The organism is Streptomyces sp. T028 (assembly GCF_048159505.1).
Lineage (GTDB): Bacteria > Actinomycetota > Actinomycetes > Streptomycetales > Streptomycetaceae > Streptomyces.
Genome location: NZ_JBLRVZ010000031.1, coordinates 1 through 57,320 on the forward strand (window position 1 = coordinate 1; position 57,320 = coordinate 57,320).

General features: G+C 69.3%; 50 protein-coding genes and 3 pseudogenes (1 of these 53 running past the window's edge). 20 read left to right on the top strand and 33 right to left on the bottom strand.

All coding sequences use genetic code 11. The features are described 5' to 3' along the window. The first annotated feature begins 524 nt into the window (after positions 1-524). The gene (locus ACLZN2_RS28790; protein WP_416982185.1) at positions 525-854 is read left to right on the top strand and encodes a hypothetical protein; all 330 of its coding nucleotides are present in this window, start codon (positions 525-527) and stop codon (positions 852-854) included. Between the two features lie 229 nt (positions 855-1,083). Here the strand turns inward: ACLZN2_RS28790 and ACLZN2_RS28795 are convergent, their stop codons facing one another. Next, a complete protein-coding gene (locus ACLZN2_RS28795) occupies positions 1,084-1,599 on the bottom strand; it encodes a tyrosine-type recombinase/integrase (RefSeq protein ID WP_416982187.1) in 516 nt (171 codons plus the stop codon). A 382-nt stretch (positions 1,600-1,981) separates the two neighbouring features. Between ACLZN2_RS28795 and ACLZN2_RS28800 the strand changes: the two genes are divergently transcribed. Then, positions 1,982-3,664 (top strand): FAD-dependent oxidoreductase, encoded by a 1,683-nt coding sequence (locus tag ACLZN2_RS28800; RefSeq protein ID WP_416982188.1) that lies wholly within the window; start codon positions 1,982-1,984, stop codon positions 3,662-3,664. A 437-nt stretch (positions 3,665-4,101) separates the two neighbouring features. On the opposite strand, the gene ACLZN2_RS28805 is transcribed toward ACLZN2_RS28800, so the two are convergent. After that, complete coding sequence (locus tag ACLZN2_RS28805; protein WP_416982190.1) at positions 4,102-4,524, bottom strand: hypothetical protein; 423 nt, start codon at positions 4,522-4,524, stop codon at positions 4,102-4,104. A gap of 1,145 nt (positions 4,525-5,669) precedes the next feature. Here ACLZN2_RS28805 and ACLZN2_RS28810 point away from each other — a divergent pair. Together ACLZN2_RS28810 and ACLZN2_RS28815 are read left to right on the top strand one after the other, a co-directional pair. After that, positions 5,670-5,933, top strand: a complete 264-nt coding sequence (locus ACLZN2_RS28810) for a CopG family transcriptional regulator (RefSeq protein ID WP_257540608.1) — start codon at positions 5,670-5,672, stop codon at positions 5,931-5,933. Continuing rightward, the gene (locus tag ACLZN2_RS28815) at positions 5,930-6,343 is read left to right on the top strand and encodes a DNA-binding protein (RefSeq protein WP_416982191.1); all 414 of its coding nucleotides are present in this window, start codon (positions 5,930-5,932) and stop codon (positions 6,341-6,343) included. The genes ACLZN2_RS28810 and ACLZN2_RS28815 overlap by 4 nt, the downstream gene beginning before the upstream one ends. Before the next feature lie 61 nt (positions 6,344-6,404). Here ACLZN2_RS28815 and ACLZN2_RS28820 read toward each other — a convergent pair. From ACLZN2_RS28820 to ACLZN2_RS28890, 15 genes and pseudogenes are all read right to left on the bottom strand, one after another. Then, positions 6,405-6,557, bottom strand: a pseudogene (locus ACLZN2_RS28820) (sulfite exporter TauE/SafE family protein); the annotation flags it as partial. Positions 6,558-6,786: 229 nt separating this feature from the next. Then, a complete protein-coding gene (locus ACLZN2_RS28825) occupies positions 6,787-7,914 on the bottom strand; it encodes an LLM class flavin-dependent oxidoreductase (RefSeq protein WP_416982192.1) in 1,128 nt (375 codons plus the stop codon). Positions 7,915-7,930: 16 nt separating this feature from the next. Then, positions 7,931-9,058 carry an LLM class flavin-dependent oxidoreductase gene (locus ACLZN2_RS28830; RefSeq protein WP_416982193.1) on the bottom strand — a complete coding sequence of 376 codons (1,128 nt, stop codon included), beginning with the start codon at positions 9,056-9,058 and terminating at the stop codon, positions 7,931-7,933. Then, positions 9,055-10,482 (bottom strand): NtaA/DmoA family FMN-dependent monooxygenase, encoded by a 1,428-nt coding sequence (locus ACLZN2_RS28835; protein ID WP_416982194.1) that lies wholly within the window; start codon positions 10,480-10,482, stop codon positions 9,055-9,057. Before ACLZN2_RS28835 ends, ACLZN2_RS28830 begins: the two co-directional genes overlap by 4 nt. 21 nt (positions 10,483-10,503) lie before the next feature. Further along, complete coding sequence (locus tag ACLZN2_RS28840) at positions 10,504-11,706, bottom strand: LLM class flavin-dependent oxidoreductase (protein ID WP_416982195.1); 1,203 nt, start codon at positions 11,704-11,706, stop codon at positions 10,504-10,506. Between the two features lie 287 nt (positions 11,707-11,993). Beyond that, positions 11,994-12,953, bottom strand: a complete 960-nt coding sequence (locus ACLZN2_RS28845) for a glutathione S-transferase C-terminal domain-containing protein (RefSeq protein WP_416982196.1) — start codon at positions 12,951-12,953, stop codon at positions 11,994-11,996. Positions 12,954-13,745: 792 nt separating this feature from the next. Further along, positions 13,746-14,993, bottom strand: a complete 1,248-nt coding sequence (locus tag ACLZN2_RS28850; protein ID WP_416982197.1) for an LLM class flavin-dependent oxidoreductase — start codon at positions 14,991-14,993, stop codon at positions 13,746-13,748. A 42-nt stretch (positions 14,994-15,035) separates the two neighbouring features. After that, a complete protein-coding gene (gene ssuE, locus ACLZN2_RS28855) occupies positions 15,036-15,602 on the bottom strand; it encodes an NADPH-dependent FMN reductase (protein WP_416982198.1) in 567 nt (188 codons plus the stop codon). Between the two features lie 11 nt (positions 15,603-15,613). Next, positions 15,614-16,804, bottom strand: coding sequence for an LLM class flavin-dependent oxidoreductase (locus ACLZN2_RS28860; protein WP_416982199.1), 1,191 nt, complete (start codon positions 16,802-16,804; stop codon positions 15,614-15,616). 118 nt (positions 16,805-16,922) lie between these two features. Then, positions 16,923-17,906, bottom strand: coding sequence for an ABC transporter substrate-binding protein (locus ACLZN2_RS28865; RefSeq protein ID WP_416982200.1), 984 nt, complete (start codon positions 17,904-17,906; stop codon positions 16,923-16,925). Positions 17,907-17,944: 38 nt separating this feature from the next. Next, positions 17,945-18,751, bottom strand: a complete 807-nt coding sequence (locus tag ACLZN2_RS28870) for an amino acid ABC transporter ATP-binding protein (protein ID WP_416982201.1) — start codon at positions 18,749-18,751, stop codon at positions 17,945-17,947. Then, on the bottom strand, positions 18,748-19,770 hold the full coding sequence (locus tag ACLZN2_RS28875; RefSeq protein WP_416982202.1) for an amino acid ABC transporter permease: 1,023 nt from the start codon (positions 19,768-19,770) through the stop codon (positions 18,748-18,750). The genes ACLZN2_RS28870 and ACLZN2_RS28875 overlap by 4 nt, the downstream gene beginning before the upstream one ends. Before the next feature lie 21 nt (positions 19,771-19,791). Further along, a complete protein-coding gene (locus ACLZN2_RS28880) occupies positions 19,792-20,748 on the bottom strand; it encodes an ABC transporter substrate-binding protein (protein ID WP_416982204.1) in 957 nt (318 codons plus the stop codon). Continuing rightward, complete coding sequence (locus ACLZN2_RS28885; RefSeq protein ID WP_416982205.1) at positions 20,745-21,269, bottom strand: GNAT family N-acetyltransferase; 525 nt, start codon at positions 21,267-21,269, stop codon at positions 20,745-20,747. Before ACLZN2_RS28885 ends, ACLZN2_RS28880 begins: the two co-directional genes overlap by 4 nt. Beyond that, on the bottom strand, positions 21,266-22,402 hold the full coding sequence (locus tag ACLZN2_RS28890) for an LLM class flavin-dependent oxidoreductase (protein ID WP_416982206.1): 1,137 nt from the start codon (positions 22,400-22,402) through the stop codon (positions 21,266-21,268). Before ACLZN2_RS28890 ends, ACLZN2_RS28885 begins: the two co-directional genes overlap by 4 nt. Before the next feature lie 747 nt (positions 22,403-23,149). Here ACLZN2_RS28890 and ACLZN2_RS28895 point away from each other — a divergent pair. The 11 genes and pseudogenes from ACLZN2_RS28895 to ACLZN2_RS28945 all read left to right on the top strand — a co-directional run bounded on the left by ACLZN2_RS28895 (position 23,150) and on the right by ACLZN2_RS28945 (position 31,729). Next, the gene (locus tag ACLZN2_RS28895; RefSeq protein ID WP_416982421.1) at positions 23,150-24,184 is read left to right on the top strand and encodes an amino acid ABC transporter permease; all 1,035 of its coding nucleotides are present in this window, start codon (positions 23,150-23,152) and stop codon (positions 24,182-24,184) included. A gap of 289 nt (positions 24,185-24,473) precedes the next feature. Then, positions 24,474-25,049, top strand: coding sequence for a winged helix-turn-helix domain-containing protein (locus ACLZN2_RS28900; protein WP_416982207.1), 576 nt, complete (start codon positions 24,474-24,476; stop codon positions 25,047-25,049). 13 nt (positions 25,050-25,062) lie between these two features. Beyond that, positions 25,063-26,292 carry an acyl-CoA dehydrogenase family protein gene (locus ACLZN2_RS28905; protein ID WP_416982208.1) on the top strand — a complete coding sequence of 410 codons (1,230 nt, stop codon included), beginning with the start codon at positions 25,063-25,065 and terminating at the stop codon, positions 26,290-26,292. A gap of 50 nt (positions 26,293-26,342) precedes the next feature. Then, positions 26,343-26,513, top strand: a pseudogene (locus ACLZN2_RS28910) (TauD/TfdA family dioxygenase); the annotation flags it as partial. Between the two features lie 93 nt (positions 26,514-26,606). Next, positions 26,607-27,065 (top strand): RrF2 family transcriptional regulator, encoded by a 459-nt coding sequence (locus tag ACLZN2_RS28915; RefSeq protein ID WP_416982209.1) that lies wholly within the window; start codon positions 26,607-26,609, stop codon positions 27,063-27,065. A gap of 166 nt (positions 27,066-27,231) precedes the next feature. Then, a complete protein-coding gene (locus ACLZN2_RS28920; RefSeq protein WP_372337706.1) occupies positions 27,232-27,306 on the top strand; it encodes a putative leader peptide in 75 nt (24 codons plus the stop codon). A gap of 227 nt (positions 27,307-27,533) precedes the next feature. Then, positions 27,534-28,640 carry an ABC transporter substrate-binding protein gene (locus ACLZN2_RS28925; RefSeq protein ID WP_416982210.1) on the top strand — a complete coding sequence of 369 codons (1,107 nt, stop codon included), beginning with the start codon at positions 27,534-27,536 and terminating at the stop codon, positions 28,638-28,640. 56 nt (positions 28,641-28,696) lie between these two features. Continuing rightward, complete coding sequence (locus ACLZN2_RS28930) at positions 28,697-29,494, top strand: ABC transporter ATP-binding protein (RefSeq protein ID WP_416982211.1); 798 nt, start codon at positions 28,697-28,699, stop codon at positions 29,492-29,494. After that, positions 29,481-30,407, top strand: coding sequence for an ABC transporter permease (locus ACLZN2_RS28935; RefSeq protein ID WP_416982212.1), 927 nt, complete (start codon positions 29,481-29,483; stop codon positions 30,405-30,407). Before ACLZN2_RS28930 ends, ACLZN2_RS28935 begins: the two co-directional genes overlap by 14 nt. A 25-nt stretch (positions 30,408-30,432) precedes the next feature. Next, positions 30,433-31,113, top strand: coding sequence for an alpha/beta fold hydrolase (locus ACLZN2_RS28940; protein WP_416982213.1), 681 nt, complete (start codon positions 30,433-30,435; stop codon positions 31,111-31,113). A gap of 130 nt (positions 31,114-31,243) precedes the next feature. Next, entirely contained in the window at positions 31,244-31,729 is a 486-nt protein-coding gene (locus tag ACLZN2_RS28945) for a CBS domain-containing protein (protein WP_416982214.1), read from the top strand. A 102-nt stretch (positions 31,730-31,831) separates the two neighbouring features. On the opposite strand, the gene ACLZN2_RS28950 is transcribed toward ACLZN2_RS28945, so the two are convergent. The 10 genes and pseudogenes from ACLZN2_RS28950 to ACLZN2_RS28995 form a co-directional block, all read right to left on the bottom strand. Then, positions 31,832-33,136, bottom strand: coding sequence for an ArsB/NhaD family transporter (locus ACLZN2_RS28950; RefSeq protein ID WP_416982215.1), 1,305 nt, complete (start codon positions 33,134-33,136; stop codon positions 31,832-31,834). Beyond that, a complete protein-coding gene (locus tag ACLZN2_RS28955) occupies positions 33,133-34,377 on the bottom strand; it encodes a cation:proton antiporter (protein WP_416982423.1) in 1,245 nt (414 codons plus the stop codon). The genes ACLZN2_RS28950 and ACLZN2_RS28955 overlap by 4 nt, the downstream gene beginning before the upstream one ends. A 327-nt stretch (positions 34,378-34,704) precedes the next feature. Next, a pseudogene (locus ACLZN2_RS28960) lies at positions 34,705-35,143 on the bottom strand (response regulator transcription factor); the annotation flags it as partial. Then, on the bottom strand, positions 35,140-37,728 hold the full coding sequence (locus tag ACLZN2_RS28965) for a DUF4118 domain-containing protein (protein WP_416982216.1): 2,589 nt from the start codon (positions 37,726-37,728) through the stop codon (positions 35,140-35,142). The gene ACLZN2_RS28965 and the pseudogene ACLZN2_RS28960, both read right to left, overlap by 4 nt. 67 nt (positions 37,729-37,795) lie before the next feature. Further along, entirely contained in the window at positions 37,796-38,479 is a 684-nt protein-coding gene (locus ACLZN2_RS28970; RefSeq protein ID WP_416982218.1) for a response regulator, read from the bottom strand. Positions 38,480-38,611: 132 nt separating this feature from the next. After that, positions 38,612-39,223 carry a potassium-transporting ATPase subunit KdpC gene (gene kdpC, locus ACLZN2_RS28975; RefSeq protein ID WP_416982219.1) on the bottom strand — a complete coding sequence of 204 codons (612 nt, stop codon included), beginning with the start codon at positions 39,221-39,223 and terminating at the stop codon, positions 38,612-38,614. Positions 39,224-39,247: 24 nt separating this feature from the next. Continuing rightward, positions 39,248-41,338 (bottom strand): potassium-transporting ATPase subunit KdpB, encoded by a 2,091-nt coding sequence (kdpB, locus tag ACLZN2_RS28980; RefSeq protein ID WP_416982424.1) that lies wholly within the window; start codon positions 41,336-41,338, stop codon positions 39,248-39,250. Between the two features lie 74 nt (positions 41,339-41,412). Then, positions 41,413-43,074, bottom strand: a complete 1,662-nt coding sequence (gene kdpA / locus ACLZN2_RS28985) for a potassium-transporting ATPase subunit KdpA (RefSeq protein WP_416982425.1) — start codon at positions 43,072-43,074, stop codon at positions 41,413-41,415. A 31-nt stretch (positions 43,075-43,105) separates the two neighbouring features. Continuing rightward, positions 43,106-43,195: a K(+)-transporting ATPase subunit F gene (kdpF, locus tag ACLZN2_RS28990; RefSeq protein ID WP_416982221.1), complete on the bottom strand. Its 90-nt coding sequence runs from the start codon at positions 43,193-43,195 to the stop codon at positions 43,106-43,108. Further along, positions 43,192-43,380 carry a hypothetical protein gene (locus ACLZN2_RS28995; protein ID WP_416982222.1) on the bottom strand — a complete coding sequence of 63 codons (189 nt, stop codon included), beginning with the start codon at positions 43,378-43,380 and terminating at the stop codon, positions 43,192-43,194. Before ACLZN2_RS28995 ends, kdpF begins: the two co-directional genes overlap by 4 nt. 349 nt (positions 43,381-43,729) lie before the next feature. On the opposite strand from ACLZN2_RS28995, the gene ACLZN2_RS29000 reads away from it, so the two are divergent. After that, complete coding sequence (locus ACLZN2_RS29000; RefSeq protein ID WP_416982427.1) at positions 43,730-45,757, top strand: APC family permease; 2,028 nt, start codon at positions 43,730-43,732, stop codon at positions 45,755-45,757. A 64-nt stretch (positions 45,758-45,821) separates the two neighbouring features. Here ACLZN2_RS29000 and ACLZN2_RS29005 read toward each other — a convergent pair whose 3' ends face one another. Further along, positions 45,822-46,100 carry a hypothetical protein gene (locus ACLZN2_RS29005; RefSeq protein WP_416982223.1) on the bottom strand — a complete coding sequence of 93 codons (279 nt, stop codon included), beginning with the start codon at positions 46,098-46,100 and terminating at the stop codon, positions 45,822-45,824. 103 nt (positions 46,101-46,203) lie between these two features. On the opposite strand from ACLZN2_RS29005, the gene ACLZN2_RS29010 reads away from it, so the two are divergent. Further along, a complete protein-coding gene (locus ACLZN2_RS29010; RefSeq protein ID WP_416982225.1) occupies positions 46,204-47,295 on the top strand; it encodes a PucR family transcriptional regulator in 1,092 nt (363 codons plus the stop codon). Positions 47,296-47,325: 30 nt separating this feature from the next. Here ACLZN2_RS29010 and ACLZN2_RS29015 read toward each other — a convergent pair whose 3' ends face one another. Both ACLZN2_RS29015 and ACLZN2_RS29020 read right to left on the bottom strand, forming a co-directional pair. Next, positions 47,326-48,849 (bottom strand): flotillin family protein, encoded by a 1,524-nt coding sequence (locus ACLZN2_RS29015; protein WP_416982226.1) that lies wholly within the window; start codon positions 48,847-48,849, stop codon positions 47,326-47,328. A 59-nt stretch (positions 48,850-48,908) separates the two neighbouring features. Beyond that, positions 48,909-49,418, bottom strand: coding sequence for a hypothetical protein (locus tag ACLZN2_RS29020; protein ID WP_416982228.1), 510 nt, complete (start codon positions 49,416-49,418; stop codon positions 48,909-48,911). A gap of 243 nt (positions 49,419-49,661) precedes the next feature. On the opposite strand from ACLZN2_RS29020, the gene ACLZN2_RS29025 reads away from it, so the two are divergent. From ACLZN2_RS29025 to ACLZN2_RS29035, 3 genes are all read left to right on the top strand, one after another. After that, positions 49,662-50,195, top strand: coding sequence for a TerD family protein (locus tag ACLZN2_RS29025; RefSeq protein ID WP_416982229.1), 534 nt, complete (start codon positions 49,662-49,664; stop codon positions 50,193-50,195). A gap of 256 nt (positions 50,196-50,451) precedes the next feature. Continuing rightward, positions 50,452-50,790, top strand: a complete 339-nt coding sequence (locus ACLZN2_RS29030) for a YciI family protein (RefSeq protein WP_416982230.1) — start codon at positions 50,452-50,454, stop codon at positions 50,788-50,790. Between the two features lie 140 nt (positions 50,791-50,930). Further along, on the top strand, positions 50,931-53,891 hold the full coding sequence (locus ACLZN2_RS29035; RefSeq protein ID WP_416982232.1) for a SpoIIE family protein phosphatase: 2,961 nt from the start codon (positions 50,931-50,933) through the stop codon (positions 53,889-53,891). Between the two features lie 117 nt (positions 53,892-54,008). Here ACLZN2_RS29035 and ACLZN2_RS29040 read toward each other — a convergent pair whose 3' ends face one another. The 3 genes in view from ACLZN2_RS29040 to ACLZN2_RS29050 are tightly spaced (at most 34 nt apart) and all read right to left on the bottom strand, a layout consistent with a single transcriptional unit that may run on beyond the window. After that, complete coding sequence (locus ACLZN2_RS29040; RefSeq protein WP_416982233.1) at positions 54,009-56,420, bottom strand: xanthine dehydrogenase family protein molybdopterin-binding subunit; 2,412 nt, start codon at positions 56,418-56,420, stop codon at positions 54,009-54,011. Positions 56,421-56,454: 34 nt separating this feature from the next. Further along, positions 56,455-57,036, bottom strand: coding sequence for a (2Fe-2S)-binding protein (locus ACLZN2_RS29045; protein ID WP_416982234.1), 582 nt, complete (start codon positions 57,034-57,036; stop codon positions 56,455-56,457). Beyond that, positions 57,033-57,320, bottom strand: partial view of an FAD binding domain-containing protein gene (locus ACLZN2_RS29050; protein ID WP_416982235.1) — the end only. Its footprint extends 642 nt past the window's final position; 288 of the gene's 930 nt are visible here — the last part of the coding sequence; its start codon lies beyond the right edge, outside the window; its stop codon occupies positions 57,033-57,035. Before ACLZN2_RS29050 ends, ACLZN2_RS29045 begins: the two co-directional genes overlap by 4 nt.

Genomic DNA, 57,320 nt, shown 5'->3' on the forward strand with positions numbered 1-57,320 from the left:
ATCGGCGCCCTCCGCGTGGCCGGCAAAACCAACATCGCTTCCGCTCTGCGGCACAACGCCCGCGACGCCCGCCGACCGCTCGCCCTCCTCGGACTCACATGATCACGAACCGGACATCGAGCAACTTTGCCGATGCCCTGGTCAGCACCCCAATCAGCCCCAACTGCCAGCAGCTTCCCAAGCTGAGGGCTCAGGCCGTCGTCACGGGCCGGCCGTGGCCACTTGCTCTGGTCGACGGCAATCCCGCCAACGTGGCTGATGCCGGTGGGGGTGCAGCGAGGCACACGCGTGCGTCGTCGGTCGGCGCACCCGCCGTCGTGGCTGGCTGTCGTCGGCTGAGGTTCGTGCCACTGCCGTGCCAGATGCAGGGGTCAGCCACGGTCAACGGGGGTGTGTCGCGGTCAAGTTCCCCGTGGCCCGACCAGGTATCGAAGCTCCAGGTCAGCGCCCCCGTTCCCCCGCCTCTCTCCTAAAAGCGGGTGTACGCCAGCCAGCACGTGAAGGCGCCATGTCATCATCGGATCATGCTGACCGAGGAGGACGCGCGCCGGCTGGTGCTTGCCGAGATCGACGACGTGCGGGGCCACGTCACGTACGACCTTAAGATCCTGCGCGTGGAGGCCTTGCCGTTCGGGTGGATCTTCTACTGGGGGGCGGTCCGGGACGGTCGGAGCGGACAGCGCCCTCGGTTGGGAGGCAACGGTCCTTTCCTGGTGGATCGTGAAAACGAGCGGTTGATCCGAACTGCCACCAGCATCCCCATAGCTCGCCAGATCGAGGACTACGAACGCCGACTGCGACGCGAAGCTCACGCCCGGAACACGGCAGCGAAGCAAGCTGCGCAGCAGCCATGAGTGTCTAACTGCGTGACAACGCCGACGGACAGCGGCGGACGCACGCGAGCGTCTGCGGACCATCAGCGCAGGTGAGTGCCACACCACTCCAGGGCAGAGCCCCCACCCAAGTTGCTTCGGGACGAAGAGGTCGTGGGTTCAAATCCCGCCGCCCCGACACGGGTCAGAGGCCCATTCACGTGATCGTGAATGGGCCTCTGACGTGCGTACAGCAGCGGAGTACGCATCGCTATGACTCTTGCTGGCCGTCCTTGCTCGACGGCTCTTCCGCCCCCTTTTGCTGCTTGCGCTTCCCCTTCTTTTCCTTCTTCTGCTTGCCGCCTCCGCCCAGCGCCTTACCGAGCTTGCGGAGCGCCCGACGGGTCTCGGCGGAGGGCACGTGCGTGTAGACCTCCATGGTCACCGCGATCTCCGAGTGGCGGAGGATCTGCATCGCGATCCGGGGGTGGACGTCGAGGACGGCCGGGAGCGACGCGCAGGTGTGGCGGGTGTCATGGACGCGGATGCGGCGGACCTCGGCCCGGTCGCTGCGCCGGTTGAACTCGCGGTTGCAGTTCCTCGGCTCCACCGGGGTGCCGTAGCGGGTGGTGAAGACCAGGTCCGATTCCGTCCAGAGATGTCGGCCACTTGGCCTCGGCCGTCGGACCGATCCGCTCCGAGCCGACGCCACAGAACCCGACAGCGTGGTTGAGGCCGGTGGAGGTTCAGCGAGGCACACGCGCGTCTGATCGATCCGTGCGCCCACCGTCGTGGCTAACTTCCCTCGGCGGAGGCCGAAACCCGTGACAACGCCGCCGCCCGTACTGGAGGTAGAGATCCCCCCGGCTTGCCCTGGCCATTCAAACCCCAGCTCGAATCGGCTCTGCCGAACTCCACACGTTCACAACGGACGAGGTTCAGCCCACGAGACGCAAGGAGGGGGAGCGGCGAAGTTGTTTAATATCGAAGCATTCTGATGGACTTGCAGTGCTTCTTGAGTTGACTGAACCTAGAAGGAGGCGAGTATCTAGTGGTGAGGTGCCCGTAAGGAATGAAACCTCTAGGCACATCAACTAAGGACCCCATACGAGACCCGATAATTTAGCTGCACATCTCACCCTCTTTCAAGCGCTTGCAGCTTTTGAGAGATGATCCTCATGCGAACCGATAAACCGATTCTCCTCTTGGTTCACTCGGATCCGTGGGCACGCAACAGGCTCACTCAGGAAGTCCTAGGCTGGTCGATGATCGGCCTGAATGTGATCGCGGCCGCAAGTCGACGTGAAGTTATGGATGCCATAAAAAGAAGCCCGAAGGCGCGGGAGCTCATCGCCATTGTAATCGCCGATGGAAAATTGATCGACGGCGACGGTGAGCAATTCCTGCTCGAAATAAAGCGAATTTGCCCCGGGGCGTCACTGGCACTGCTCACTAAGTCGCGCACCGAAGTGAGCAGTAATACTATTCAGCGAATCCAAGGTACATCGGATTCTATACGGGAGGAAATTAAGCCGCTTTATGCTGCATGGCGTCCCCTCAAGCCCCGCGTAGTGGTTACCGGCCCGAAGGACACAGGAGACGCGGATGCTCTGACTGACTTTCTGTACCGAAACTCCGTTGTCTACGACTGGTCTGACGAGTCGGGGCGGGACCTCACCGTGGCGGTCGACGGAAGACGAATCAGGAATTGGACACTGGAAAGACTGTTCAACGCGCTGGACATATTTCCAAGACCTTCCAGCTCATTTTTCTACCACCCCTACGATGTAGTCATTATTGGGGCGGGGCCTGCGGGATTGTCTGCCGCGCTCAGCGCAAGTGTGAATTCCGGATTCAGCACACTACTCATCGAAAGCAACTCGCCGGGCGGAACGGCAGTAACATCTATAAATCCGATCGATAATTACCTGGGATTTCCTCATGGGATTTCCGGAACAAGACTCGCCGGGCTAGCAATCGAACAGGTTCGGGATCTCGCCCAGGTTGACTTTGCGCCGATGCTTAGGGCGCAATACATCAAACAGGACTTCCATGGTCGTTACCGAATTGGAGTGTCCAATGTAATCAATAACAAATATACCGAAGTCAGCGCCGGGATGGTTCTCCTCGCCTGCGGGACGAGCCCGAATAGGCTCAATTTGAAGCTTCCAAGGAGGGGCGTCTACTACGCCGCCCTACCCTGCGATCAGCAGCGAGAAAAAGGAAAGGAAATAGTCGTCGTCGGCGGGGGGAACTCGGCCGCCATGGCTGTCCTGCAATTTGCCGAAGACAGCGACTTTGTTTACATGGTCGCAGCCAAGGGATTCGACCGAATGTCCCAAGCATTGCAAGATCGCATATGGAAAGAGCACGACGCCCAAAACATTGAAGTAATCGAGGGATGGAGGGTGCAGAGATTCGTGGGGGACCCCCAATTGACGCAAGTGAAGCTTAAGAGCGTGGATGACACCTCTCAGCCAGTAAGAAGAATCAAGGTGTCATCAGCTTACATACTGATTGGCGGGAAACCGGACACCAAGTGGCTTCATCCGGACAGTGACAGTCAGGCACTGGGGGCCGAGAAAGTAGACCTCAACATATATGGATGCATCAAGACTGACCATCACTTGAGACCCCATAGAGGGAAGCTACCGTTCGAAACTAATCTCCCGGGTGTATTCGCTGCAGGTGACGTCCGGGTTAATGCACTGCGGCGTGTTGGGCAGGCTGTCGGGCAAGGTGCGGCAGCAATTGCCTCGATGGAAACATATGCGGCTGAACACTCTAGGGTTCTAAGAGACTTGTCGAGTCCTGCGTACAAGAGATTTTCGATAATCCGACTGGTTCCCTGACCATCCAGAGGGCCGTTCCTGGCCCTTGTCCCGTACGGAAGTGTTGGGCCACCTCACGATGGTGCCCACCCGGAGCCAGCTCGACGGCGACCGAGCCGTGGACTACCTGTGGACTAGAGATGCCTAACTTGGGCTTCGGAGACTTCTGACCTGCCCAAACGCTTCATGGTGAAGGGGCCTCCGGAGCCGTGTGCGCAGGTTCGAATCCTGCCGGGGGCACCCGTTATGAGGTGCCCAAAGACCCCGTCACCAGCGGAAACGCTGAGAACGGGGTCTTCGCGTATGTGTGCAGCCATATGCCGCCCGAAGCGGCCGTATGTCGAGGTCTGTGGACGAGGCGTGGACGGGATCTTGATGCATCACGCCAGGTGAGACCCGCAAAACGACGTGGCCCGGGACAGGTGCGGGGGCCACATCGCAAAGCGGTACGGGTCGCCCTAGTCGGCGGTGACCCCCCAGTAGCCGATCTGCACGGGCCTACCGTCGCGGTAGAGCACTGTGCAGTTCCCTTGGGCGCGGCCTGGGAAGTCCAACCGCTCGGAGTCGAGAGCGGCGTCCCACTCGTCGTAGGTGGGCCGGCCGTGTGGAGCCCACGCACGCACCTCGGTATCGGTCAGCGGTCGCATGAACGGACCGTCATCGGTGTCCGTGGCCTCGATCATGAGAGGGAAGTCCAGCACGGTGCCGGTCCCACCGGTGAAGACGTACTCCTGCCACTCCGGGTCGCGCCAGAGTTGCTCGACGGACCGTCCCTCGAAGCCGTGGCTGTCTCGCGCCAACTCGTCTTCCTGGGCCTGCCGGAACGCGGCCGCCAGATCATTCTGATACGGGCCCGTGTGGGTCCATGCGTTGCCGCCCATCCGCGTCCTCTCTCCATTCGAACTGTTTGTTCAAGAGCGGAGCGTAAGAGGCGACACTGACAGGGCACCCCGCGCCGACGGTTCTTCAGCCCGCGCTCGTCATGGAGACGTCCGGTGTCGGTCCAATTCTTGCCCGCCTGGGGTCGAGTGACGTGCAGGATCGCCCTGCCCCAACCCTCCGTAGGCAGAACGCAGTCCGGCAGGGACACTGCAACCGCCTCCGCAGGCCGCAATCCGGCGTAGTACATGCCAGCGAACAAGCCGACCAACCGCCGTCCGCGGGCACACCGGTAGCCACCGACGTACGAGAGAGCGCACAGCAAGGAGCGCGCCTGGGTAGGGATAGCGACTACCCGTGGGTCGACCTGCTTTACGGTCTTGGCGATCCGCCAGTTGATGGGGGCCATCGGGTCGGTGCGGAGTCCGCATTGCTCGATCGCGTACCGCACCGCGTTCACGAGGGTCATGCGCTTGTGTCTCTGGGTCTCGGCGGCTGCGATCATGCCGTCCTGTTTCAGCTGCAGGGCTTGCATCACCGCCCGTATGACGACCGGGTCCATCAAGTCGACCAAGGGGCGTGACGCCCTCTCCACCCAGCGCAGAGCAAGCCGCACGTCGGCGGGCGCCGTACGCGGGTCCGGCCGGGGCACGACGAACGCCCAGTCCCGCAGCGCCTGCCGCAGCAACTCGTCATTGGGGCGGCCTCGCTCGTTCCGGAGCATCGCCTGGGTGATCGCGCACAGTGCATCGTTGGTCTCGTTGCGGGTTTTCGCCGCGACCTGCGGCCAGCGCATCTCCAGATGGCCGAGCGCGGAAACATACGAGCTGGTGAAGACCGTGCCGTGGCTTGTCCCCGCAGAGACCGACTCATCAGCGGCGCCCAGTCGGACCGCTCGGACCAGCGCGGCGCCCAGCTCGTCCGCCAGCGTCCTGACTTCCGTCGCGCTTCCCGCGGAAGTGCCTCTGCCGGCCCGCGCCGCAATCACGGTCTTGCCACCACTTCTCCGTCTGGGAACGCCGTGTGTCTGCGATCCCGAACTTTTCATGACGTCCACCACCTCTCTGGCCAGGGGACGCTTTGGGCCCAGTCTCTGCGGGGTGGGACTCCGACACCCACAGAGAGGATGAGAGGTAGGATGAGTAGCATGAGCGAGCCCACCGGCAAGTATTCCATCACTATGCCGCGCGACATCGCCGAAGCCGCCAAGGCCCGCAGCGGCCCCTCCGGACTGTCCGCCTACGTGGCCGCCGCAGTGGCCCGTCAGATCGAACGCGACAATCTGAACGAGCTCATCCAGGTCGCCGAGGCCGAACACGGGCCCGTCACGGACGAGGAGATCCAGACTCTCCGCGACCAGCTCCACCAAGCCCGACAGGAGCAGACACAGGACGGGGCGAACGCCGCGTGACCCGCTCTCCCGCCGTCCCCGGTGGCACCCTCGTCCTGGACAGCGAAGGGCTGGCCAAGGCCGTGCTGCGCGATCGCACAGTCACCGGCTGGCTCACCCTCGCACGCACCGACGACCTGCGAGTGATCACCTCTGCGGCAACCCTCGTCGAGGTGGTCCACCCCCGAATCAACCGGCCGGCCCTGGAGTGGACGTTGTCCCGCCTTGTCGTCGAACCGGTCACCGAGCCGATCGCCCGCCACGCCGCCGCTCTCCTCGCCGACGCCGGCCTGCACGGCCACAAATACGCTATCGACGCAATGCTCAGCGCCACCGCCCTCGCCGCCCCCGACCCGGTCACGATCCTGACCTCCGACCCGGAGGACCTCACCACCCTCTGCAGCGGACACGCCACCGTCATCAAGATTTGAGGCCCTGACCAGCGGAAACGCCGGGCAGGGCCTTTCTTGCGCATGCCAAAACGCACACGGCCACGTTGAACAGCAGGTTGGTGGGGGTGACCGCCGGGTTGGGCACGCCGAACACGCTCAGTTGCACGGGCAGCAGGAAGACCGCACCCGAGACACCCACGGGCGCGGTCACCACCGCGATCATCAGGCCGACGGCCAGACCGTGCAGTTCCATCGGCCCTGCCACTTCGGCCCCCGATCGTTCGAATGTTCGCCCAGTATCGCCAGCACGCACTGACGCCGTCGTCAAAGGGATCTGCTACCGAGCGGGAGTGCTGAGGGACGGGACAGGCTGCGCGGAGGCCCTGGCTTGTGGCCGCCCGGTCGGCGTGCCTGATCACCAACTCGGCCGGCGAGAGTCGGCGGGCCTGCCCCTCGGCGTCAGGAGCCGGGCCGCGACCGGCTCATCGGCGTAGCCACTCTTCTGCCAGGAGTTGGTAGGAGCGCACCCGGTCGGCGTGGTCGTGGGTGATGGTGGTGATGATCAGTTCGTCGGCGCCGGTGGCCTCCTGAAGTTGTTCGAGCTGGTCGGCGACGCGCCCCGGGGAGCCGACGAACTGGGTGTCGACGCGGTCGGCGACCAAGGTCCGGTCCGCTGCGGTCCAGGCGTGGGCGCGGGCCTGCTCCGGGGTCGGGAAGGGGATGGCGCCATCGGCGGTGCGGATGCTGCGGACCCACGGGCCGTAGCCGGTGGCCAGTTCGCGGGCGGTCTCGTCATCCTCGGCGACGACGACGTCGGCGGAGACGCTGACGTAGGGCTTGTCGAGGTGGTCGGACGGCTGGAACGCGGCGCGGTAGCCCTCGGCCGCCTCCAGTACGGTGGCCGGGCTGACGTGGTAATTGGCGGCGAAGCGCAGGCCGCCTCGGCCCGCGACGTCGGCACTCTGCCCGCCGCTGCTGCCGAGGATCCATACCTGCACCTCGGCACCCTCACCGGGGACGGCGTGCGCTTCGATCCCGTCCGTGGAGCGGTAGTCGCCGCGCAGGAGTGCGAGTATGTCGTCGACCTGCTCGCCGTAGTCCTGGGGGGCGGCGCCGGGCTGGTGCAGGAGCTGCTGCTGGAGCAGGAAACGGGGCGAGCCGGCCAGGTGTTCGGGGGAGAACCGTGGCGGGATCTTCAGCCCGTTGGGGGCTCGCCCGTCGACGACGGGGGTCGTGGTCGGCCGGGGCCCTGCCGTCCGGCCGGGGGGACGTCCGCCCGAGCGGCCGAGGCCCAGGTCGAGTCGCCCGGGGTGCAGGGCGTCGATCAGTCCGAACTCCTCGACGGTGGACAGGGCGGTGCGGTGACCGAGCTGTACGGCCCCGGAGCCGATCCTGATGGTGGAGGTCGCGGAGGCGGTCAGGGCCAGTACGACTGCCGGAGAGGTCCCGGCCACGCCGGGGTTGAGGTGGTGCTCGGCGAACCAGTAGCGGGTGTAGCCGAACCGCTCGGTCTGCTGGGCGAGGTCGACGGTGTTGCGCAGCGCCTCTGCGGCGGTGGAGCCGGACGAGATCGGGACGAGGTCGAGGACTCCGAGAGGGATGCCGGACATGGTCGGGTGTTGCTCCTCAGCGGTCGGTGGATGCGGGGGCGGGGGCGGATGCGGACTCGGGTTCAGGTTCGGGCTCGGGCTCGGGCTCGGTGGTGACCGGAGCCCAGGGGAACGGCGGGTCGGGGATGCCGCGTCGCAGAACCGGGGCGATGTCGGACTGGAAGAGTTCGAGCGAGGCACGGTGCTGGGCGTGGGTGAGACCGCCTGCGTCGGCGTGCAGGTGGAGCACGCTGTGTCCGAACTGCTCGTGGTAGCGGTGCACCTTGTCGATGACTTGTTGAGGGCTGCCGATCAGTGCCGAGCTGCGTTCGACGAAGTCCTCCAGGGTGGCGAACACCGGCTCGACGCCCAGGCGTTTCTGGAACGCGAGATGGCCCTCGAACACCGGCCGATATGCGGCGACGGCCTCCTGCGAGGTGCGGGCCGCGTAGTAGCCGGCCGTTCCCGCGCCGACGACGGCCCGGGCCGGGTCGTGGCCGTAGTGCTCCCAGCGCTCCCGGTAGTAGCGGATGAGTTCGGCGTACGGCTCGATCGGGTTGGTGACGTTGGCCGAGAAGAGCGGGTCCCCGTAGCGGGCGGCGAGGTCGACCGACTCCCGGCTGGTCGCGCTGCCGTGCCAGACCCGGATGGGCTGCTGGAGCGGTCTCGGCCACACCTCGGCGTCTGCAAGCTCGGGGCGGAAGCGCGGGGAGGCGCTCACCTTGTCCTGCCGCCAGATACGGCGGAACAGCTCGTAGCTCTCGGCGTTGCGGTCCCACTGGTCCTCGGGAGTGACGTGGAACAGCTCGCGTTGGGCGGTGCCGTTGCCCTTGCCGATGATCAGGTCGAGTCGGCCCGCGGACAGGTGGTCCAGGGTCGCGTAGTCCTCGTACGCGCGTACCGGGTCGAGCAGGCTGAGGGTGGTGACGGCGGTGAACAGGCGGATCCGGGAGGTGAGCGCGGCGATGTGGCTGAGCACGACCGGTGGTGAGGAGGAGATGAACGGCCGCTCGTGGCGTTCGCCGACGCCGAAGCCGTCGAATCCGAGTTCCTCGGCCAGCAGCGCGTTGTCGATCACCTCGCGGAAGCGGTCGTTGGTGGACTTCTGGACGCCGGTCACCGGATCCGGGGCGTGCACGATGAGGGTGATGGCCAGGAACTTCACGACGCCGCCCGCCGGGTCTCCGGCTCCGCGCGAGCGTCGGGGTGTGCCAGGCCGAGGTGGTCGCGGAGCGTGGTGCCCGTGTAGTCGTGGCGGAACACACCGCGTTCCTGGAGCAGAGGGACGACGGTGTCGGCGAACTCGTCCAGGCCGCCGGGGGTGATGTGCGGGACCAGGATGAAGCCGTCGGCGGCGTCCTCCTGGACGAAGGCGTTGATGGTCTCGGCGACGGTGGCCGGGGAGCCGATGAACGACTGGCGGCCGGTGGTCTCGATGACCAGCTCGCGGATCGACAGGTTCTCCGCTTTGGCGCGCTCGCGCCACTGCCTGGCGACGGCGAGTGGGTCGCGGAACATCCGGACGCTGGCCCGGCCGCGGGCGATGGTGTTCTCGCCTGGGTCCGGGTCGATGTCGGGGAGCGGGCCGTCCGGGTCGTAGGCGGACAGGTCCCGGTTCCAGACGTGTTCGAGGTACTTGATCGCGGTCTGGCCGCTGACCTGTTGGCGTCGTACCTCGTGTGCCAGCTCCTGCGCCTCGGCGTCGGTGTCGCCGAGTACGAAGGTCGCCGCGGGCAGGATCAGCAGTTGGTCGTGGGTTCGGCCGTGGCGGGCCAGGCGTCCCTTGACGTCGGTGTAGAAGTCCCGGCCGGCCTCCAGGGTGCTGTGCCGGCTGAATATGGCGTCGGCGCCGGCGGCGGCGAACTCGCGGCCCTCGTCGGAGTCGCCGGCCTGGAAGATCACCGGTTGGCCCTGCGGGCTGCGCGGGACGTTGAACTGACCGGCGATGTCGAAGTGCTGTCCGTGGTGGACGAAGGCTCCGGCTTGCGCGTCCTTCAGGAAGATGCCGGACTGCTGATCGGCGACGATTTCGTCGCCGTGCCAGGAGTCGAACAGCTCGGTGGCGGTGGACAGGAACTCCTTGGCCCTGGAGTAGCGCTCCTCCTGCGGGAGGAAGCCGCCGCGGCGGAAGTTCTCCCCGGTGAAGGCGTCCCAGGAGGTGACGACGTTCCAGGCGGAGCGTCCGCCGGAGAGGTGGTCCAGGCTGGCGAACTGGCGGGCCACTTCGTAGGGCTCGTTGAAGGTGGAGTTGATGGTGCCGGTCAGGCCGAGATGTTCGGTGACGGCGGCGAGCGCGGACAGTACGGTGAAGGTGTCGGGGCGTCCCACCACGTCCAAGTCGTAGATCCGGCCGCCCTGTTCGCGCAGTCGCAGTCCCTCGGCGAGGAACAGGAAGTCGAACTTGGCTCGTTCGGCGGTCCGCGCGAAGTGGGCGAACGAGCTGAACTCGATGTGGCTGCCCGCCCGTGGGTCGCTCCACACGGTGGTGTTGTTGACGCCGGGGAAGTGGGCGGCGAGGTGGATCTGCTTCAGGGGTTTGCCCGTGGCCGGTGTGCCCGTGGCCGGTGTGGCCGTAGTCGGTTTGCTCATGGTCGTACGACTCCTCCGGCTTCAGGCGGCGGCGTAGCGGTTGGCGGGGCGGCCGAGCCCGAGCAGCCCGCGCAGGGTGTCCGCCTCGTAGGCATGCCGGAAGGCGCCTCGGCGTTGGAGTTCGGGCACCAGGCCCCGTGTGACCTGCTCCAGGTCATGGCCGATGACTCCGGGGCGCAGCCGGAAACCGCTCAGGCCGGCCCGGCGCCACTCCAGTAGCAGGTCAGCCAGTTGCAGGGGGCTACCCGTGAACACCTCGGCGTCGCTGGTGCAGGCGTAGCCCGCGAGGTCGTCCAGGCGGGCCTTGCGGGCCTTGGCCGCGGCGGGATCGTCGTCCAGGAACACGACCAGGTCCCCGAAGATGTGCAGCGGCTCCTCCGCGCGCCCTGCCGCGGCCTGGGCTGCACGGATCTCGGCGACGACGGCGCGGGCCTGGTCGGTGTCGTGCGGGGTGACGTAACCGATGTCGGCCGAACGGCCCACCAGTTGGTACGGCACGCTCTGGTGCGCGAGCGCGCTGACGACGGGCTGTCCCTGCGGCGGCCGGGGAGTGATCGAGGGTCCCTTGACGCTGAAGTGCCCGCCCTCGAAGTCGATGTAGTGCAGTTTGCCGCGGTCGATGAAGCGTCCGGTGGCGACGTCGCGGATCTCCGCGTCGTCCTCCCAGCTGTCCCACAGGCGGCGCACCACCTCGATGTGGTCCGCGGCCTCCTCGAAGAGGTCGGCGATCAGTTCCCGGCCGGCCGGGGTGTCCCAGTCCTCGACACGGAGGGGTGGGAAGGTTCGGCGGCCGAAGTGCGCGGCCTCGTTCTGCCGTGCCGTCACCTGGATGCGCAGGCCCGCGCGGCCGGTGCTGACGTAGTCCAGGGTGGCGATCGCCTTGGAGATGTGGAACGGCTCGGTGTGGGTGGTGACCACCGTGGGGACCAGCCCGATGTGCCGGGTCAGCGGTGCGACCCGGGAGGCGACCAGCACCGCGTCCAGTCGGCCCCGGACCTGGTCGGTGCGCCCGTCCGGCTCCGTCAGGTGCGAGGACTGCAGCCCGAGCGAGTCCTCGAACGTCACGAAGTCGAGCAGGCCGCGTTCGGCCTCGGTCACGAGGTCGGCCCAGTAACCGGCGGTGAACAGGTCGTGAGGCCGGGCGCCCGGCTCGCGCCATGCAGCCGGGTGCCAACCGGCGCCGTCCAGCGCCACGGCAAGATGAAGAGGGGGATGTGCGGACACGAAAGGGTGCCTTCCTGGTCGACCGTGTGTGATCACCGGCCCTCGCGCAGAGGGCTCACTAGTCCGATTAACGATCCGTAGCAATCCTGTGACAGACTGTCACCGCACGCCCGGCGCCCAGGCGACGTCGGGCACCCTCCTCGACCCCATAGCTGTGCAGGCTGGGCCGACCAGCGTCCGGAGGGACGTGCCACGCGGGCCGAGCGCTTCGGCATTCGGCACCAGGGCACGAAGGCGATTGGCTCACACCTTGAGCAACATGAGGGTCGCTAAGCCAATCAGAGACGCTAAGCGGAGTTGGACGGACGAAGGTGGAGAGCGTGTTGCGGTCCCATGAAACCGTCCAGAGGCTCCTGGCAGGGCTGCGCGGCGGCACCGTCCGCGATGTGAACCGCCCAGTCCAGGATCTGCACGGCCGCCCCTGCGGCCTCCAGTCCTCGGCAGTGGGCATGGTGCCTGAGGGCGATGCCGTCCAGGTCGAGGTGTCGGCCGAAGGCGGGGTGGGCGGCCAGTCGCCGTGCGTAGGCCCACAGGTGCGGATGGTCGGCGATGCGGTGCACCGCTGCGGCGTCCAGGTGCAAGCGGTGCACCGTGTCGAGCTGGACCAGGGTCACCCACAACTGCACGTCGGCGGCGGTCACTTCGTCGCCCAGGATGAAGTCCTGGTGGGCGAGCCGCCTCTCCAGTGACCCCAGGACGCGGAGCAGGGAAGCGAGGGCGGTGTGGCGTGCCGTGGCGTCGGCGTCGGCCTGCCCGGCGCGCTGGGCGGTTTCGTTGATGCGGTACGCGCAGAGGTGTTCGACGGCCTCGATCTCCGCCTCAGTGCCGTGCGGGTACAGCACGGGCCGGTCGGGGTCGTCACCGGCGAAGCGCAGGGCCAGGTCCCGGAGGATGTCCGGGGTGTGCGTGCTGACGATCCGTCCCGTCCAGGTGTCGCTCAGCACCGGTGCGACGGCTGGTCCGGGATGCCGGTGTGAACTGGCCTCGTACAAGGGGCGCAGAGCGGAGTGTCCGCCGTCGGGCCGGTCGGGCACGGCCGGCAGCAGCACCGCCGGAAGAGTCTCGCCCAGACCGAGCAGGCTGTGGGTGATGGCGATCCGCAGACAGTGAGGGCAGGACAGCGAGAGGTGGAGGCGGTAGCGGCGCGAGGTGGCGTAGTAGCCGCTGCTCGCGTCACGGCCGATCCTGCCTCGGAACGACGGCGGGGAGGGGAGGTACGGCACGGTGGTCAGGGGTGCGGCGGGCATGTGTCTCCCTGGGTCCGGGTCCGGGTCCGGCTTCTGGTTCTCAGAGGTGCGGCGGGCGGCGCACATGGGGTGGTGGGCGCGCGGCGGCGTCGGCGCGTACCCGTTGCGCGGCGGGGATGCGGTGTCGGCGGGGTACCGCCGGTTCAGCGCAGAGGGCTCGCCGCGCTGCAGACACGCAGGAGATCGATGTGGCGGCGGGAGGTCAGGAGGAGCGACGACCGGCCCACGCGCACGGGGCGGTCGGCGGGCGGCTCCAGACGCTCCATCATTTCCTACCAATTCAATAGGGATCTCTGCTCTGGAGTGTCCGGCGGCCTTCGTGCCACGTCAAGAGGGCGTACCCCTGTCTCGCCCGGTGTCTCACATGATGGAAGGAAGGCGCTACGCCGCCCGGTCCGCCTCGCAGGAGGCGAGCAGTGCGCGCACGGCCCCGACGGCGGCATCGGTCGGAGACGGGTCGGAGCCCACTCGCGCGAGACGCTGAGCCGGACCGGCGCAACCGCGGGGAAGTCCCGGCGCAGGGTGAGCCCGTCGGGGTTCTCCGGCTCGTTGCGCTCGACGACCGGCGCGCCGGGGATGGTGCCGTCGCGCTCGCGCGGCGCGGCGTAGCGGATGTCGACCAGCAGCGAACCGGAAGCGGCCGCTTCGGCGACCTCCAGCGGGTCGAGCCGGTCCAGTTCCGTGTGGGCCGAGGCCGCGCCCCTGCCCGGCGCCCAGCCGCCGCTCGCGGTCGATAACGTCGGCGAGTTCGAGCGTCCGCCGCCCTCCGCCAGAAGCACAGACGGGTGTCGATCACGGCGCGCGGGCCCCATCGCGGGGCGAGGGCCATCGCGGAGTTCGGGAGCCCGCGAAGGGGACCTGGGCTGCAGGCTGGGCGGCTGCGTCTGCGGGCGTGGAGTCAGAAGGGGTGCGCGAAGCGCTCGTTGAAAGGGCGGTGGTGGGCGTCGGGTGGGCCCACAGTCCCTGGGCTGCGAGGCGCGGCAGGACGTTCTCACCGAACCAGTACGCCTCCTCCAGGTGCGGGTAGCCCGAGAGCACGAACTCGTCGATGCCGAGCCGGTGGTACTCGGCGATCCGTTCGGCCACCTCGGTGTGGCTGCCGACCAGTGCCGTGCCGGCTCCGCCGCGCACCAGACCGATGCCGGCCCACAGGTTCGGGTGGATCTCAAGGCCGTCGCGGCCTCCGCCGTGCAGGGCGAGCATGCGCTTCTGTCCCTCGGACTCGCTGCGGGCGAGCCCGGCCTGTACGGCGGCGACGGTCTCGGGGTCGAAGCCGTCGAGGAGCCGCTGTGCCTCGGCCCATGCCTGCTCGGAGGTGTCGCGAGTGATGACGTGGAGGCGGATACCGAAGCGGATGGTCCGCCCCTCCTTCGCGGCCAGGGTCCGGATCCAGGCGATCTTCTCGGCGACGGCGGCGGGCGGCTCGCCCCACGTGAGATAGACGTCCGCGTGGCGGGCGGCGACCTCGCCCGCGGCAGGTGAGGAGCCGCCGAAGTAGATCTCCGGCAGCGGGTCGGGTACCCGGGCGAGCCGCGCGTCCTCGATCCGGAGGTGCTCGCCCGCCAGATCCACGGTCCCGCCGTCCCACAGCGCGCGGACGATCTGAAGGAACTCGTCCGTGCGGGCGTAGCGGGCGTCCTTGTCGAGGAAGTCACCGTAGGCGCGCTGCTCGTGGCTCTCCCCGCCCGTGACCACGTTGAGCAGCAGTCGGCCGCCGCTCTGCCGCTGGAAGGTGGACGCCATCTGCGCGGCGAGTGTGGGCGAGACGAAACCGGGCCTGAAGGCGACCAGGAACTTCAGGCGTTCCGTGTGCCGGCTGACCATGGCGGTGGTCAGCCAGGCGTCCTCGCACCAGGCGCCGGTGGGGGTCAGCGCGCCGGTGAAGCCGAGGTCCTCGGCGGCGCGGGCGATCTGGGTGAGGTAGCCGATGCTCGGCGGCCGGTCGCCTCCGGCCGCGGTGACCGGGGTGCCGTGGCCGCCGCCGACGACATGACGGCTGTCGCCGTTGGTGGGAAGGAACCAGTGGAAGGTGAGGCTCACTTCAGGCTCACGCCTTTCGCTCGTCGTGGTCGGCGGTCACGGTCAGGCTGCTCGTCCGGTGGCCGTCGGCAGGGCCGTACGGCTGCCGAGGGCTTCGGAGAACTGGTCGACGACCTGGGCGAGGGCCTCGGCCGGGCCCTGCGCGACGGTCAGGGTGCGGTCGTCGCCCACCGTGATGTCCTTGTCGAGCGTGAACCAGCCCTGGACGATGTGCGCGGCACCCATGGAACTGAGCACCGGGCGCAGCGCGTAGTCGATCGCCAGGACGTGCGCCGTGGTCCCGCCGGTCGCCAGCGGCAGGACCGTCTTGCCGACCAGGGCGTACTGCGGCAGCAGGTCCAGCAGGGACTTCAGCAGCCCGGAGTAGGCGGCCTTGTAGACGGGGGTGCCGATCACCACCCCGTCCGCCCGCTCGAACAGGGCTGTGGCCTCGACGATCGCCGGATGCCGGAAGTCGGCGCCGAGCAGCGCCTCGGCGGGGATCGTGCGGACGTCCAGCGGGATCACCTCGTGCCCCTGTGCGATGAGCCGGTCGTCCAGGTGGCGCAGCAGCCGTGCGGTGCGGGAGGTGGCGGAGGGGCTTCCTGAGACGGAGAGGACGGTGGACATGAGGAGACCTTTCAGGAGTACCAGGTGGGCTGGGACGTTCGGGCCGTCCCCGCGCCGCACGCGGCCGTCGCGGTGTGCGTCATCGGGCCGTGTCCGCCCCGTCGGGCGAAGCGGCCGACGGGGCGGGGCAGGCCAAGGTGGTCGCGGAGGGTGCGGCCGGTGTAGTCGGTGCGGAAGATTCCGTGCTCGCGCAGCGGCGGTACGAGTTCGTGGACCACGGCGGGCAGATCGGCTGGGGCCGAGGCCGGGAGGAGGTGGAAGCCGTCGGCGCCGGCGGCCGCGTGCCAGTCGGCGAGCAGTCCGGCGAGGTCCGCGGCGGTGCCGGTGAAGCGCACGGTGTCGACGGCTGGGAGTGAGTGGGGTCCCGGCCCGGCTCCACCGCCGAGATCGACGGCGACCCGTACCAGCACCCGCAGCGCGTCCGGGTCGCGTCCGGCCTCCGCCGTCCGGTGCAGGAGCGCCGCACGGGCGAGCCGGACGGTGGCCGGCTGATCGACGTCCAGCAGTACGACGTCGGCGTGGCCCGCGGCCAGTTCCCACTGCCCGTCCGAGTCGTGCACATCGAGGGTGACGGCGAGGGGCGGCCGCCCCTGCGGCGGGCGGGGGACCGTGGACGGCCCGCGGACGGAGACGTACGGGCCGTCGAAGTCCATGGGGTGGAGCCGGTCGCCGGCGGTGCGACGGCCGGTGGCGGCGCCCCGTGTCTCCGCGTTGTCCTCCCAGCTGTCCCACAACCGGGCGGCGAACTCGGCGACGTCGGCCGCCTCGGCCCACAGCTCGGCGGCGGATGCCCGGGGCAAGCGGCCCACGGTGTGGGCCTCGGTGTGGGCCTCGGTGGTGGAGACGTCGACCTGCCAGCCGGCTCTGCCCTCACTGACGAAGTCCAGGTTGGCAAGGGCGGTGGAGGTGTGGAAGGGCTCAGTATTGGTGGTGGTCACGGTCGGGACAAGGCCGATCCGGCTGGTCACGGGGGCGACGCGGGCCAGTACGGCCACCGCGTCGAGCCGGCCGCCGCTGTCGCCGCTGCCGTCGGGTGGCGGCGTGGGGGTGTCGCCGACGGTGACGAAGTCCAGGGCGCCCTGCTCCGCGAGACGAACCAGGTCCGCCCAGGGTGCGGCGGTGAGGGGTGCGGTGGGATCGGCGCCCGCGGGGTGGTGGCCGGTCCCGCTGAGTTCGATGGAGAGGTGGAGTTCGCGGGGCATGACCTCGTGTCCTGTACGAAGGAGTCCTGCGCGCCGGAACGAGTCCTGCACGCAGGCGTGAAGGAAGAGAAGCGGAGGGACAGGGGCGCGGAGGCGTGCGGCCTCCGCGCCGGGTCCGTTATTTGTTGGTCTTGGGCAGGCCGGGCGGGTTGATCTCGGACGTGGTCACGGCCTCGTCGGACAGGCCCCAGCGCTGAAGGACCTTCGCGTACGTGCCGTTCTCGATGACCTCGTTGAGCGCGTCGGCGAGCGGCTTGACCAGGCCGCTGTCCTTCTTGGTGGTGGCCGCGATGAGGCCCTGGAGAGTGGAGCCGGCACCGGAGTAGGTACCGACGACCTCCGTCTTTCCCGTGGTGGCCGCGTGGTAGGCGGCGGTGGGGTTGGGGCCGAGGTAGAGGTCGATGCGGCCGGACTGGAGGGCGAGGTAGGTGTCGCTGTCGTTCTGGTAGTACTTGATGTTCACCGGCTTGCGGCCGGCCTCCTCGTTCTCCTTGCTCCACTCGATCAGCAGCTTCTCCTGGTTGGTGCCGCTGCCCACGGCGACCGTCTTGCCCGCCACGTCCTCGGGCCCCGTGACCTTCAGACCGCTGCCCTTCTTCGCCTCGAAGCCGAGGTTGTCCTCGCGGTAGGTGGCGAAGTCGTACTTCTCCTTGCGCTCCTCGGTGACGGTGATGTTGCTGAAGCCGACGTCGTACTTGGCGCTGTCGAGGCCGACGAAGATGTTCTCCCAGGAGACCGTGTTGATGTGCAGCTTGAGGCCGAGCACGTCGGCGACCAGGGAGGCGATGTCGGGCTCGACGCCGATGACGGTCTTGTTGTCGGTGGCGAAGAAGGTCAGCGGCGCTGCGGAGCCGGACGAGTCGACGATCTCCAGGGTGCCTCTCTTTCGGATCTTCTCCGGGACCTCGGCGGCTATCGAGTCGACCTTGTCGGTGGTGATGCGGTCCTGGTCAGGGCTGATGTTGATCTTCGTCTTGCTGCCCGACGCGGCCGCGACCTCGGTCGTGCCGCCGTCATCGGGGTTGCCGCAGGCGGCGAGGACGAGGGCGGCGGTCAGTCCCAGCGCGGCTGCGGTGGTGCGGCGAGTGATCGAGGTGGACACAGTCGTGCTCCTTGCTTACGGAAAGGGGTGAGGGGTGGTCAGAGGACCTTGGAGAGGAAGGCGCGGGTGCGTTCGTGCCGCGGGTCGTCCAGGACTGCCGCGGGCGGCCCCTGCTCCACGACGACACCGCCGTCCATGAACACCGCCGTGTCGGCGACCTCGCGGGCGAAGCCGATCTCGTGGGTCACGACGATCATGGTGGTTCCGGTGCGGGCCAAGTCCTTGATGACGTCAAGGACTTCGCCGACCAGTTCCGGGTCGAGCGCCGAGGTGGGCTCGTCGAAGAGCAACACCTTCGGTTCGAGGGCGAGCGCGCGGGCGATGGCCACGCGCTGCTGCTGGCCTCCGGACAACTGCCGTGGATAGGCGTCGGTCTTGTCGGCGAGTCCGACCCGGTCCAGCAGCCGGCGGGCGGTCTCCTCCGCCTGCTTGCGCGGGCGTCGCAGCGCGGAGACGGGTGCCTCGACGAGGTTCTCCAGGACGGTCAGGTGCGGGAAGAGGTTGAAGTTCTGGAAGACGAACCCGATGTTTGTGCGCTGCTTCAGAACGTCCTTCTCCTTCAGTTCGTGCAGCTTTCCGCCGGAGCGGCGGTAGCCGATGAGTTCGCCGTCGATGCTGATCCAGCCGCGGTTGACCTTCTCCAGGTGGTTGATGGTGCGCAGCAGCGTGGACTTGCCGGAGCCGGACGGGCCGAGGATCACGGTGACCTCGCCGGCACGAACCTGGAGGTCGACGCCGCGCAGCACCTCCAGCGGGCCGAAGCTCTTGTGGACGCCGTGGACGTCCACCATCACGCCGTCGGCCGTCGGCTTCGCGTCCTTGACGGCCACCGTCACGTCGCTCATCGGCTGTCTCCCAAGGGTTTCAGGGGTATGACGGGCTGGTTGGGCCGGGCGGCCGCCGCGCGCAGGTTGCGGACGAAGCGCCGGGCGCGCTGGAGCGGGGTGGGCGGCGGGGTGCGGTTGGCGCCCCGGGCGTAACGGCGCTCCACGTAGTACTGGGCGACCGACAGCAGGGAGGTGAGGACCACGTACCAGGCGGTGGCGACCAGCAGCAGCGGGATCACCCGGCCGTTGCGGCCGTAGATCACCTGCACCTGGTAGAACAGCTCGCCGATGGACATCACGTAGACCACCGAGGTGCCCTTGAGCAGGCCGATGATCTCGTTGCCGGCCGTGGGCAGGATGGCGCGCATGGCCTGCGGCAGCACGATCCGGCGGATCTGCCGCAGCCGCGGAATGCCCAGCGCGGCGGCGGCCTCCAGCTGTCCGTGGTCGACGGCTATGACGCCGCCGCGCACGATCTCGGCGGCGTAGGCGGCCTGGTGCAGCGTCAGCCCGATGACGGCCGCGCCCATGGTGCCGATGATGCTGTTGCTGTCGACGGACCAGAACACCGGGCCGAAGGGGATGCCGAAGCCCAACCTCTCGTACAGCGCGCTCAGGTTGAACCAGAACACCAGCTGGACGATCATCGGGATGGACCGGAAGATCCAGATGTAGGTCCAGGCGACGGTCTGCAGCACCGGGCTGTGCGAGAGCCGCATGAACGCCAGGACCGTGCCGAGGAGAAAGCCCAACACCGTGGCGTAGGCGGTGAGTTGGAGGGTCACCCACACCGCCTGGACGATCGTCTCGGACAGCACGTAGTCGCTGAAGACGCCCCATTCCCAGACCGGGTTGGTGACCAGCCCGTGCACGAACTGGGCGACCAGCACGATCACGGCCACGGCCGCGACCCAGCGGGCGTAGTGGCGGGCGGGGACGACCTTGAGCGAGGTCGGGTCGTCCGGCGTGGGAGGGGCTTCGCGGCCGCCGCCCGGGATGGCCGCGCCGGGCGGCACGGTGTCGGTGGTCGGTCTCATCGTGGTGTTCCTGCTCAGCTCTTATGTGTGCTCGGGCGGGTTGATCCGCGACGTGTCGATCGCGGAGGGGGAGGTGCCCCACTTCTTGAGGATCCGGGCGTAGGTGCCGTCCTTGATCAGCTCGTTGACGGCGGCCTGGAACGCCTTGGTGAGCGGGGAGCCCTTCTTGAAGGCGAAGCCGACGTCGAGGCGGTGGTACTCGCCGAGGAAGGTGGTCTGCGAGGCAGGTTGTGCCGCCTGGTAGCGCAGGCCGTTGATGGTCGACATGATCACGTCGATCCGGCCCTGCTGGAGCGCGGTGACGGTCGCCCCGTTCTCCGAGTAGACCTTCACGTCGTACGGCTTCTTGCCCGCCTTGGCGCACACCCCCTTCTGCGCGGTGAGGGTCGCCTCGAAGGTGGTGCCGGCTCCGGTGCCGATGGTCAGCCCGCACAGCTGGGTGAGGTCCGTGACCTTCGTCGTGAGTGCGGTGTTGCCCTTCTTCACCGCGAAGCCCTGGCCGTCGTTGATGTAGGTGACGAAGTCGACGGTCTTCAGGCGCTCGCTCGTGACCCCGAAGTTGCCGGTGCCGAAGTCGTACTTGCCGCTGCCGAGGGCGGGCAGGATCGTCTCGAACGAGGCGTCCTGCCGCTCCAGCTTCACGCCGAGGACCTTGGCCACCGCGTCCGCGATGTCGATGTCCTGGCCGGCGGGCGGCTTGTCCTGCCCGTTCGGGTAGTACGCCCCGGGCGGGAATCCGATCGAGCTGCCGACCCGCAGCGTGCCGGACTTGCGGACGGCGACGGGCAGCAGGGCGGCGACGGAGTCCACCTTGCGTACGGCGGCGACCGGGTCGTCGGTCGGCGCGGGGGATGCCTGAGCGCCCGCCGGTGTGGTGCCGGAGGTGTCGCCGGAGCCACAGGCGGTCAGCGCCAGTACGGGCAGCAGCGCGACGGTCGCGGCGATGCGCAGGCGGGTTCTGATCGGGCGAAGGTTCACAGGTCGGCTGCCTTTCCCGTGCGTGCTGTGCGTGCGTCGGCCGGCAGGTGCTTCTCGAAGGGCAGCGGGCCGATGGTTTCCGGGTCGGCCTCCGTGTCGAACAGCGGGGTGTAGCCGGTGGCCAGGTACAGGCCGCGGGCCTCGGGCTGGCGTGGACCGGTGGTCAGGTAGATCCGCCGGTAGCCGCGGGCTCGCGCCTCACGTTCCAGCTCGGCGACGACACGGCGGGCCAGGCCCCGCCGACGGTGGGCGGAGTGCGTCCAGATCCGCTTAAGCTCGGCCGTGGTCGCGTCGTACCGGCGGAAGGCGCCGCCCGCGACCGGCTCGCCGTGTTCGAGGAGCAGGAGCAGCACGCCGCCGTACGGCGCGGTGAACTCCTCGTCCGGATAGCGGGCCAGTTCGGCGTGAGCGTCCCTGCCGTAGCGTCGTGAGTACTCGTCGCCGAGTTCGCGCAGCAGGGGCTTCACTCTCGGGTCGGCGACGGTGACCTGAGCGATCGCCAGTTCGGGCGCGGACGTCATCCGTTCACCGCCGCCAGGTTCTGCGTGCCGCGCGCCGCCCGTTCGGCGTCGCGCTTGGCGACCTCCTCGCGGACGATCGGGATCACGTACCGCCCGAAGTCGATCGCGTCGCCCAGCAGGTCGTAGCCGCGGGCGGAGAGGATGTCGACGCCGAGGTCGTAGTAGTCCAGCAGCGCCTGGGCGACCGTCTCCGGGGTGCCGACCAGGGCGTTGGAATTGCCCGCGCCACCGGTGGCGGCGGCCGTCGGGGTCCACAGGGCGCGGTCGTAGCGCTCCCCCGCCTCGGCGATGGCGAGCAGCCGCTGCGAGCCGGAGTTCTGTGGCTGGGCGTGCCCGTTGTGGCGCTTGGTGATCGCCTCGCCCTTCTCCTTGCGGGCCTTGATCGCGCCGACCGTGCGGTGGGCCTTCTCCCAGGCCAGTTCCTCGGTCGGGGCGATGATCGGGCGGAAGGCGACCTGGATGCGGGGCACGTCGGTGCGGCCCGCGGCCTTCGCTGCGGCCTTGACGTTCTCGATCTGCTCGGCGGTCTTCGCCAGGGGCTCGCCCCACAGGCAGTAGATGTCGGCCTCGGCGCCACCGGCCTCGTACGCCGCAGCAGAGGAACCGCCGAACGACACGTTCGGGCGGGGCTGCTGGACCGGGAAGACGTCGCTGACGAAGTCGTGGAACCGGTAGTGCTCGCCCTCGTGGTCGAAGGGCTCGTGCGTGGTCCAGATCTTCTTGACGATCCGGATGTACTCGCGGGTGCGGGCGTAGCGCTCGTCCTTGGTGAGGGTGTCGCCTTCCCGGCCCTGTTCGTGGTCGTTGCCGCCGGTGATGAAGTGCACGGTCAGCCGGCCCTCGCTGATCCGGTCGAGGGTGGCGAAGGTCTTGGCGGCGAAGGTCGGGTACGAGACGTTGGGCCGGTGGGCGAGCAGGATCTGGAGGCGGTCCAGCCTGCTCGCGATGTAGGCGGCGGCCGGCGCGGGGTCGGGCGATCCGGAGCCGTAGGCGAACAGCACCCGGTCCCAGCCGTGGTCCTCGTGCGCCCGGGCGAGCCGGAGCGTGTACTCCTTGTCGAAGGCGGCGCCGGAGCGCGGGGTGGTTTCGGAGCCGTCGTTGGTGGCGGCGATGCCAAGGAACTCCACGGGCATGGGAGATGGCCTTTCCTCAAGTCCTCTGGGGCCGTGCCGTGGGCAGCACGCGGGCACGGCGGAGCAGCCCTCGGCGCGGCCGGGTGTGACGGCGCTTCAGGGTGCTGGGAATCAGGTGGTGAGCAGGTGTGATGACGCCGGGGCAGGGGCCTCGGGCGAGGTCGGGCGGCGGCAGCGTGTGTCAGGTCCCGCAGGCCCGTCGTCCGTACGCGGATTCAGCGGATTCAGCGCGGATTCAGCGCGTGTTCCGCGTGTGTTCAGCGCGTGCGTACGACGGTGCCTGCGAAGGGAGGAACTCGGCCCGCGACGGGGTCACCGAGGGAGGGAAGGGCCGGTCAGACGGCCCGCTGCCGCGTCAGGCGCAACACGCGGCGGACCACACCCGACCGAAGTCGATGTGGTCACGGGTGACCAGGCGCTGCTCGGCATTCATGCGACTAATTGAGCAGTACATCTCGCTTCCCGTCAACCACGGCCCGGATGCCGGACCGGCACCCAGCAGTTCCTGGGCGTGGTTGACACAGGCGCGCGGTGCGCCCATACGATCGAGGACGGACCGGCTCCGCCGCGCGCGGCAGCCGTACCGGCCGCGTTGAGGGACGCGGCGAGCGTGATGACGCCGAAACCCAGCCACCACCACCCCGCACCGGCACCCCGCACCCGTGCTGCGTGTGCGCGGCATCCACGAACGTGCGCTGCCGGGTGGTCACCGACGCCCGCGCCTCCCTCCCCTTGGAGAAGCTCCTGATGGTCTCGCCATCCGACATCACCGTTTCCGCCCGCGTCTCCGCAGCCGTCCCGCCTGCAAGACATCTCAAAGGCTCCAGCAGCCAAGGCCCCGACGACGATGTACCGCGGATCGTGCCGCGCCGACACGTCGGCCGCCGGCTGACCGCTGCCGCCGCGCTGCTGGTCTTCGCGATGGTGGTCAACTCCGTCGTGCGCAACCGCGCCTTCCAGTGGGATGTGGTCGGCCGGTACTTCACCACCGCCGCCGTGCTCGACGGGCTGCTGCTCACCCTGTGGCTGACCGGCGTGGTGATGGTGCTCGGCTTCCTGCTCGGCACCCCGCTGGCCGTGATGCGGCTGTCCGCCAACCCGGTGCTGCGCACGCTGAGTTGGGGCTACGTGTGGATCTTCCGGTCCACCCCGCTGCTGGTGCAGCTGCTGTTCTGGTTCAACATCGGCGCCCTCTACCCGACGCTCGGCCTCGGTATCCCCTTCGGGCCCGAGTTCGTCACCGTCAAGACGGTCAACCTGCTCGGCCCCACCCTCACCGCCGTCATCGGCCTGACCCTGCACGAAGCCGCGTACGCCGCCGAGGTGGTGCGCGGCGGCATCCTCTCCGTCGACGCCGGCCAGACGGAGGCCGCCCAGGCTCTCGGTATCGGCAGGCGGCGCACCCTGCGCCGGATCGTCATCCCGCAGGCGATGCGCTCCATCGTCCCGACCGCGGGCAACATGCTGATCGGCACCCTGAAGGGCACCAGCATCGTCAGCGTGCTGGCCGTGCACGACCTGCTGTACTCGGTGCAGCTGGTCTACAACCAGACCTACCAGGTCATCCCGCTGCTGATGGTGGCCACCCTCTGGTACATCGCCGTCACCACCGTGCTCGGCGCGGGCCAGTTCTACGTCGAGCGCAACTACGCGCGCGGCTCGGCCCGCGCGCTGCCGCCCACCCCCCTGCAGAGGCTCAGGGTCCAGCTGGCCGCACTCCGTGCCCGACTGGAGAGGGCGACCGCGCCCAAGGCCCGCCCGGCGATCGACGGTGACCGGTGAACCCACCCGCGATGTTGCCTTCCCTACATTTCCCATCGATTTACTAGGAAAGCATTGACGGCCCGCCCGGCGAGTGCGCAGGATGATGCACATGTCCCACACGCAGCAGCGACTCGTTCGTCGTCGGCATGTCGACTTTGGTCACGTCGTCAGCGCCGCCTGCTGCGGCGTGTAAGGCACGCGGCTCACACGCTGCGCGTGCCACCCGCTCCTTCTCTCTCATCCCAGGCGATCAGGCGCATCCACCCGTCGCGCCCGACGGCCGCCGTACTTCTGAAGGACGACCGCCATGACCACGGCACTTCCGGCCCAGGCCACTCCATCGGATTCCCCGCTTACCGACCTGCGCCATCTCCGCCTCGTGGGCGACACCGTGCAGAACGGCGACGAGGGAAACGGGTCCGCTCCCCTCGTCGGCTACCTCGTCCTCGTCCCCGAGGGCACCGACCCCGCCCAGCTCTTCGCCAAGGACGTGACACGGCCGGAGATCCGTCCGGTCGCCCATACGGACTTGCCTCCCGTGCACCGGACGGGAGCGGGAGGAGGTGTCATCCACATCGACCCCGCGCGACATGTCGCAGAGTTGGACGGACGCGAACTCGACCTCACCTACCTGGAGTTCGGACTGCTGGCCCACCTCGTACTCCATCCCCACCAGGTGCACTCGCGCGAGCAGTTGATGGCCGGCATCTGGGGCTACGACCACATCGGCGACGGCCGCACCGTGGACGTCCACATCGCGCGCCTGCGCCGCAAGCTCGGCACGGCTCACCGGCAGCAGATCGTCACCGTACGGCGCGTGGGCTACAAGTACGTGCCAGGCCGGCAAGAGAGCCCCGACACCGCACCCTGCCACCGACCTTGAGGAGACCACCACCATGGGCGTTGCCACTGCGCCGTCCGGCCCCACCTCGCCATTGGACCGGACCGGACCCGGCCGAGCGCACTGGCTGCGCGTGGCCCGCGAGACGGCGGACGACCTGGCCACGGACACGGTGGCCAGGGAGCAGGCGGGCAAGGCCCCGTTCGACGAGGTGTCCCGGCTGCGCGAGGCGGGACTGCTGACGCTCCTGATGCCGGCCGAGTCCCAGGGAGGCGGCACGGACTGGCTCACGGCCTACGCCGTCGTCCGGGAGATCGCCGCAGCCGACGGCGCGATCGGTCAACTGCTCAGCTCTCACTACTTCCTGTCGTGGAGCGCCCGGTTCTTCGCCGGGCCCGCTCTCGCCGCGCAGATCGAGGAGCGGTCCGCGGCTGAGGAGTGGTGCTGGGGTGGCGGGCTCGCCCGTCAGGAGCCGCCTCTGATGCTGGCCAGGACCTCCGGCGGCCTGGTGCTCGACGGTCGGCAGAGCTATACCACCGGGGTCCTGGTCGCCGACCGTCTCGCCGTGCGCGCCGTGCGGGAGGACACGGGTGAACCACTCGCCGTCGTGGTGGATCCCGCCCGTCGCGGTGTGGTGATCGACGGCGACGCCGACACCTTCGGCCAGCGGCTCGCGGCCGGCGGCAGCGTGGAGTTCGACGACGTGCCGGTGGGTGCCGACGACGTACTCGGCTCCCTGTCCGCGGACGAGGACTTGCTGTCGCCCCGGGCCGCCCTGGCATCTCCGGTCGGGCGTCTCTTCTCCGCCCAGCTCCTTCTCGGCATGGCCGAGGGAGTTCTCGCCGAAGCCCGTGAGTACAGCAGGACGGGCCACGCACCCTGGCACCCCGTCTGGCCGGCCGGTACCCCGCACGACCCGCAAGTGCAGACCGCCTACGGAGAACTCACCGTCCTCACCCGCGCCGCGACCGCGCTCGCCGATCAAGCAGTGGAAGCCGTGCACGGCGGGCTGACACGAGGCGAAGACCTCACCTACGACGAGTACGCGGAGATCTCCGTCCTCGTGGCCATGGCCGAAGCCGCCGCCTCCAGGGCTGCGCAGGAGTCCACCGCCCGCGCCCTCGACATCATCGGCGCCCGCTCCGCGTCCTCACGGCTGGGCTTCGACCGCTTCTGGCGCAATGCCCGCACCCACACCTTGTACGAGCCCGTCGCTCACCGGCTCCGTGATGTCGGGGACTATTTCCTCAATGGTGCGCACCCTCCGTTCGTCCTGCCTGTCTGACCTTGCGATGCCGCTCGGCCTTTCCCTGGCGAACTCGGCGTGACCGTTTTTTGTTCGACAACCGCATCACCCAGCACTAAGCCCCCGACGACTACGGCGACCTGCCGCGCCTGCTGCACCGGGTGACCGTCGCGGGCGATGTCCCCGCCGGGATCGACGGCCCCCTCAGCCACGTCATCGAGGGCGACGACGCCGCCCACTACACGCCCGCCGCAGCCTGAGCCCCACGGTCGCGGGGGCGGGGGGCCCCCCCCCCCCCCCCCGGCGACCGCGCGCAACGGACACCGGCCGAAGCCGTACGGGATAATGCACACATGCGGATCTCAGCCAGAGCGGACTACGCGGTACGTGCCGCGCTGCAGCTCGCCGCGTCACGGGATGACGCCCCACTGAAAGCCGAGGCCATCGCCGACGCCCAGGACATCCCGCACAAGTTCCTCGAGAGCATCCTCAACGACATGCGCCGGGGCAGCCTCGTACTCAGCCGGCGCGGGGGCAACGGCGGCTACCGGCTGGCCAAGCCCGCCGAGTCCATCAGCATCGCCGACGTCATCCGCACCGTGGACGGACCACTGGTCTCGGTACGCGGAGTCCGCCCCCCTGAGCTGTCCTACACCGGCCCCGCCGAGTCGCTGCTCCCCCTGTGGATCGCATTGCGGTCCAACGTGCGCGAGATCCTCGAAGGCGTGTCGCTCGCCGACGTCGCATCGGCCCAACTTCCCACCGACGTTTCCGCGTTGACCAACGCCCCGAGCGCCTGGGTAAACCCCTGACACGCTGGACAACTCACCGCCTATCTCAAAAAGCGAGATAGACGCGTCCACCATGCGAACTACCCCTTGGGGTAGACGCCACCTTCTGCCACGATCCCTAGCAACCAGGTAGGAAAACTAGGGATCTATGGGGGTGGCCATGAGAACGCTCGACCGCACAGGCCGGATGCTGCCCCTTCTGACCTCGCGCCGTCACATCGACCTCGGCCGTACGTCCAGTGCCATCTGTCGGCCCCTCTGACGCCACAGAACCTGACTCTCTCCGAACCGCGCCGCCTCCCCGCCGCCCCGCCTCTGTCGGCGGATCGGACATCCCTCGGCTGACTACGCCCCACGTTCCACTTCTCAGCTCGCGACAGCGAGCCTGCCGCCCAAGGCCGAGGAGTGGGGTGTTGGTGCGTGCCAAGACGCAGTACGCCTCGCATTTCCGCACCTCCCTGATCGCCCATCCCCTGAGAGGACACCTCCGTGTCTGCCGCAAGACCGCTCACCACCCTGCGCACCCTCGCCGTCATAGCCGCGCTTCCCCTCCTGCTCACCGCGTGCGGCTACGGTTCCGAGTCCACCGACGACGGCAAGCAGACCGAGGTCGCGGCGGGCGCCAAGAAGCTCTCCGTCGACGAAGTGAAGATCGGTTACTTCCCCAACCTCACGCACGCCACCGCTCTGGTGGGCGTCCAGGAGGGCCTGCTCCAGAAGGAGCTCGGCGGCACCACGATCAAGGCGTCCACCTTCAACGCCGGCCCCTCCGAGATCGAGGCGCTGAACGCCGGCTCCATCGACATCGGCTGGATCGGCCCCTCCCCCGCCATCAACGGCTACACCAAGTCGAACGGCAAGAACCTGCGCATCATCAGCGGGTCCGCCTCCGGCGGCGTGAAGCTCGTCGTCAACCCGGACAAGATCAAGACCCTGGACGACCTCAAGGGCAAGAAGATCGCCACGCCGCAGCTCGGCAACACCCAGGACGTCGCGTTCCTCAACTGGATCGCCGAGAAGGGCTGGAAGGTCGACGCGGAGAGCGGCAAGGGCGACGTCTCGGTGGTCCGCACCGACAACAAGATCACCCCGGACGCCTACAAGTCCGGTTCCATCGACGGCGCCTGGGTGCCGGAGCCGACCGCGTCCAAGCTGGTCGCCGAGGGCGCGGAGGTCCTCCTCGACGAGGCCGACCTGTGGCCCGACAAGAAGTTCGTGATCACGAACATCATCGTGTCGCAGAAGTTCCTCAAGGAGCACCCGGACGTCGTCGAGGCCGTGCTCCGTGGCTCGGTGAAGACCAATGAATGGATCAACGCCAACCCGGAGAAGGCGAAGACCTCCGCCAACGCGGCGCTGAAGGAGCTGTCGGGCAAGGCGCTGCCCGCCGAGGTCATCGACCCGGCCTGGAAGTCCATCACCTTCCTCGACGACCCGCTGGCCTCCACCCTCAACACCGAAGCGGAGCACGCCGTCAAGGCCGGCCTCCTGGAGAAGCCCGATCTGAAGGGCATCTACGACCTCGCACCGCTCAACAAGGTCCTCAAGGCCGAGGGCGAGGACGAGGTCGACGACGCCGGTCTCGGCGCCGAGTAGCCGAGTAGCCGAGTAGCCGACAACCGGATCCGATGAGTTCCCAGGAGGTGACGACCATGGCCACCACGGTCGCCAACGCTGCCGAGGCCGCCACGGCAGTGACGCACGCCGCCCGTATCGAGCACGTCTCGAAGTCCTTCCCCGCGCCGGGCGCGCCCGGCGGACAGCAGCTCGTGCTGGACGACATCACCCTCGATGTCGCACCGGGTGAGTTCGTCACCCTCCTGGGAGCCTCCGGCTGCGGCAAGTCCACCCTGCTCAACCTGGTCGCGGGACTGGACCTGCCGACCGCAGGCTCGATCGCCACGGACGGCCGGCCCGCCCTGATGTTCCAGGAACACGCCCTGTTCCCATGGCTGACCGCGGGCAAGAACATCGAACTCGCGCTGAAGCTGCGCGGGGTCGCCAAGCCCGAGCGCCGGCAGGAGGCGGAACGGCTGCTGGAACTCGTACGGCTGCGGGGCGCGCACGGCAAGCGGGTGCACGAACTGTCGGGCGGTATGCGCCAGCGCGTCGCGCTGGCCCGGGCGCTGGCCCAGGACAGCCGGCTGCTGCTGATGGACGAGCCGTTCGCCGCACTGGACGCGATCACCCGTGACGTACTGCACGACGAGCTGACCCGTATCTGGGGTGAGACGGGAGTGTCGGTGCTGTTCGTGACACACAACGTGCGGGAGGCGGTGAAGCTGGCGCAGCGCGTGGTGCTGTTGTCCTCGCGGCCGGGGCGGATCGCCCGGGAGTGGACCGTCGGCATCCCGCAGCCGCGCCGCATCGAGGACAGCGCGGTCGCCGAACTGTCCGTCGAGATCACCGAAGAACTGCGTAGGGAGATCCGCCGCCATGGCCAGCACTGACACCGGCGCCGACGCCAAGAAGGCCGGCTCGTCCGCAGCCGGGGAGCCCCAGGACACGCAAGATCTGGCGGGGCTGGAGGCCGGGCTCGACGCACTGGACTCGGTGCGGGCCGGCCGTACACCGCTGCGCGAGACCCTGATCCGCAAGGTCCTGCCGCCCATCACCGCCGTCGCGCTGGTGCTGGTGGTCTGGCAGCTGCTGGTGTGGGGCGACGTCGCCCCCGACTACAAGCTGCCCTCACCCTCCGCGGTGTGGGCCGAGGTGACCGACGCCTGGCGGCAGGGCACGCTGCTCGACTACATCTGGACATCCGTCTCGCGCGGCCTGCTCGGCTTCGTGATGGCACTCGCCATCGGTACGCCGCTCGGCCTGCTGGTCGCCCGGGTGAAATTCGTCAGGGCGGCCGTCGGCCCCATCCTGTCCGGTCTGCAGTCGCTGCCATCCGTGGCCTGGGTGCCGCCCGCCGTGCTCTGGCTGGGCCTGAACAACTCGATGATGTACGCCGTGATCCTGCTCGGCGCGGTCCCCTCCATCGCCAACGGCCTCGTTGCGGGCATCGACCAGATTCCCCCGCTGTTCCTGCGCGCCGGACGGACACTGGGCGCGACCGGCCTGCGCGGCGCCTGGCACATCGTGATGCCGGGCGCGCTCCCCGGCTATCTCGCCGGACTGAAGCAGGGCTGGGCATTCTCCTGGCGATCACTGATGGCCGCCGAGATCATCGCCTCCTCGCCCGATCTGGGCGTCGGCCTCGGCCAGTTGCTGGAGAACGGGCGCAACAACGCCAGCATCTCGCAGGTGTTCCTGGCCATCTTCCTGATCCTGCTCGTCGGTATCGCGATCGATCTGCTGATCTTCAGCCCGCTGGAGCGGCGGGTGCTGCGCGGCCGGGGCCTGCTGGTCACCCGCTGAACGAACGGATCTCCATCGGCACGGGATGCGCGCCCGATCCCGCCGCACGACGACACATCCGGCGCATGGCACCGGCTCCGCAAAAGGCGGCGTGATCGCTGCCGGCCCGGAGCCGGTGGCTTCGGCGCGGGCCGTGGTGCTGGTACCGGGGACGAACACCAACGGCGCCGTCCATCGGCACATCGCAGCGGCGCCGACTGCACGCCGGCCCACGGGGGTGCTCGATGTGCCCGGGCAGCCCGGCCTGAGCGCGGAGGCCCGGCCGCGCCGAGGACGGTCGGTCTGGTACGGGCGGTGGCTGACCGAGGTGCTGGAGCAGGCCGCGCCGGGCCCGGCTCTGGTCGTGGGGCACTCGCTGGGCGGGGCCATCGTGCCGGCCTCCGGCTCTCCGCGGATCGCCGTCCTGCTGGCCAGCGCCGGTCCGGTGCGGCTCCTGGTCCCTCCGGCCGTGGTGGCTGCCACCGTGCCGTGGCTTGCTCGTCCGACGGTGCCGCGGGCCCCCCGGGTGCTGGGTCACATGGTGGCGCCCGGCGGGCGGGTGCCGGAGGAGCTCGCGGAGTGGATGGCCCTGGTCGCGCGTCTTCCTGCCGCCCCGGCGCGTAGGGCCGGCTGCGCAGCGGCAGCTGGGCACCGGGCTGCACGTCCTGGACGGCTCGGGGCATTTGCTGCTGGACGAGGCGCCCGACGACGTCGTCACGCTGGTTGAGCGGACCGTCGGCGCGCTCCCGGGGGATGCCGCATAGGTTGCGTATGTTTCCGTCCGATGACCTGGCGCGCGGGGCGGGAGTCGTACGACGCTGGGCCCAGGGACGTACAGGGAAGACGAGGAGCCGATCGTGCGCGCACGTGACCTGGCGGTGGAATACGAGTCGGTGAGCGTCGACAGCGACGCCCTGGGCGCGGCCCGGCTGATGGCCGAGCACAAGCTGCCCGGGCTGCTCGTGCTGGACGAGCGGGGCGAGCCCAAGGCGATCCTGCCGGCCTCCCAGATGATCAAGGTGCTGGTCCCGGCCTACGTGATCGAGGACCCCACGCTCGCCGCGGTGGTCGACGAGCAGCACGCCGACCGGCTTTGCCAGGCGCTGGCCGGCCGCCGCGTCGGCGACTGCCTCTCCAAGACCGCGGTCGCGCCGCCGATCGCGGACCCGGACGACACGGCACTGGAGGTCGCCGCGCTGATGGCGCGGGTGCGCAGCCCGTTGGTGGCGGTCGCCAAGAAGGACAAGGCCGGCACGCATCTGCTCGGGGTCATCACCGCCTCGCACCTGCTGCATGAACTCCTGGGGAAGACCGGCATGTCGAGCAGCACGCCGGGCTCCTGACCCGCCGGGTCAGCGGTCCGGCACCGGACCCGCCGTGCCCAGTGCCGCACCGACGTGGTCGGCCAGGCTGACGGCGCCCCCTCCTGGCCGGCCGACGACGGCTCAGGCGAGCACGAAGTACCGCAGCCACAAGTACAGCGCGCTGATGGCCACGGTGGCGAGAGTGACGACGAGCCCGTACTTGGTGAACTGCCAGAAGGAGATGGGCTGTCGGTTGCGTTCGGCGATGCCGAGGACGACGACGTTGGCGCTGGCGCCGATCGCGGTGGCGTTGCCGCCGAGGTCGGCGCCGAGGGCCAGGGCCCACCACAGGACATGGTGGCCGTCGGCCGGGCCGCCCAGGTCCTTGACCAGGTCGGCGGTGATGGGCGCCATGGTGGCCACGTACGGGATGTTGTCCACGATGCCGGACAGCACCGCCGAGCCGCCCAACAGGGTGAGCGTGGCACCGAGTTCATTGCCGCCGGTGGCATCCGCCAAGGCGCGGGAGAGGTCGCCGATGACGCCGGTCTCGATGAGCGCGCCGACCATGACGAACAGGCCGGCGAAGAAGGCGAGGGTGGGCCACTCCACCTCGCCCAGCACCTGACGGGTCTCGGCCTTGGAGACGCCGATGAGCAGGCCGGCGCCGAGGAGGGCGACCACGCTGGGTTCGTAGTGCAGCACCGGGTGGAGGACGAAGCCGGCGACGACCAGGGCCAGCACCGCCAGGCCCTGCCACAGCAGCCGCGGGTCGCGGATGGCCTCGCGCTCGGTGAGCGTCATGACCTGCGTGGCGCGTTCCTCGTCGTAGACGAACGCCTTGCGGAACATCACCCGGCACAGCACCAGCAGCACCGCCGTCATTACGGCCGCGATCGGGGCGAGGTGGACCAGGAAGTCGTTGAAGGTCAGCCCGGCCCGGCTGGCGATGATGATGTTCGGCGGATCGCCGACCAGGGTCGCCGTGCCACCGATGTTCGACGCGAACACCTCGGCGATCAGGAACGGCGCCGAGGCCAGGCCGAGCCGTTCGCACACCAGCAGGGTCACCGGGGCGATCAGCAGCACCGTGGTGACGTTGTCGAGCAGCGCGGACGCCACCGCAGTGATCAGTATCAGCATCGCCATCACCCGGAACGGTCTGCCCCGGGCCCGCTTGACCGACCAGATCGCCAGGTACTCGAACAGGCCGGTCTGCCGCAGCACGCCGACGATCGCCATCATCCCGAGCAGCAGGAAGACGACGTTCCAGTCGACGCCGGTGTGCTCGGAGTAGAACGCCGCCTTGTCGTCGGTGGCGCTGATGGCGAGCATGGCCCCGGCCCCGCCGAGAGCCGCGGCCGTGCGGTGGACGCGCTCACTGATGATCAGTACGTACGCGCCGACGAACACGGCCACGGCCGCCCAGCTGTGCCAATCACTCATACGGCGGTCTTTCTCTCCGATCCGGCCTGAAGATCCTGTCGGTCCTGCTCGTCGTCGGGGATGCCGACCAGGTCCTCGACGTCGAACATGCGGGCGATGGGTACGTCGGTGCTGGAGTGCGCCACGATCGAGAACGCGATACACACCGCGATCAGCGTGTACGCCTGCTCCGCTTGCGGGATGCCGGACTGCAGCACCAGCAGCCCATAGACCACGGAGGCGAACCCCTTCGGGCCGAACCACGCCGCGGTCAGCTTCTCGCGCCGCTCGAACCGCGTACCGAGCAACGAGATCAGCAGCGACGCCGGGCGGATCAGCACGATCGCCAGCACCACCGCCACATACCCCTGCCACGGCAGGTCGGCGAACAACCGCGGGGTGAGCAGGGCCCCGAACACCAGCAGCGCGGCGAACTTCGCCAACTCGGCCAGCGCCTCGCCCAGCGGCTCGAACGCCTCCTTCGCCTCCGGCGAGATGGCGGCAAGAACCGCGCCGGCGGAGAACGCGGCCAGGTAGGGGTTGGCGTGGGTGAGGTGGCACAGGCCGTACAGGATGATCCCGGTCGCCAGCGGCAGCAGCGGCTGCAGCTTCGGCTCGGCGCCCAGCAGCCGGAACCGTACGAGCCCGTTGACGAACAGCGGCAGCAACACACCGAAGGCCAGTCCCAGGCCCAGCTCCAGTGCGATCGTCCCGAACGACGTCTCGCCCGCGTGGCCGGCGGCCGGACCGGCGGCCGCGATCAACAGCACCACCACCGGCAGGGCGAGCCCGTCGTTGATGCCGCTCTCGACGTTGAGCAGCTCACGCAGCTTGGCCGGGACCTCCTTGCGGCCCACGATCGCCGAGGCGAACACCGGGTCGGTCGGCGCCAGCACCGCCCCCACCAGGAACGACGTCGTCCAGTCCAGACCGACCAGGTAGTGCGTGAGAAGCGCCATGAACGCGAACGCCAGCGGCATGCCCAACCCCAGCGCGCGGGCCGGGTTGCGCCAGTTGGCGCGCAGCTTGGCGAAGGAGACGTGCTGGCCGTCGGTGAACAGCACCGCGAACAGCGCCAGGTCCGCCGTGACCGACACGATCTCGCTGTCCGGCGTGATGTGGATCAGCCCGAGGAAGCCGTCGCTGACCAGCGCGCCGCCCGCGAGGAAGAGCAGGGAGGTGGACAGCACGGTGCGGGCGGCGAGCCCCGACAGGAGCACCGCGACCAGCAATGCCACCCCGAAGACAGCAACGAGTACCACCGGCAACGCCCCCGATCGGAAAAGAGATCACACCTCTGTTCGCCGACCAGGCTTCCCGGCACACCGCTGGGAACCCTACCTGCTCTTGATGCGTCTTTGACAGAACCCTTACGCGCACCGCCGAGGCCGCCAGACTGCCGGGTTCCGGCAATAACCGCGGTTCGAGCAAGGAAGCCGAGCGACCATGGTGGAGAGAGGTGCCCCGCAAGAGCGTGCCCTAGCGGGGCGCGTCCTTCACGGAGATGGGTCTCGACGCCGTCCTCGCGGTGAGCCGTGTGTGCAGGGACCAGCGTCGCCGGGTGCCGCACCGGACTTCGCACGAGGGCGCAGTTGCTTCTGGCCGACCAGGCGGCCGGTGTTGCGGACGAGCACCTCCAGCGGGTGCCACTCGGTCGGTGTCAGCCGTACGTCCTCGCCGCCCCGGTCGACCTTCTTGGCGGCCAGGTCGACGGTGAATCCGTCGGTCTCCACCAGGACGTCGTCGCCGCCCCCGGTGGGCTCCGCCCGGCGGACGGCTGCCCACAGTCGGGCCAGCAGTTCGTCCATGCCGAAAGGCTCGGTGACGTAGTCGTCGGCGCCCGCGTCGAGCGCCTCGACCTTCTAGTCGGAGGTCGAGGATCACCACGTCGGGGTGGCGGGCGGCGGCGAGCCGGAGCGCGGTGGCCCCGTCGAACGCCGCGTCGACCTCGTACGTGCGCTCCTTGAGGTTGATCACAAGGGCGCGCACGATCTGTGGCTCGTCGTCGACAACGAGCACCCGGGTCATGAAACCTGCCTCTCGGTTCGCGCGGGGTCTTCCGGCCGCGTGGTCCCTGCTGACACGGGCTGCGGAAGCTCGGTGCCCGATCCTCCGGCGCGCAGGGTGAGGACCATCGTCAGGCCCCCGCCGGGGGTGTCCTCGGCGGTGAGGGTGCCGCCCATGGCCTCGGCGAAGCCGCGGGCGACCGCGAGGCCGAGGCCGACGCCGTTGCCGCGCGGGGCGTCGCCGTAACGCTGGAAGGGCGCGAAGATGCGGTCCTTTGCCTCGTCGGGGACGCCGGGGCCGCGGTCCACCACGCGGAGTTCCACCCGGTCGGCGATGGCGCTGGCCGCCACCACGACCGGCTCGCCGTCGGGGCTGTACTTGACGGCGTTCTCCACGACGTTGGCGACCAGCCGCTCCAGCAGCCCCTTGTCGGTGGCCACCATGGGCAGGGTCTCGGGGATGTCCAGGACGACGGTCGACTCCGGGTCCGGGACGCCGCCCAGGGCCAGTGGCACGACCTCGTCGAGGTCGATCTCGCGGATGAGCGGCGCGACGGTGCCGGTCTGCAGGCGGGACATGTCGAGGAGGTTGCCGACGAGGTGGTCGAGGCGGTCGGCACCCTCCTCGATCGCGGCCAGGAGTTCCGCCTGGTCCTCCTCGGACCACTCCACGTCGTCCGAACGCAAGCTGGACACTGACGCCTTGATGCCGGCGAGCGGGGTGCGCAGGTCGTGGCTGACAGCGGCCAGCAGGGCGGTGCGGATGCGGTTGCCCTCGGCCAGCTCCCTGGCCCGCTCGGCCTCGGACTTGAGCCGCTGGCGGTCCAGGACGACGGCGGCCTGCGCCGCGAACGCGGCCAGTATGCGCCGGTCCGAGGCCGGCAGCACCCGGCCGGACAGCGCCAGCGCCATGTGATCGCCCACCGGCACGTCCACATCGGCGTCCTCGGGACGCTCCATGACGGGGCTCGCGCCGACGCGGCCCGCGCAGTTCCAGGGCGCCGTGTCGTCCTCCCGCTCCAGCAGGGCCACCGAGTCCATGCCGAAGGTCTCGCGGACCCGTTCCAGCAGCGCCTCGAGGCTCGTCTCGCCGCGCAGCACACTGCCCGCGAGGAAGGAGAGGATCTCCGACTCGGCGCGCAGCCGGGACGCCTGTTCGGTACGGCGGGCCGCAAGGTCCACCACCGACGCCACCGACACGGCCACGCCCACGAAGACCGCGATGGCGACGATGTTCTTCGGGTCGGCGATCGTCAGGGTGTGGTACGGCTCGGTGAAGAACCAGTTGATCAGCAGCGACCCCACCACAGCTGAGGCCAGGGCGGGCAGCAAGCCGCCCAGCAGCGCCGCCGCGACCGTCAGGGTCAGGAACAGCAGCATGTCGTTGGCCAGGCCCATGTCGGGCACGACCCCGCTGAGCAGCAGGGTGAGGAGCACGGGGCCCGCCACACCGGTCAGCCAGCCCCAGATGATCCGTGACCGGCCGAGCCGCGCGCCGCGGGCGACCGGCAACCCGCGCCCCTTGCCCGCCTCGTCATGGGTGATCAGGTGGACGTCGAGGTCGGGACCGGAGTCCCGGGCGACCGTGGCGCCGACGCCGGGGCCGAACACGTACTGCCAGCTCTTACGACGGGAGACGCCCAGCACGATCTGGGTGGCGTTCACACCGCGCGCGAAGTCCAGCAGCGCCACCGGGACGTCGTCGCCGACCACGTGGTGGAAGGTGCCGCCCAGGTCCTCCACCAGCGTGCGTTGGACGGCCAGTTCCTTGGGCGAGGCCGAGCTCAGCCCGTCGCTGCGGGCGATGTAGACGGCCAGCACCTCACCGCCGGCGCCCTTCTCCGCCAGGCGCGCGGCGCGGCGGATCAGTGTCCGGCCCTCCGGACCGCCGGTCAGCCCGACCACGATCCGCTCCCGCGAGCCCCATATCGTCGACACCTGGTGATCGCTGCGGTACTGCTGCAGATACTCATCGACCCGGTCGGCCACCCACAGCAGCGCCAGCTCCCGCAGCGCGGTCAGATTGCCGGGCCGGAAGTAGTTGGACAGGGCCGCGTCCACCTTCTCCGGCTTGTAGACGTTGCCGTGAGCCATCCGCCGCCGCAGCGCCTGCGGCGACATGTCCACCAGCTCTATCTGGTCGGCCCGCCGCACCACCTCGTCGGGCACGGTCTCCTGCTGACGGATGCCGGTGATGGACTCCACGACGTCGCCCAGCGACTCCAGGTGCTGGATGTTGACCGTCGAGACCACGTCGATGCCGGCCGCCAGCAGCTCCTCCACGTCCTGCCAGCGCTTGGTGTTGCGGGAGCCGGGGATGTTGGTGTGTGCGAGTTCGTCCACCAGCGCCACCCGGGGGCGGCGTGCGAGGACGGCGTCGACGTCCATCTCGGTGAAAACGGTGTCGCGGTAGTCGATCTCGCGGCGCGGTATCTGCTCCAGTCCGTGAAGCATCACCTCGGTACGAGGCCGGTGGTGGTGCTCCACGAACGCGACCACGCAGTCGGTGCCCCGCTCGATCCGCCGGTGCGCCTCGGAGAGCATCGCGTACGTCTTGCCGACGCCCGGTGCAGCGCCGAGGTAGATCCGAAGCTTGCCGCGTGCCATGTCCGTCGTCTCTGTCGTCGCTGTCGTCGCTGTCGTCTCAGTCGTCGCTGTCGTCGCTGTCGCTTCGTCATGCTTCGAAGCGGTAGCCCATACCCGGTTCGGTGATCAGATAGCGGGGGTGGGCCGGGTCCGCTTCAAGTTTGCGGCGGAGCTGCGCCATGTAAACCCGCAGGTAGTTGGTCTTGCTGCTCTGGGACGCGCCCCAGACCTCCTGGAGCAGGTGTTTCTGCGTGATGAGCCGGCCGGGGTTGGTGACCAGGATCTCCAGCAGATGCCATTCGGTGGGGGTGAGCCGGATGTCCCGGCCGCCCCGGGTCGCCTTCTTCCCCAGAAGGTCGATGGTGAACGCGTCGGTCTCGACCAGTGTCGTCTCGGCAGCCAGTGGCACGTCCTCGGTCCGGCGGACCGCGGCGCGCAGCCGGGCCAGCAGCTCGTCCATGCTGAACGGCTTGGTGATGTAGTCGTCCGCACCCGCGTCCAGTGCCGCGACCTTCTCGTCCGACGCTCGGCGCGCGGACAGCACCAGGATGGGCACGCGGGTCCAGCCGCGCAGGGCCTTGATGACGTCGACGCCGTCCATGTCGGGCAGGCCGAGGTCCAGTATCACCACGTCCGGCTGGCGGGCGGCGGCCAGCCGGAGTGCGGTGGCGCCGTCGGGCGCCGCGTCCACTCCGTACTGCCGGGCCTGCATATTGATCACAAGGGCCCGTACGAGCTGTGGATCGTCCTCCACCACCAGCACCCGGGTCATCGGCGTGCGGCCTTCCTGTCGTGGGGTGGGCTCACTGCTGTCGGTACGGCGGCGGGAGCCGACGGGCCCGGCGTTCCCGGTCCGCCGGCCCCCGGCCGTCGGTGTCCATAAGCCCATTACTTCTCGAAGCCATTACTTCTCGGCGAGTTCCTTGAGCGCGATGTTCAGCTCCAGAACGTTGACGTGCGGCTCGCCCATGAAGCCGAGCGAACGCCCGTCGGTGTGGTCGTCGACCAGCTTCTGGACCCGCGCCTCGGTCAGGCCGTTCGCGTCGGCGACCCGCTTGACCTGGATGTCCGCGTACTCGGGCGAGATGTCCGGGTCGATCGCGGAAGCCGAGCCGGTGACCGCGTCCTTGGGCACGTCGGACTCGGGTACGCCGTTGAACTCGGCGACCTGCTTCTTGGCCGCCTTGACGTTCTTCACGAGCGTCGGGTCGCCTGCTCCCAGCTGACTGGATCCGGTGGTCAGCGGGTCGTAGCCGCTGTTGGACGGGCGGGGTTGGAACCACTTGGGGTCCGGCTTGTCGGTGCCCTTGATGTTCCAGCTCTGGCCGATCAGCTTCGAGCCCACCTCCTGGCCGTCCACCTTGACCATCGAGCCGTTGGCCTTGTCGTGGAACAGGGCCTGGCCGATACCGGTGACGGCGAGGGGGTAGACGATGCCGGTCACGACGGTGAGGACCAGCAGCATGCGCAGCGCGGCCCAGACCATGCGCGCGGAGTTCGCGAGAGAGGTGTTCATGTCCTTCACCACGCTTTCAAAAAATTACAGCCCGGGGATGAGCGAGATGAGCAGGTCGATGATCTTGATGCCGATGAAGGGCGCGATCAGGCCGCCCAGACCGTAGACGGTGAGGTTGCGCCGGAGCATCTTGTCGGCGCTGACCGGCCGGTACTGCACGCCTTTCAGGGACAGCGGCACCAGCGCGATGATGATCAACGCGTTGAAGATCACGGCGGACAGGATCGCGGAGTCGGGCGAGGCCAGGCCCATGATGTTGAGCTTGTCCAGGCCCGGGTACACGGCCGCGAACAGCGCCGGGATGATCGCGAAGTACTTCGCCACGTCGTTGGCGATGGAGAACGTCGTGAGCGCGCCCCGGGTGATGAGGAGCTGCTTGCCGATCTCGACGATCTCGATGAGCTTGGTCGGGTTGGAGTCGAGGTCGACCATGTTGCCGGCCTCCTTGGCGGCCGACGTACCCGTGTTCATCGCCACGCCGACGTCCGCCTGCGCCAGGGCGGGCGCGTCGTTGGTGCCGTCACCGGTCATCGCGACGAGCTTGCCGCCCGCCTGCTCCCGCTTGATCAGCGCCATCTTGTCCTCGGGAGTGGCCTCGGCGAGGAAGTCGTCGACGCCCGCCTCCTCGGCGATCGCCTTGGCGGTCAGCGGGTTGTCGCCCGTGATCATGACGGTCTTGATGCCCATGCGGCGCAGTTCCTCGAACCGCTCCCGCATGCCGTCCTTGACGACGTCCTTGAGGTGGATGACGCCCAGCACCCGCGCGCCCTTGTCGTCCTGGACCGCGACCAGCAGCGGGGTGCCGCCCGCCTCGGAGATCCGGCCCGCGATGGTGTCGGCGTCGTCGGAAACCGCGCCGCCCTGCTCTTTCACCCAGGCGACGACGGAGGCCGTGGCTCCCTTGCGGACCTTGCGGCCGTCGACGTCCACGCCCGACATACGGGTCTGGGCGGTGAACCCGATCCACTCGGCGTGCGCCAGCTCGCCCTGGTGGCGCTCGCGCAGCCCGTACTTCTCCTTCGCCAGGACGACGACGGAGCGGCCCTCGGGCGTCTCGTCCGCCAGCGAGGAGAGCTGGGCGGCGTCGGCGACCTCGGCCTCCGTGGTGCCGCGCACCGGCGCGAACTCGGCGGCCTGACGGTTGCCGAGCGTGATGGTGCCGGTCTTGTCGAGCAGCAGGGTGGAGACGTCACCCGCGGCCTCGACCGCACGGCCCGACATCGCCAGGACGTTGCGCTGGACCAGCCGGTCCATGCCCGCGATGCCGATCGCCGACAGCAGGGCGCCGATCGTCGTCGGGATGAGGCAGACCAGCAGCGCCACCAGCACGACCATCGACAGGTGCGAGCCCGCGTAGTCCGCGAACGGCGGCAGCGTGGCGACCGCCAGCAGGAAGACGATCGTCAGCGACGCCAGCAGGATGTTCAGCGCGATCTCGTTCGGCGTCTTCTGCCGGGCCGCGCCCTCGACCAGGTTGATCATCCGGTCGATGAAGGTCTCGCCGGGCTTCGTCGTGATCTTGATGACGATGCGGTCGGACAGCACCTTCGTACCGCCGGTGACGGCCGAGCGGTCGCCGCCGGACTCACGGATGACGGGGGCCGACTCACCGGTGATCGCCGACTCGTCCACGGACGCGACGCCCTCGACGACGTCACCGTCGCCGGGGATGATGTCGCCCGCCTCGCAGACCACCAGGTCACCGATCTTCAGCTCGGTGCCGGGCACCTGCTCCTCGGAGCCGTCCGCCCGCAGCCGGCGCGCGACCGTGTCGGTCTTGGCCTTGCGCAGCGTGTCGGCCTGCGCCTTGCCGCGGCCCTCGGCGACCGCCTCCGCCAGGTTGGCGAAGACCACGGTCAGCCACAGCCAGGCGCTGATCGTCCAGCCGAACCAGTCGCCCGGGTCCTTGAAGGAGAAGATCGTCGTCAGCACGGAGCCGACGAGGACGACGAACATCACGGGCGACTTGACCATCACCCGCGGGTCGAGCTTGCGGAAGGCGTCCGGCAGCGACTTGAGAAGCTGCTTGGGGTCGAACAGCCCGCCGCCGACCCGCCCGTCGGGCTTGTGCCCGGTGGGCGCGTCCTGGTGGGGCGCAAGGGTGGGAGTGGACATGGAGTCCTGCTTCTTCGCGTCGGTCTTCTGAGCGTCGGTCTTCTGAGCGTCGGTCTTCTGAGCGTTGGTCGTCATCACGCCAACCCCTCGGCCAGCGGGCCCAGCGCGAGCGCGGGGAAGAACGTCAGACCGGTGATGATCAGGATGGCGCCCACCAACAGGCCGGTGAACAGCGGCTTCTCGGTGCGCAGGGTGCCCGCGGTGGCCGGGACCGGCTTCTGCTCGGCGAGCGAGCCGGCCAACGCCAGCACGAACACCATCGGCAGGAAGCGGCCCAGCAGCATGGCGAGGCCCAGCATCGTGTTGTGGTACTCGGTGTTGGCCGCGAAGCCCGCGAACGCGGAACCGTTGTTGTTGCCGGCCGAGGTGTAGGCGTACAGGACTTCGGAGAAGCCATGCGCCCCGATGTTGGTCATGGACGACTCGCCCTTGCCCAGCGCCATCGCCAGTGCGGTGCCGATCAGCACCAGGGTCGGCGTGATGAGGATGTAGCAGGCGGCCAGCTTGATCTCGCGGGTGCCGATCTTCTTGCCCAGGTACTCGGGCGTACGGCCGACCATCAGTCCCGCGATGAACACGGCGATGATCGCCATGATCAGCATGCCGTAGAGGCCGGAGCCGACACCGCCGGGCGCGATCTCGCCGAGCATCATGCCGAGCAGCAGCACGCCGCCGGACAACCCGCTGAAGGAGTCGTGGAAGGAGTTGACCGAGCCGGTCGAGGTCATCGTCGTGGAGACCGCGAACAGCGACGACGGTCCTTCTCCGAAGCGCTGCTCCTTACCCTCCATCGCGCCGCCCGCGAGCTGCGAGGCGGTGCCCGGATGGGCGTACTCGATCCAGGTCACCGCGACCACACCGAGGAACCAGATGGTCCCCATGGCGGCGACGACGGCGTAGCCCTGCTTGACGTTGCCGACCATCTTGCCGAAGGTGCGCGGCAGCGAGAACGGGATCACCAGCAGCAGGAAGATCTCCAGCAGGTTGGTGAAGCCGTTGGGGTTCTCGAACGGGTGGGCGGAGTTGGCGTTGAAGAAGCCACCGCCGTTGGTGCCGACGTCCTTGATGGCTTCCTGGGAGGCGACCGCGCCGGGGCTGATGGCCTGTTTGTCACCGGTGAGGGTGGTGATCGTGTGGATGTCGCCGAAGTTCTGGACGGCTCCGGCAGCGATCAGGATCACGGCCGCGACCACGGAGAGCGGAAGCAGGATGCGGACCGTGCCGCGGACCAGGTCCGCCCAGAAGTTGCCCAGATCGCCGGTGCGGGACCGGGCGAACCCGCGCACGAGCGCCACCGCGACGGCGATGCCGACCGCGGCGGACACGAAGTTCTGCACGGCCAGGCCCATCGTCTGGGTGACGTGGCTCATGGCCACCTCGCCCGAGTACGACTGCCAGTTCGTGTTCGACACGAACGAGGCGGCCGTGTTGAACGCCTGGTCGGGGGTGATCGGCTTGAACCCGAGCGACAGCGGCAGCTTGTCCTGCACCCGCTGCAGCAGATAGAGGAACAGCACGCCCACCGCTGAGAAGGCCAGCACGCCGCGGAGGTAGGCGGGCCAGCGCATCTCGGCGTCGGGGTCGGCACCCACCGACCGGTAGATCCACTTCTCGACCCGGAGGTGCTTCCGGGACTGGAAGACGGCGGCCATGTAGTCGCCGAGCGGGCGGTGCACCAGGGCGAGCGCGCCGATCAGCGCGGTCACCAGGAGCACGTCGGCAAGGACGGGACTCATCTCGCCCGCTGCGGTGGCAGCTGATGTCACCTCAGAACCTCTCCGGGAAGATCAGGGCGAGGAGGAGATAGCCCAGCAGGGCGACGGCCACGACCAGGCCGACAACGTTCTCGGCGGTCACAGCTTCGCCACCCCCTTGGCGACGAGAGCCACCAGCGCGAACACCGCGACCGTGGCGACGACGAAGGCCACATCGGCCATCGCAAGCTCCTGGATGAGGTTCGGGTAAGAACGGACCTCTAGAGGGAAGCTGCTTTCCCGGACGGATTCGACTCCCCTTAACGGAACCCTGACAGCGATCCGCATACCTTTGACGCACCCCATACGCGCTTGACGCACCCCATACGCGCTTGACGCACCCCATGCGCGCGCCGCGTCGAAACGGCAGCCGCGCACCGCGGGACCAGCTGTCAAGGCCGTATCACCGACGCGTTGGCGTCCCGTCAATGAACGCGGAAGGAAATTTCCGCAGGTTTACCGTCACCGCTATGGATCGGGCCGGCACGCTTAGCTCGTCGACCCCCTTGGCCTATTGCGCTGTTTGTACGCATCTCGCGAAATCCTAACGGCTCTTTAACGCCCGATCGGCGGATCGGCCATCCCACCAGGCCCCCGCTCCCGGCTTACCCTCGCGCACGTGTTCAACGTGACGGGAATGCTCAAGCGGCTGGTGATCGGCCGGGCCATGCGCAGCGAGGAGCTGCACGAGACGCTGCTGCCCAAGCGGCTCGCCCTGCCGATCTTCGCCTCCGACCCGCTGTCGTCGGTGGCGTACGCGACGCAGGAGATCCTGCTCGTCCTCACCGTCGGCGGGCTGGCCTACCTCCACTTCACCCCGTGGATCGCGGCGGCGGTGGTGGTCCTGCTGGCGGTCGTCGTCCTCTCCTACCGGCAGGTGGTGCAGGCATACCCGAGCGGTGGCGGCTCCTACGAGGTGGTCTCGACGAACCTCGGGCCCTCGGCCGGGCTGGTGGTGGCCGCCTCCCTCCTCGTCGACTACGTCATGACGGTGGCCGTCTCGGTCGCCTCCGGAGTCGACAACATCATCTCCGCCGTGCCCGAACTGGCCGACTACCGCGTGCCCATGGCACTGGGCTTCGTCGCGCTGCTGACCGCGATGAACCTGCGCGGCGTACGCGAGTCCGGGCGGGCCTTCGCCACACCGACGTACCTGTTCATCGGCGGCGTACTGATCATGATCGCCACCGGTCTGTTCCGCTACCTGGTCGGGGACGCGCCGGTCGCGGAGTCCGCCCAGTACGGCATCACGGCCGAGCCGCACGAGGCGAACCTGACGGGTCTCGCCCTGGTGATGCTCACCCTGCGCGCCTTCTCCCAGGGCTGCACCGCGCTGACCGGCGTGGAGGCCATCTCCAACGGCGTGCCGGCCTTCCGCAAGCCCAAGCCCAGGAACGCGGCCACCACGATGGCGGTCATGGGCGCCATCTCGATCACCATGTTCGCGGGCGTCACCACGCTCGCGATCGTCTCCAAGGTGCACATCGCGGAGGACGCCTGTCGGCTGACCGGCCTGGACGGCGCTTGCGAGAGCTACACCCAGCGGACGGTGATCGCCCAGATCGCGGCGGCGGTCTTCGGTGGCGAGCACTCGATCGGCTTCTACTACATCCAGGCCGCCACCGCGCTCATCCTCATCCTGGCCGCGAACACCGCCTTCAACGGTTTCCCGCTGCTCGGCTCGATCCTCGCCAGCCACCGCTACCTGCCCCGCCAGCTGCACAACCGAGGCGACCGGCTCGCTTTCTCCAACGGCATCCTGGCCCTGGCGATCGTCGCCGGCCTGCTGCTGTGGGGCTACCAGGCGAACGTCACCAACCTCATCCACCTCTACATCCTGGGCGTGTTCACCTCCTTCACCCTCTCCCAGTTCGGCATGGTCCGGCACTGGAACCGCGAACTGCGCGCCGAAACGGATCCGCTCGTCCGCCGCCGCCACAAGGCGGCCCGGGTCATCAACGGCACCGGCTCGATCGTCACCGGCCTGGTACTGCTGGTCGTGCTGGCCACCAAGTTCACCCAGGGCGCCTGGCTCGCCGTCCTCGCGGCAGTCGTGCTGTGGGTGATGATGCGCGGCATCCGCCGCCACTACGACGCCACCGCCGCCGAACTCGCGGTCACCGACCCGCGCGGCGAACTCACCCTGCCCAGCCGGGTGTTCGCCATCGTCCTGGTCTCCACCATCCACAGGCCGACCCTGCGCGCCCTGTCCTACGCCCGTGCCTTCCGCCCCGCCCACCTGGAGGCGCTCACCGTCTCGGTCGACCGTGACGAGGCGGTCCGGCTCAGTGAGCGCTGGGAGGAGTACGGCATCGAGGTCCCGCTGAAAATCCTCGACTCGCCCTACCGCGAGGTGACCCGCCCGGTCGTCGACTACGTCCGCTCCATCCACCGCGAGAGCCCCCGGGACATCGTCGCCGTCTTCATCCCCGAGTACGTCGTCGGCCACTGGTGGGAGAACCTCCTGCACAACCAGTCCGCCCTCTGGCTCAAGAGCCGCCTGCTGTTCACCCCCGGCGTGATGGTCACCAGCGTCCCCTGGCAGCTGACCTCCTCCGCCCGCGCCGACCGCCCCGCCGCCCGCGCCCCCGGCTCCGTCCGCCGCGGCGAGCCCCCGACACCGGCCGAGCAACCGAAGCCTCCCCTGGGCTCCCGGCGCTCGTGACAGGCCAGCTGCTCAGCGGAACTCCGCCAGCCGGGGCCGCAGCCCGGTCACAGTGGACCGCCCATCACGCGTGGAGGCGGCGAAGCAGCTCGCGCCGGTACTCGCCGATGAAGCGCAGGTCGTCGTGGTCGACCCGGTAGGCCGCCCAGGTCCGGGCGAGCTCACCGTCGTACGAGGCGAGGGTCGCGCCCCTGAGGCCGTACAGCCGCTGGGACTTGGCGAGGAACGCAGCGGCGTACGGGTCACGGCGCTGCTGGTCGAGGAGGTCGCGGCCCCGCGTCGCACGTTCGGGCAGTAGCTGCTGCGCAGGCCCACGCCTCTTTCCCCAGGCGCTTGACGCCATCGTTGTGTACGACGCCACCGAGCGCTGAGGAGGCGAGAGCCGGTCCTCGTTGCCGCCTTCCGGCAACGCTGAGCTACTCTCCCCGTGCCGGACGTCGCTAAGAATGCGTCAGGGACACATCAGCAAAGGGGGCGGAGTGACCGAGCCGGGGACGGCGCAACGCTATCTGCGCGGGTACGTGGAGATCCTGGCCGAGGTCTCCGTGACCGGGCGCCGCCTCACCCGGGACGAACTCGACGAGCGCCGTGCCCTCGGCGAGCAGGCCGCGGAGGACGGGCACAGTCTGCGCAGCCTGGTGCGACGGCACCTCGCGGCCACCCGAACCGCCTGGCCCGAGACTCCCAGCTCAGCCGGCAGCGTCCTGGCCGCGGTGGAGCAGGCGGTGGACGCCTTCGCGGAAGGGTATGAACGGGCCCAGCGTCTGGCCGTACGCGAGGAGGAAGCCGCGCGGCGGGAGTTCATCGACGACCTGCTCTACGGCCGCAGCGACCTGGGCCGCCTCGCCGAACGCGCCGAGCGCTTCGGCCTCGTCCTCTCCCGCGACCACGCTGTCGCGGTCGCGGAGGGACCTCAGGCGTATGACGACACAGCCCCGGTCACCCGCCGGGTGGAAACCGCGCTGATATCCCGCTTCGGCAACCGGCGCATCCTGCTCGCCACCAAGAACGGGCAGCTGATCTGCATCGCACCCGGCGACCAGGACGTCGTGCTGGCCTACTTCGCGAAGCAGGCTCACGCCGCCACGGACGGCAGCCGGGTGGCCATCGGCCGGCCGCAGCCCGGCGCCGGCGGCGTGGTGCACTCCTACGAAGAGGCCCTCAGCACCCTCGAACTCGCCGAACGGCTCGGCCTCGACGAGCCGGTGGTACGCGCCGCCGACCTGCTGGTCTACCCGGTCCTCACACGCGACCGGCAGGCCATGGCCGACCTCGTGCTGAGCGCGCTCGGACCTTTGCGGGGCGCCCGGGGCGGTGTGGAACCGCTGCTGCGGACGCTGGAGGTGTACTTCGAGTCCGGCTGCACCTCGGCCGAGGCCGCCCGCCGGCTCGCACTGAGCGTGCGGGCCCTGACGTACCGGCTGGAGCGCATCCACCAGCTGACCGGGGCCAACCCGGCCGATCCCATGCACCGTTACACGCTGCAGACCGCCGTCATCGGGGCACGCCTGCTGGGCTGGCCCGCCCAGGACATCTGAGCCGCGCCCCCGCCTCGGTTCACGCGGACATCAGCCGGTGATCTCGACCTTTCCGTTGAGCTGCGCCGGCTTCTCCCCCGTCGCGGTATCGCGCTGCGTGATGCCCTTGAGCAGCTCGGCGAGGTCGATACCCGTGGTGGAGCCGAGGAGTTCCAGCCCCTGGGCGACGTTGTCGGCGACCGCGCGCGGGATGCGGCCCGCCCCGTCGGTGGAGATCACGGTCATCTTCTCAACCGCGCTCAGCGGCTCGGACGCCTTGGCGACGACCTGCGGCAGCACCTCGACGAGCATCTGCAGGACAGCGGCGTCGCCGTACTGCCCGAAGGCATCCGCCTTCTTCCGCATGGCCTCGGCCTCGGCCGAGCCCTTGGCGCCGATCGCCGCGGCGTCGGCCTCACCTTCCAGCCGGACCGCCTCCGCGATCGCGGCTCGGCGGGCCCGCTCGGCCTCACCCTGCTTGAGGCCCTCAATGGCTTCGGCCTCGGCCAGCGCGCTACGGCGCTGCTTCTCGCCCTCACCGGTCAGCCGCGCCCGCTCGGCCTCCGCCTGCGCGGCGGCGATCCCGGCCGACTTCTCCGCTTCGGCCTGCTTGACCCGGGCCACCCGCCGCGCCTCGGCCTCCTGCTCGGCGGCGTACCGCTGGGCGTCGGCCGGCTTGCGGACCTCGGTGTCGAGCTGACGGTCCTTCAGCGCGGCCTGCCGCTCGGCGACCTTCTCCTGCTCGGTGAGGATGTCCTGCTGACGGGCGGCCTCGGCGAGCGGGCCCGCCGCGGCGGCCTGCGCGGCGGCCGCGTCCGTCTCGGCCTTGATCTCGGCCTGCTTGAGGTAGAAGGTCCGCTGGGCGACGGCGATCTCCTCCTCCGCCTTCAGCCGGGCCTGCTCCGCGGCCCGCCGGGCCACGGCCTCGGCGATGTCGGCCTCCTGCTTGGCCCGCGCCGCCTCCGGACGGCCGAGGTCCTCCAGGTAGGAGCCCTCGGTGGTGATGTCCTGGATCTGGAAGGCGTCCAGCACCAGGCCCTGCCCCGACAGGCTCGCCTCCGCCTCCTCGGCGACCTGCCCGGCGAACGCGGCACGGTCGCGGATGATGTCCTCCACCGACATCCGGCCCACGATGGCGCGCAGCGCGCCGGACAGCACCTCCTGGGTGAAGCCGACGATGCCGTCCTGCTGCATCAAGAACCGCTGGGCGGCGGCGCGGATGGAGTCCTCGGTGCCGCCGACCTTGACGATGGCGACGCCTTCGAGGTGGGCCTTGATTCCGCGCAGGGTGACCGCGCCGCGCACCGCGACCGGGATGTGCCGCGAGGACAGGTCGAGGGTGAACTTCTGCTGCACGAACGGCACGACGAACACGCCACCGCCGACCACGACCTTCTGCCCGCTGTTGTCGGTGAAGATCCGGCCGGTCTCCGGATCGGTGGCCTTCTTGCCGCGCCGCCCGGTGACGATGAACGCCTCGCTCGGACCCGCCACCTTGTAGCGGGTGATCACGACGAGTGCCAGCAGGACGAGGAGTACGACGACTCCCACGACCGCGACGACGACAGGACTCATGGCAGTGCCCCCGAATCACGAACGAGAGAAGAACTGAGGAGGAAGGAACGAAGGAAGGATCAGAGGTCCACCGGGCGGACCACGACCGACGTGGCGGTCGGCGCCGCCTCCACCCACACCTCGGCGCCCCGGGCCACCGGCCCCGCGCTGCGGGCGGCAAACTTCACGGGCTGGCCCGCGAGTTGGAGCAGCACCTCGCCGAAACCGTCGGCCGGGATGGCGGTCACGACGTTGCCCGAGGTGCCCACGAGGTCGCCCCCGGTGGGGGTGACGGCCGTCTGGTCGCGCATCAGCGCACGGCTGAAGCGGTACGTCAGCCAAGCGGTGCCCAGCCCGCAGCCGGCGCCCACCGCAGTGGCGACTGCGGGGCCGGCGTCCGCCGCGCCGGTGGCGATGGCCCCGCCGAAGCCGGTCATCGCCGCGAACCCGGCGACGACCGGCAGCGACAGCCACCCGTCCAGGACGCCGCCCATCGCGCCGTCGAACGCGCCGTCGAGCACCCCGCCGAAGACCAGCGACAGGGCGAGCAGCACGACCCCCGTGATGCCGATTCCGAGAAACCAGGCCATGCGTGCCGTCCCCCTCTCACCCGCCGCTGGACTTCGGCTTGACGGAATCCTCACACGCGAGGGCGACACGTTTCATTGCCACGTTCCGGCAATCTTGATGCTCATTTGATGCCGCAGTGCAGCGGTACTCGGCGTAGGACCGAGGTCCTGGCGCACGAGGCTTCAACACGATGGCCGAGAGCCATACTTGACCATACGGGGGACCAACCCGTGATGGCCTGATACGGGAGAGGCAGCAATCGGGTGAGCAGCGACGGCAACGGGCTGGGGAAGGTCGAGGTACGGCTCAAATGGGACCCGAGTCCCTGGAATCAGCCACCTCACCATCTCGACATCATCGCCACGACCTACTCGGCGGACGCACCCTACGGACGGCCGGTGTACGTCGTCCACTTCGACAGCCGCTCACCCGACGGCACCATCAACATGAGCCGGCACAGCCAGACCGGTCAGGGCTTCGGCTACGTCGAAGTCATGACCCTGGAACTCGATCGCCTCGCGTCCTCCTTCGCGCGGGTGGTCGTGGGCGTGGCGATCCACCAGAACAGCGGCCTCAAGACCTTCGGTGACATATCGAACGCCGGAGTGCTGGTTGTCGAGGGCTACAAGGAGCTTCTGCAGGACGACTTCGCGCAGGTCTCCGAATCCACCGCGGCGACGGTCGCGGAGTTCACCCGGCATGCCACCGGAGGATGGGAGTTCCACAGGATGGTCCGCGGGTTCGACAGCGACCCCGTGGTCTTCACCGCCGTGATGGGCAACGCCCCACAGCCCTGACCACGGAGCAACGCAGAGATGCGCGGCCGACCGCACACTTCGCGTACCGGCTCAGCAGGACCTCGACGCTGTTCCCTGCCCGCTGGGCGGCCGACCGCCGCACCGGCAACCTCCACCGGCCCAAGCGCTACAGCCGACGCCTCCGCCGGGTCTTCGAAGCGGGGTGAGACGACCGATGAGAAGCTGACACTCGGTCCGTCCAATCAGAAGCTGCGACGAGGCGGCCAGGTGGCCGCCGGCCAAGGAGGCGAACACGATGGCGCGGTATCTGATCTCGTTCGACGACGGATCGATGAACTTCCCCGAGGCGGACTTCACGGCGATCGGCGAGGCAGCCCACCGGGTGGTCCAGGAGGCCAAGGACGCAGGTGTCTGGATCTTCGGCGCCGGAGTGGACCGTCAGCAGGCGAGCATCGTGGCCACCGACGGCACGGTCACGGACGGACCGTTCCCGGAGACCAAGGCGGTCGTCGGCGGCTTCTCGATCATCGAGGTCCCGTCGCGCGAGGACGCGCTGATGTGGGCTGCGAAGATCGCCGAGGCGTGCCGGTGTGCACAGGAGGTGCGAGAGATCATGTACGACCCGGAGAGCTGAACCACCGATCCGGACCACAAGCTCGTGATGCCCGCCGCCCCGGGGCCGGTTCTGCCCGGGACTGTCCTGGTCTGGCAGGGATACAGTTTCAGTACTGCTGAGAAGAGCATCTTCCATCTACGACGGTTTCAGGAGTCGAGGTGGCAGCTCGGAACGCGAGGCCCGGAAGCCGCATCGAGCAGCCGGACGCGGTGCGGCGGCGCTTGTCGGCGGCCGTCGATCACGGACTGTCGATACCCGAGACACTGAACGTGGCGCTTCAGCGGGCGATCACCGACCTGGGTGGTCTCGGTGGCTTGGTGCACTGGTACGACCCCGCTTCCGATCGGTTGCGCCTGATGGCGGCCGGCGGGCTTGCTCCGGAAGTCGCCGGGGCGTGGGCGGATCTCCCCGCAGACGAAGAAGAAGAGACAGACGAAGAGAAAGACGAGGACAGGGGCTTCGGCGTGGCGCCCGTGCGGGCCCTGCGCAGCGGTGGCTTCGTGTGGGTGGCCGGGGACAGCTTGGGGATCGGGGCTTCCGGCACTGCGGCGGTTCCGCTGACCGGTGCCGGGGAGCCGGTCGGGGTCCTTGCCGTGTTCACGGCCACACCCGGCGAGCCGGGTCCCGCGCAGCGGTCGTACCTGGGCTCCTTGGCGGCGTGGGCGGCTGGACAGCTGGAAGGGCATCTGGAACCACACCTGGAACGGCACTCCGTACGACGCCCGCCCACGATCGATGTGGCCGGCGGTGAGCTGCCTCGTGTCATCTCCGTCGGGCACTGGGAGTACGACCCGGCGGCCGGTTCCGTGAGGCTCGTCCAGCCGGCGCCGCGAGGCCTCGGCAGCGGTGACGAGAGTGCGGACCTCGGCTGGTATCTCGCGGGTATCGAGGATCCGGCGGGCTTCGCGGCCGATGTCCGTGCGGCTTTCGACAGGGGGACGGCGTACGACAGCGAGTATCGGGTGCGCCGCGGCGACGGGACAGTCGGGTGGCTGCGAGCACGTGGGCACATCGTGCCGGGCGACGAGGGTGGCGGCTCCGCCCGTATGGTCGGCACGCTGTGGGGTCCGGCTCACGGACGGGACGCGCTCGATCCTGTCGTCGCCGCCCTGCGCGACCTCGGCGACGGGTTCCTGACGGTCGACGACGACTGGCGTGTCACCTTCGTGAACGAGGCGGCCGAACGTCTCCTCGGTGTCGGCGACGACCAGGCGTTGCTGGGCCGCACGCTCTGGGACATCCCCGCGAGCCGCACGCCCGGCCTCGAATCCCAGTGCCGGCGCGCGTCCGCCGAGCGCAAGCCGATCAGCTTCGATCTCCGTCGGCCGGGTCGGCCGGGTCGGCCGGACAATCAACACGTCCGGCGCCTCCAGCACGTCCAGCACATCCAGTACGTCCATCGTGTCCGGCTGGTCCCTCTGCCTGGCGGCGGGCTGACGATCTACTTCGCGGACGTCACCGACGAGCAGCCGGGCGGAGCCGGGCGGACCGCCCGGATGAGCGAGCTGACCGCGGCGCTGACCGAGGCCGTCACCTCGGGCGACGTGGTCAAGGCGGTCGCGGCGCATGTCCTGCCGCCCTTCGGCGCCGACGGGCTCGTGATCCACGCGCTGACCGGTGGCCGGCTGCACGTCGTCGGATCCGTCGGGTACACGGAGGGCTTCCTCCGCCAGATCGACGGGATCCCGGCCACCTCCCACATGGCGATCGCCGAGACGTTCCGTACCCGCACGCCCGGATTCATCGAATCGCCAGCCGAATACGTCCGGCGCTTTCCGCAGTTCAAGGGCTTCGTGGCCGCGTCGGTCAAGAAGGCGTGGGTCTTCCTTCCGCTCATCGCCTCCGGGCACACGATCGGCTGCTGTGTCGTCTCCTTCGTCCGGCCGCGTTCCTTCAGTGAGGAGGAGCGCACCCTGCTGATAGCCCTGAGCGGGCTGATCGGGCAGGCGCTGGAGCGGGCCCGGCTGTACGACGTGGAGCACACCCGCGCCCAGGAACTCCAGCGCGGTCTGCTCCCGAGGACACTGCCCTGTCTGCCGGCCGTCCGCGCCGCCGCCCGCTACATGCCCGCCGGGAAGGGCGAGGAGGTGGGCGGTGACTGGTACGACCTGATCCCGCTGTCCGGCGACCGGGTCGCCATCGTGATCGGCGACGTCATGGGGCACGGCATCGCCGAGGCCGCCATCATGGGGCAGCTGCGCACGGCGGTCCGCACCCTCGCCGACCTCGACCTCGACCCGGACGAACTGCTCAGCCACCTCAACGAGCTCGTCTCCGACCTCGGCCAGGACAAGTACGCCACCTGCTCGTACGCCGTGTTCGACCCCGTCACCCGTACCTGCTCGCTCTCCCTGGCCGGTCATCTTCCGCCTGCCGTCGTCCATCCCGACGGGACGGTCGTCTGCATGGAGTTGGCCGCCGACCCACCGCTGGGCGCCGCCGAGCCTCCCTTCGAGACGCATCGGCTGCGCCTGCCGGAGGAGAGCCTTCTCGTGTTCTGCACGGACGGTCTCATCGAATCCGCCACCCGGGACATCGACCAGGGGCTGGCTCAGCTCCGGCAGTCGTTGGCCTCGGCCGTGGCCCGGACCGGGTACTTCCCGACGGGCGGCACCCCGCACGGTGACACCAGGCGTCTCGCCGACCTGTGCGACGACATCGTCTCGGCTCTGCTGCCCGACCGTGAGCAGACCAACGACGACGCGGTGCTCCTGGTGGCCCACACCCGGGGCACACCGGTCGACGACGTGGCCTCGTGCAGCCTTCCGGACGACCCGCGAGCGGCCGGCCAGGCCCGGGAGTACGTCCGGGGCCAGCTGGCCGTCTGGGGGCTGGACGATCTCGTCATGACCACCGAGCTGCTGGTGAGCGAGTTGGTCGGCAACGTGATCCGGCATGCCGGCGGCCCGATACGGCTGCGCCTGCTGCGCAGCCGGTCGCTGATCTGTGAGGTCTATGACGGCAGCCTCACGAGCCCGCGTATCCGACGCGCCGCGTTCACCGACGAGGGCGGCCGGGGACTGCACCTGGTGGCCGCTCTCTCCCGGCGCTGGGGCACTCGCCATCTCGACGAGGGCAAGTGCATCTGGACCGAGCAGGACCTTCCGCCCGAACAGTGACAAACGAGAACCTGCCGCTCGCTCACCCCGGAGGGCGGGTGCCGCTGCGCCCACCCGTGCCGCCTGGGGGTACCTCCCAGGCCTTCAAGGCACTGGGGGAGGCACGACTGCCCGCAGCTACGCCACCTGTCCACGCCCTACCGTCGCCACGATCTCCTCGGGCCTGACCGGCAGCCGTCGGACCCGCATCCCGTACTCCCGCAGGGCGTCGTCGACGGCCGCCGACACCGCCGCCGGGGCCACCATGCGACCGCCCTCGCCGCCGCCCTTGATGCCGTACTCGGTGAAGGGGGACGGGGTCTGGACATGCCCGATGCGGAACGTCGGAGACTCGGCCGCGGTGGGGATCAGGTAGTCCCTGAAGGTCGGGGACCTGAACTGCCCGTCCTCGTCGTAGACCAGTTCCTCGTAGAGCGTGGTCCCGATGCCCTGTACGGCGCCGCCGGTGACGTGGCCGCCCAGGCTCCTGGGGTTCACGACCGTACCGGCGTCATGCACGGCGACGTAGTCGAGGAAGGAGACCGCCCCGGTGTCGGGGTCGATCTCCACGACCGCGATGTGGCAGGCGTGGCCCATGATCGGATAGAAGACGCCGAAGTCCGAGCCGTCCGGTGCCGGGAACGTCGTGTACGGGTGGTCGTAGGTGTACGACTCCTCCAGTCCGCTGGTCATGCCCTCGGGCAGGCTGAGCGCGAAGAAGTAGGCGGTGCCCGCCAGTTCGGCGAGGGTCAGCCCCGTCTCCGGTTCGCCTCTGACCTGGACCCGCGCGTCGACGAGTTCGAGGTCCTCCGTGGGCACCGCGAGGGTGTGCGCGGCGATGCGCAGGAGTTTCTCCCTCAGCTTGCGCGACGCGCCCCGGATCGCCCCGGCCACCATGGCGGTGTAGCGGCTGCCGCCCGGACCGGTGCTGGGCAGCGCGTGGGCGGAGTCGGCGTACCGGACGTTGACGCTCTCCGGCGGAATCCCGAACTCCTCGGCGAGCACGGTGGCGCCCACCGTCTCGGGGCTGTTGCCCCACATCGACTGGCAGTGCAGCAGGAGCTGGAACTGCCCGGTCGGGTCGATCGTCACCGTCGCGCTCTCGGGGCTGGAGGTGACGGGCAGAACGGGCTTCTCCAGCAGGGACCAGAACTCGGTGGAGCTGAAGACGCTGCGCTCCTGGGTGGTGGCGAGGCCGATGCCGATGTACCGGCCCTCTTCCGCCCGCAGCCGTTCCCGCTCGGCGCGCCACGCGTCCAGGTCGATCATCGAAAGTGCCTTGTCCAGTACGGCGGGGTAGTCGCCGCTGTCGTAGACGTTGCCGCCGGGGATCCTGTACGGGAACTCGCCGGGCTGGATGAAGTTGCGGCGGCGGATCTCCTCCGGGGCGAGCCCGAGCCTGGCCGCCCCCTGGTCGACCAGCCGTTCCAGCACCCAGTTGTGCACCTCGGAGCCGAAGCCCCGGTAGGCGCCCTGCTGGCACTTGTCGGTGAGCACGGCCCGGATGCGGTACCGCACGTCCCGGAACCGGTACGGGCCGACGACCTGGGAGAACGCGTTGCCGTGGTGGCCGACGCCGAACTGCATGTAGGCGCCGTAGTCGTCGACGACGTCGATGTCGAGAGCGGTGATCGTGCCGTCGGCCCGGAAGCCCATGCGGGCCTCGTAGTGGCGGTCGCAGCCGTGGTGGTCGGAGTTCGTCAGGTGGTCGAGCCGGTCCTCGATGTACGACACCGGGCGGCCCGTGCGCAGGGCCAGGAAGCCGGCGAGGGTGGGCACCTTGTGCGCGGCGAGCTTGCTGCCGAAGCTGCCGCCCGCCGGGACCGGTCTCATCGTCAGCTTGTTCGACGGAAGGCGCAGGCTGGCCGCGATCAGGAACATGAAGTAGGTGAAGCTGAGCGAGTTGCAGTAGATCTCCAGTACGCCGTTGAAGCCGGGCCGGGCCACCGCGCCCGTGGTCTCCATCGGCATTCCGGCGGAGCGGCCCCAGTGCAGGGTGTCCTCGACGACGAGGTCGGCCCCGTCGAACGCGGCGACGACATCGCCGAACTCGAAGGTCCGCTCGTAGCCGATGTTGCTGCCGTGCTCCTCGTGCAGCAGGGCGGACTCGGGCCGCATGGCCGCCAGGGGATCGATGACCGGCGGGAGCTCTTCGTAGTCGACCTTCAGCAGGTCCACGCCGTCCTCGGCCAGGTACCGGCTCTCCGCGACGACGGCCGCCACGGCCTCGCCGACATGGCGGACCTTGTCCACGGCCAGCGGGTACTGCGTGATGGTGGCCGGGCCGAAGTTCATGCAGGGGTTCATGTGCGCCTTGCAGTCCTCGCCGGTGAGCACGGCGACGACTCCCGGCAGCTTCAGCGCCTCGGCGGCGTCGACGGACCTGATCCACGCGTGCGGCAGGGGGCTGCGCAGGATCGCGGCGTGCAGCATGCCCGGCAGTCTGAGGTCGGCGATGTACCCGCCGCGGCCGACCAGCAGCCGGGGGTCCTCGACCCGCCGGCGGTCCTTGCCGATGTAGGTGTAGCCGGACCTGTGCTGTGTGGCCATTGGTTGCTGTGTGGCCATTGGTTGCGGCCTTCCGCTAGTCACGGCCTTCCGCGGTGTCGTCGGTGGCCGCCTCGCCGCCGCGGAGCCTGGCCTGCGCGGCCCGTACCGCGTTCACGATGTTCTGGTAGCCGGTGCAGCGGCACAGGATTCCGGAGATCTCGTGGCGTATCTCGGCATCGGTCAGCTCACGGCCGCCGCTGCCGCCGGTGCCGCCGGTCTCGATGATCTCCTTGGTGCGCAGCACCATCGCGGGCGTGCAGAAGCCGCACTGCAGCCCCTGCTCCTCGGCGAAGCACTCCTGGACGGGATGCAGCCGCGCCGGATCCGCGGACAGGCTTTCGACGGTCTCGACCGTGTGCCCGTCCGCCTGGACGGCCAGCAGCAGACAGGACCGCACGGAGCGGCCGTCGAAGAGCACGGTGCAGCAGCCGCACTCGCCGTGCTCGCAGCCGAGATGCACGCTGACCAGGTCGAGCTCGTCGCGCAGGAAGTCGGCGAGTGTGGTGCGCGTCGACACCTCGCAGGTCACGTCCCGGCCGTTGACGCGCGGGGTCACGGTCCGGTGGGCGGTGCCGTACTTGGCGGCGATGGAACGGGCGGTGGCGGAGGTCGTCACTTCGCGTTCCTCCTCTCGGGAGCGCGCGCCACGGCCGCGCCGATCGCGCGCCGCACCACGACGGCGGCGAGGTGCCGACGGTAGGCGCGCGTGGCGTGCGGGCCGTCCCCCGAGGTCACCGAAGGCACGATCACCGAAGGCACGATCTCCTCGGCGGCCCTGGCGATGTTGTCCTCGGTCGGGGGCTCACCGATCAGTGCGCTCTCCACCGCCGACGCTCGGACGGGCCTGTCGGAGATGCCCAGGACGCCGACGGAGACGGAGGTGAGACGGCCGTCCTCGCC

Bases quoted from the DNA above. Each gene is read 5' to 3' on its own strand.
- ACLZN2_RS29010 (WP_416982225.1), top strand. From the start codon at position 46,204: ATGCGTCAGGGACACATCAGCAAAGGGGGCGGAGTGACCGAGCCGGGG.
- ACLZN2_RS28940 (WP_416982213.1), top strand. From the start codon at position 30,433: ATGCGCGCCCGATCCCGCCGCACGACGACACATCCGGCGCATGGCACC.
- ACLZN2_RS28970 (WP_416982218.1), bottom strand. From the start codon at position 38,479: ATGACCCGGGTGCTGGTGGTGGAGGACGATCCACAGCTCGTACGGGCC.
- ACLZN2_RS28870 (WP_416982201.1), bottom strand. From the start codon at position 18,751: ATGAGCGACGTGACGGTGGCCGTCAAGGACGCGAAGCCGACGGCCGAC.
- kdpC (WP_416982219.1), bottom strand. From the start codon at position 39,223: ATGAACACCTCTCTCGCGAACTCCGCGCGCATGGTCTGGGCCGCGCTG.
- ACLZN2_RS29020 (WP_416982228.1), bottom strand. From the start codon at position 49,418: ATGGCCTGGTTTCTCGGAATCGGCATCACGGGGGTCGTGCTGCTCGCC.
- ACLZN2_RS28810 (WP_257540608.1), top strand. From the start codon at position 5,670: ATGAGCGAGCCCACCGGCAAGTATTCCATCACTATGCCGCGCGACATC.
- ACLZN2_RS28950 (WP_416982215.1), bottom strand. From the start codon at position 33,136: ATGAGTGATTGGCACAGCTGGGCGGCCGTGGCCGTGTTCGTCGGCGCG.
- ACLZN2_RS28885 (WP_416982205.1), bottom strand. From the start codon at position 21,269: ATGACGTCCGCGCCCGAACTGGCGATCGCTCAGGTCACCGTCGCCGAC.
- ACLZN2_RS28825 (WP_416982192.1), bottom strand. From the start codon at position 7,914: ATGTCCGGCATCCCTCTCGGAGTCCTCGACCTCGTCCCGATCTCGTCC.
- ACLZN2_RS28900 (WP_416982207.1), top strand. From the start codon at position 24,474: ATGACCACGGCACTTCCGGCCCAGGCCACTCCATCGGATTCCCCGCTT.
- ACLZN2_RS28790 (WP_416982185.1), top strand. From the start codon at position 525: ATGCTGACCGAGGAGGACGCGCGCCGGCTGGTGCTTGCCGAGATCGAC.
- ACLZN2_RS28995 (WP_416982222.1), bottom strand. From the start codon at position 43,380: ATGCGGATCGCTGTCAGGGTTCCGTTAAGGGGAGTCGAATCCGTCCGG.
- ACLZN2_RS29030 (WP_416982230.1), top strand. From the start codon at position 50,452: ATGGCGCGGTATCTGATCTCGTTCGACGACGGATCGATGAACTTCCCC.
- ACLZN2_RS28845 (WP_416982196.1), bottom strand. From the start codon at position 12,953: ATGCCCGCCGCACCCCTGACCACCGTGCCGTACCTCCCCTCCCCGCCG.
- ACLZN2_RS28905 (WP_416982208.1), top strand. From the start codon at position 25,063: ATGGGCGTTGCCACTGCGCCGTCCGGCCCCACCTCGCCATTGGACCGG.
- ACLZN2_RS28800 (WP_416982188.1), top strand. From the start codon at position 1,982: ATGATCCTCATGCGAACCGATAAACCGATTCTCCTCTTGGTTCACTCG.
- ACLZN2_RS29015 (WP_416982226.1), bottom strand. From the start codon at position 48,849: ATGAGTCCTGTCGTCGTCGCGGTCGTGGGAGTCGTCGTACTCCTCGTC.
- ACLZN2_RS28965 (WP_416982216.1), bottom strand. From the start codon at position 37,728: ATGGCACGCGGCAAGCTTCGGATCTACCTCGGCGCTGCACCGGGCGTC.
- kdpA (WP_416982425.1), bottom strand. From the start codon at position 43,074: ATGAGTCCCGTCCTTGCCGACGTGCTCCTGGTGACCGCGCTGATCGGC.
- ACLZN2_RS28930 (WP_416982211.1), top strand. From the start codon at position 28,697: ATGGCCACCACGGTCGCCAACGCTGCCGAGGCCGCCACGGCAGTGACG.
- ACLZN2_RS29005 (WP_416982223.1), bottom strand. From the start codon at position 46,100: ATGGCGTCAAGCGCCTGGGGAAAGAGGCGTGGGCCTGCGCAGCAGCTA.
- ssuE (WP_416982198.1), bottom strand. From the start codon at position 15,602: ATGTCCACCGTCCTCTCCGTCTCAGGAAGCCCCTCCGCCACCTCCCGC.
- ACLZN2_RS28915 (WP_416982209.1), top strand. From the start codon at position 26,607: ATGCGGATCTCAGCCAGAGCGGACTACGCGGTACGTGCCGCGCTGCAG.
- ACLZN2_RS28935 (WP_416982212.1), top strand. From the start codon at position 29,481: ATGGCCAGCACTGACACCGGCGCCGACGCCAAGAAGGCCGGCTCGTCC.
- ACLZN2_RS29000 (WP_416982427.1), top strand. From the start codon at position 43,730: ATGCTCAAGCGGCTGGTGATCGGCCGGGCCATGCGCAGCGAGGAGCTG.
- ACLZN2_RS28895 (WP_416982421.1), top strand. From the start codon at position 23,150: ATGGTCTCGCCATCCGACATCACCGTTTCCGCCCGCGTCTCCGCAGCC.
- ACLZN2_RS28835 (WP_416982194.1), bottom strand. From the start codon at position 10,482: ATGAGCAAACCGACTACGGCCACACCGGCCACGGGCACACCGGCCACG.
- kdpB (WP_416982424.1), bottom strand. From the start codon at position 41,338: ATGTCCACTCCCACCCTTGCGCCCCACCAGGACGCGCCCACCGGGCAC.
- ACLZN2_RS28890 (WP_416982206.1), bottom strand. From the start codon at position 22,402: ATGCCCGTGGAGTTCCTTGGCATCGCCGCCACCAACGACGGCTCCGAA.
- ACLZN2_RS28805 (WP_416982190.1), bottom strand. From the start codon at position 4,524: ATGGGCGGCAACGCATGGACCCACACGGGCCCGTATCAGAATGATCTG.
- ACLZN2_RS28875 (WP_416982202.1), bottom strand. From the start codon at position 19,770: ATGAGACCGACCACCGACACCGTGCCGCCCGGCGCGGCCATCCCGGGC.
- ACLZN2_RS29040 (WP_416982233.1), bottom strand. From the start codon at position 56,420: ATGGCCACACAGCACAGGTCCGGCTACACCTACATCGGCAAGGACCGC.
- ACLZN2_RS28860 (WP_416982199.1), bottom strand. From the start codon at position 16,804: ATGCCCCGCGAACTCCACCTCTCCATCGAACTCAGCGGGACCGGCCAC.